54 protein-coding genes and 2 pseudogenes (1 of these 56 cut by a window edge) are annotated in these 56,074 nt (G+C 71.6%); 30 read left to right on the forward strand and 26 right to left on the reverse strand.

The genetic code is table 11. The features are described 5' to 3' along the window. From ABTZ58_RS26160 to ABTZ58_RS26170, 3 genes are all read right to left on the reverse strand, one after another. On the reverse strand, positions 1-326 hold a 326-nt coding region (locus ABTZ58_RS26160; protein WP_351361335.1), incomplete at its 3' end, for a DUF2637 domain-containing protein. A 97-nt stretch (positions 327-423) separates the two neighbouring features. Then, entirely contained in the window at positions 424-1,299 is an 876-nt protein-coding gene (locus ABTZ58_RS26165) for a DUF3558 family protein (RefSeq protein WP_351361338.1), read from the reverse strand. Positions 1,300-1,418: 119 nt separating this feature from the next. Then, positions 1,419-2,237: a DUF3558 domain-containing protein gene (locus ABTZ58_RS26170; RefSeq protein ID WP_351361341.1), complete on the reverse strand. Its 819-nt coding sequence runs from the start codon at positions 2,235-2,237 to the stop codon at positions 1,419-1,421. A 172-nt stretch (positions 2,238-2,409) separates the two neighbouring features. Between ABTZ58_RS26170 and ABTZ58_RS26175 the strand changes: the two genes are divergently transcribed. Continuing rightward, positions 2,410-3,603, forward strand: coding sequence for an RtcB family protein (locus ABTZ58_RS26175; protein WP_351361344.1), 1,194 nt, complete (start codon positions 2,410-2,412; stop codon positions 3,601-3,603). A gap of 12 nt (positions 3,604-3,615) precedes the next feature. Here the strand turns inward: ABTZ58_RS26175 and ABTZ58_RS26180 are convergent, their stop codons facing one another. Then, complete coding sequence (locus tag ABTZ58_RS26180; protein WP_351361347.1) at positions 3,616-4,392, reverse strand: SDR family NAD(P)-dependent oxidoreductase; 777 nt, start codon at positions 4,390-4,392, stop codon at positions 3,616-3,618. A 118-nt stretch (positions 4,393-4,510) separates the two neighbouring features. Between ABTZ58_RS26180 and ABTZ58_RS26185 the strand changes: the two genes are divergently transcribed. Then, the gene (locus ABTZ58_RS26185; RefSeq protein ID WP_351361350.1) at positions 4,511-4,945 is read left to right on the forward strand and encodes an ester cyclase; all 435 of its coding nucleotides are present in this window, start codon (positions 4,511-4,513) and stop codon (positions 4,943-4,945) included. A 21-nt stretch (positions 4,946-4,966) separates the two neighbouring features. On the opposite strand, the gene ABTZ58_RS26190 is transcribed toward ABTZ58_RS26185, so the two are convergent. Next, positions 4,967-5,302 carry a YnfA family protein gene (locus tag ABTZ58_RS26190; protein WP_351361353.1) on the reverse strand — a complete coding sequence of 112 codons (336 nt, stop codon included), beginning with the start codon at positions 5,300-5,302 and terminating at the stop codon, positions 4,967-4,969. Positions 5,303-5,341: 39 nt separating this feature from the next. After that, positions 5,342-6,274, reverse strand: a complete 933-nt coding sequence (locus ABTZ58_RS26195) for a DUF6597 domain-containing transcriptional factor (RefSeq protein WP_351361356.1) — start codon at positions 6,272-6,274, stop codon at positions 5,342-5,344. Positions 6,275-6,336: 62 nt separating this feature from the next. On the opposite strand from ABTZ58_RS26195, the gene ABTZ58_RS26200 reads away from it, so the two are divergent. The 5 genes from ABTZ58_RS26200 to ABTZ58_RS26220 all read left to right on the forward strand — a co-directional run bounded on the left by ABTZ58_RS26200 (position 6,337) and on the right by ABTZ58_RS26220 (position 11,722). Beyond that, positions 6,337-6,969: a TIGR03086 family metal-binding protein gene (locus tag ABTZ58_RS26200; protein ID WP_351361359.1), complete on the forward strand. Its 633-nt coding sequence runs from the start codon at positions 6,337-6,339 to the stop codon at positions 6,967-6,969. Between the two features lie 22 nt (positions 6,970-6,991). Further along, positions 6,992-8,068, forward strand: a complete 1,077-nt coding sequence (locus ABTZ58_RS26205) for an LLM class flavin-dependent oxidoreductase (protein WP_351361362.1) — start codon at positions 6,992-6,994, stop codon at positions 8,066-8,068. A 116-nt stretch (positions 8,069-8,184) separates the two neighbouring features. Further along, positions 8,185-8,907 (forward strand): response regulator transcription factor, encoded by a 723-nt coding sequence (locus ABTZ58_RS26210; RefSeq protein ID WP_351361365.1) that lies wholly within the window; start codon positions 8,185-8,187, stop codon positions 8,905-8,907. Further along, positions 8,908-10,332, forward strand: coding sequence for a sensor histidine kinase (locus tag ABTZ58_RS26215; protein WP_351361368.1), 1,425 nt, complete (start codon positions 8,908-8,910; stop codon positions 10,330-10,332). A gap of 124 nt (positions 10,333-10,456) precedes the next feature. Beyond that, positions 10,457-11,722 carry an ArgE/DapE family deacylase gene (locus ABTZ58_RS26220; RefSeq protein WP_351361371.1) on the forward strand — a complete coding sequence of 422 codons (1,266 nt, stop codon included), beginning with the start codon at positions 10,457-10,459 and terminating at the stop codon, positions 11,720-11,722. 23 nt (positions 11,723-11,745) lie between these two features. Here the strand turns inward: ABTZ58_RS26220 and ABTZ58_RS26225 are convergent. The 8 genes and pseudogenes from ABTZ58_RS26225 to hemL form a co-directional block, all read right to left on the reverse strand. Beyond that, positions 11,746-12,066 (reverse strand): annotated as a pseudogene (locus ABTZ58_RS26225) (GNAT family N-acetyltransferase); the annotation flags it as partial. A 97-nt stretch (positions 12,067-12,163) separates the two neighbouring features. Next, entirely contained in the window at positions 12,164-13,243 is a 1,080-nt protein-coding gene (gene ccsB / locus ABTZ58_RS26230) for a c-type cytochrome biogenesis protein CcsB (RefSeq protein WP_351361374.1), read from the reverse strand. Further along, complete coding sequence (gene resB, locus ABTZ58_RS26235; RefSeq protein WP_351361377.1) at positions 13,240-14,970, reverse strand: cytochrome c biogenesis protein ResB; 1,731 nt, start codon at positions 14,968-14,970, stop codon at positions 13,240-13,242. Before resB ends, ccsB begins: the two co-directional genes overlap by 4 nt. Before the next feature lie 3 nt (positions 14,971-14,973). Continuing rightward, positions 14,974-15,747 carry a cytochrome c biogenesis CcdA family protein gene (locus ABTZ58_RS26240; protein WP_351361380.1) on the reverse strand — a complete coding sequence of 258 codons (774 nt, stop codon included), beginning with the start codon at positions 15,745-15,747 and terminating at the stop codon, positions 14,974-14,976. Position 15,748: 1 nt separating this feature from the next. Beyond that, a complete protein-coding gene (locus ABTZ58_RS26245) occupies positions 15,749-16,372 on the reverse strand; it encodes a TlpA family protein disulfide reductase (RefSeq protein ID WP_351361383.1) in 624 nt (207 codons plus the stop codon). Between the two features lie 66 nt (positions 16,373-16,438). Then, complete coding sequence (locus ABTZ58_RS26250; protein ID WP_351361386.1) at positions 16,439-17,731, reverse strand: polysaccharide deacetylase family protein; 1,293 nt, start codon at positions 17,729-17,731, stop codon at positions 16,439-16,441. Positions 17,732-17,899: 168 nt separating this feature from the next. Beyond that, positions 17,900-18,628, reverse strand: coding sequence for a histidine phosphatase family protein (locus tag ABTZ58_RS26255; protein WP_351361389.1), 729 nt, complete (start codon positions 18,626-18,628; stop codon positions 17,900-17,902). Then, positions 18,625-19,941 carry a glutamate-1-semialdehyde 2,1-aminomutase gene (hemL, locus tag ABTZ58_RS26260; RefSeq protein WP_351361392.1) on the reverse strand — a complete coding sequence of 439 codons (1,317 nt, stop codon included), beginning with the start codon at positions 19,939-19,941 and terminating at the stop codon, positions 18,625-18,627. The genes ABTZ58_RS26255 and hemL overlap by 4 nt, the downstream gene beginning before the upstream one ends. A 507-nt stretch (positions 19,942-20,448) precedes the next feature. Between hemL and ABTZ58_RS26265 the strand changes: the two genes are divergently transcribed. Next, complete coding sequence (locus ABTZ58_RS26265; protein WP_003992141.1) at positions 20,449-20,886, forward strand: hypothetical protein; 438 nt, start codon at positions 20,449-20,451, stop codon at positions 20,884-20,886. A 48-nt stretch (positions 20,887-20,934) separates the two neighbouring features. Here the strand turns inward: ABTZ58_RS26265 and ABTZ58_RS26270 are convergent, their stop codons facing one another. Together ABTZ58_RS26270 and ABTZ58_RS26275 are read right to left on the reverse strand one after the other, a co-directional pair. After that, positions 20,935-22,161: a VanZ family protein gene (locus ABTZ58_RS26270; protein ID WP_351361396.1), complete on the reverse strand. Its 1,227-nt coding sequence runs from the start codon at positions 22,159-22,161 to the stop codon at positions 20,935-20,937. 132 nt (positions 22,162-22,293) lie between these two features. Next, entirely contained in the window at positions 22,294-23,046 is a 753-nt protein-coding gene (locus ABTZ58_RS26275; protein ID WP_351361399.1) for a MerR family transcriptional regulator, read from the reverse strand. An 81-nt stretch (positions 23,047-23,127) separates the two neighbouring features. On the opposite strand from ABTZ58_RS26275, the gene uvrA reads away from it, so the two are divergent. Together uvrA and ABTZ58_RS26285 are read left to right on the forward strand one after the other, a co-directional pair. Continuing rightward, positions 23,128-25,575 carry an excinuclease ABC subunit UvrA gene (uvrA, locus tag ABTZ58_RS26280; protein ID WP_351361402.1) on the forward strand — a complete coding sequence of 816 codons (2,448 nt, stop codon included), beginning with the start codon at positions 23,128-23,130 and terminating at the stop codon, positions 25,573-25,575. A 75-nt stretch (positions 25,576-25,650) separates the two neighbouring features. Continuing rightward, the gene (locus ABTZ58_RS26285) at positions 25,651-26,046 is read left to right on the forward strand and encodes a DUF6281 family protein (protein WP_351361405.1); all 396 of its coding nucleotides are present in this window, start codon (positions 25,651-25,653) and stop codon (positions 26,044-26,046) included. Positions 26,047-26,061: 15 nt separating this feature from the next. On the opposite strand, the gene ABTZ58_RS26290 is transcribed toward ABTZ58_RS26285, so the two are convergent. Continuing rightward, entirely contained in the window at positions 26,062-26,670 is a 609-nt protein-coding gene (locus tag ABTZ58_RS26290) for a DUF7848 domain-containing protein (protein ID WP_351361408.1), read from the reverse strand. Between the two features lie 105 nt (positions 26,671-26,775). On the opposite strand from ABTZ58_RS26290, the gene ABTZ58_RS26295 reads away from it, so the two are divergent. Together ABTZ58_RS26295 and ABTZ58_RS26300 are read left to right on the forward strand one after the other, a co-directional pair. Continuing rightward, complete coding sequence (locus ABTZ58_RS26295; protein WP_351361411.1) at positions 26,776-27,726, forward strand: helix-turn-helix domain-containing protein; 951 nt, start codon at positions 26,776-26,778, stop codon at positions 27,724-27,726. Further along, positions 27,674-27,787, forward strand: coding sequence for a DUF397 domain-containing protein (locus tag ABTZ58_RS26300; protein ID WP_351361680.1), 114 nt, complete (start codon positions 27,674-27,676; stop codon positions 27,785-27,787). The genes ABTZ58_RS26295 and ABTZ58_RS26300 overlap by 53 nt, the downstream gene beginning before the upstream one ends. A gap of 1 nt (position 27,788) precedes the next feature. Here ABTZ58_RS26300 and ABTZ58_RS26305 read toward each other — a convergent pair whose 3' ends face one another. The 3 genes from ABTZ58_RS26305 to ABTZ58_RS26315 all read right to left on the reverse strand — a co-directional run bounded on the left by ABTZ58_RS26305 (position 27,789) and on the right by ABTZ58_RS26315 (position 29,162). After that, positions 27,789-28,133: a hypothetical protein gene (locus tag ABTZ58_RS26305; protein WP_351361414.1), complete on the reverse strand. Its 345-nt coding sequence runs from the start codon at positions 28,131-28,133 to the stop codon at positions 27,789-27,791. After that, positions 28,130-28,735 (reverse strand): DUF6232 family protein, encoded by a 606-nt coding sequence (locus ABTZ58_RS26310; RefSeq protein ID WP_351361417.1) that lies wholly within the window; start codon positions 28,733-28,735, stop codon positions 28,130-28,132. The genes ABTZ58_RS26305 and ABTZ58_RS26310 overlap by 4 nt, the downstream gene beginning before the upstream one ends. Positions 28,736-28,841: 106 nt before the next feature. Then, entirely contained in the window at positions 28,842-29,162 is a 321-nt protein-coding gene (locus tag ABTZ58_RS26315; protein WP_351361420.1) for a PLD nuclease N-terminal domain-containing protein, read from the reverse strand. A 68-nt stretch (positions 29,163-29,230) separates the two neighbouring features. Here ABTZ58_RS26315 and ABTZ58_RS26320 point away from each other — a divergent pair, with 68 nt between their 5' ends. Genes ABTZ58_RS26320 through ABTZ58_RS26330 form a run of 3 tightly spaced genes read left to right on the forward strand, consistent with a single transcriptional unit; the run spans position 29,231 to position 32,200 of the window. Continuing rightward, entirely contained in the window at positions 29,231-30,682 is a 1,452-nt protein-coding gene (locus ABTZ58_RS26320) for a menaquinone biosynthesis decarboxylase (RefSeq protein WP_351361423.1), read from the forward strand. Further along, positions 30,679-31,581, forward strand: a complete 903-nt coding sequence (gene mqnP / locus ABTZ58_RS26325; RefSeq protein ID WP_351361426.1) for a menaquinone biosynthesis prenyltransferase MqnP — start codon at positions 30,679-30,681, stop codon at positions 31,579-31,581. Before ABTZ58_RS26320 ends, mqnP begins: the two co-directional genes overlap by 4 nt. Before the next feature lie 46 nt (positions 31,582-31,627). Next, positions 31,628-32,200, forward strand: a complete 573-nt coding sequence (locus ABTZ58_RS26330) for a Uma2 family endonuclease (RefSeq protein WP_311688044.1) — start codon at positions 31,628-31,630, stop codon at positions 32,198-32,200. Here ABTZ58_RS26330 and ABTZ58_RS26335 read toward each other — a convergent pair. Beyond that, positions 32,197-32,811, reverse strand: a complete 615-nt coding sequence (locus tag ABTZ58_RS26335; RefSeq protein ID WP_351361429.1) for a rhomboid family intramembrane serine protease — start codon at positions 32,809-32,811, stop codon at positions 32,197-32,199. The two genes, ABTZ58_RS26330 and ABTZ58_RS26335, sit on opposite strands and share 4 nt — an antisense overlap. Before the next feature lie 91 nt (positions 32,812-32,902). Between ABTZ58_RS26335 and ABTZ58_RS26340 the strand changes: the two genes are divergently transcribed. From ABTZ58_RS26340 to ABTZ58_RS26380, 9 genes are all read left to right on the forward strand, one after another. Then, a complete protein-coding gene (locus ABTZ58_RS26340) occupies positions 32,903-33,589 on the forward strand; it encodes a UbiX family flavin prenyltransferase (protein ID WP_351361432.1) in 687 nt (228 codons plus the stop codon). 58 nt (positions 33,590-33,647) lie between these two features. Further along, positions 33,648-34,103, forward strand: a complete 456-nt coding sequence (locus ABTZ58_RS26345; protein ID WP_094056892.1) for an Lrp/AsnC family transcriptional regulator — start codon at positions 33,648-33,650, stop codon at positions 34,101-34,103. Positions 34,104-34,141: 38 nt separating this feature from the next. Next, positions 34,142-35,305, forward strand: coding sequence for an aminofutalosine synthase MqnE (gene mqnE, locus ABTZ58_RS26350; RefSeq protein WP_309096243.1), 1,164 nt, complete (start codon positions 34,142-34,144; stop codon positions 35,303-35,305). A gap of 90 nt (positions 35,306-35,395) precedes the next feature. Further along, on the forward strand, positions 35,396-36,046 hold the full coding sequence (locus ABTZ58_RS26355; protein ID WP_351361437.1) for a UdgX family uracil-DNA binding protein: 651 nt from the start codon (positions 35,396-35,398) through the stop codon (positions 36,044-36,046). 16 nt (positions 36,047-36,062) lie between these two features. Further along, on the forward strand, positions 36,063-36,587 hold the full coding sequence (locus tag ABTZ58_RS26360) for a GNAT family N-acetyltransferase (protein ID WP_351361440.1): 525 nt from the start codon (positions 36,063-36,065) through the stop codon (positions 36,585-36,587). 103 nt (positions 36,588-36,690) lie between these two features. Continuing rightward, positions 36,691-36,990, forward strand: a complete 300-nt coding sequence (locus ABTZ58_RS26365) for a DUF4229 domain-containing protein (protein ID WP_351361443.1) — start codon at positions 36,691-36,693, stop codon at positions 36,988-36,990. A 141-nt stretch (positions 36,991-37,131) separates the two neighbouring features. Beyond that, positions 37,132-37,233: a putative leader peptide gene (locus ABTZ58_RS26370; protein ID WP_351361446.1), complete on the forward strand. Its 102-nt coding sequence runs from the start codon at positions 37,132-37,134 to the stop codon at positions 37,231-37,233. A 65-nt stretch (positions 37,234-37,298) separates the two neighbouring features. After that, entirely contained in the window at positions 37,299-38,609 is a 1,311-nt protein-coding gene (locus ABTZ58_RS26375; RefSeq protein ID WP_351361449.1) for a dicarboxylate/amino acid:cation symporter, read from the forward strand. 110 nt (positions 38,610-38,719) lie between these two features. Then, positions 38,720-39,385, forward strand: a complete 666-nt coding sequence (locus tag ABTZ58_RS26380; protein WP_351361452.1) for a TetR/AcrR family transcriptional regulator — start codon at positions 38,720-38,722, stop codon at positions 39,383-39,385. Here ABTZ58_RS26380 and ABTZ58_RS26385 read toward each other — a convergent pair. Further along, entirely contained in the window at positions 39,373-40,218 is an 846-nt protein-coding gene (locus ABTZ58_RS26385) for a MaoC/PaaZ C-terminal domain-containing protein (RefSeq protein WP_351361455.1), read from the reverse strand. The genes ABTZ58_RS26380 and ABTZ58_RS26385 overlap by 13 nt on opposite strands. Then, entirely contained in the window at positions 40,218-41,525 is a 1,308-nt protein-coding gene (locus tag ABTZ58_RS26390; protein WP_351361458.1) for a 3-oxoacyl-ACP reductase, read from the reverse strand. Before ABTZ58_RS26390 ends, ABTZ58_RS26385 begins: the two co-directional genes overlap by 1 nt. Positions 41,526-41,649: 124 nt before the next feature. Here ABTZ58_RS26390 and ABTZ58_RS26395 point away from each other — a divergent pair, with 124 nt between their 5' ends. From ABTZ58_RS26395 to ABTZ58_RS26405, 3 genes and pseudogenes are all read left to right on the forward strand, one after another. Further along, positions 41,650-42,939, forward strand: coding sequence for an acetyl-CoA C-acetyltransferase (locus ABTZ58_RS26395; RefSeq protein WP_351361461.1), 1,290 nt, complete (start codon positions 41,650-41,652; stop codon positions 42,937-42,939). A gap of 229 nt (positions 42,940-43,168) precedes the next feature. Next, positions 43,169-45,088 carry an AMP-dependent synthetase/ligase gene (locus tag ABTZ58_RS26400; RefSeq protein WP_502996123.1) on the forward strand — a complete coding sequence of 640 codons (1,920 nt, stop codon included), beginning with the start codon at positions 43,169-43,171 and terminating at the stop codon, positions 45,086-45,088. A 105-nt stretch (positions 45,089-45,193) separates the two neighbouring features. Then, positions 45,194-46,310: pseudogene (locus tag ABTZ58_RS26405) on the forward strand (sugar ABC transporter substrate-binding protein). Positions 46,311-46,391: 81 nt separating this feature from the next. Here ABTZ58_RS26405 and ABTZ58_RS26410 read toward each other — a convergent pair. Together ABTZ58_RS26410 and ABTZ58_RS26415 are read right to left on the reverse strand one after the other, a co-directional pair. After that, a complete protein-coding gene (locus ABTZ58_RS26410; protein WP_351361467.1) occupies positions 46,392-47,036 on the reverse strand; it encodes a class I SAM-dependent methyltransferase in 645 nt (214 codons plus the stop codon). A 219-nt stretch (positions 47,037-47,255) separates the two neighbouring features. Then, positions 47,256-47,459, reverse strand: coding sequence for a cold-shock protein (locus ABTZ58_RS26415; protein ID WP_003974443.1), 204 nt, complete (start codon positions 47,457-47,459; stop codon positions 47,256-47,258). A gap of 320 nt (positions 47,460-47,779) precedes the next feature. Here ABTZ58_RS26415 and ABTZ58_RS26420 point away from each other — a divergent pair, with 320 nt between their 5' ends. Beyond that, a complete protein-coding gene (locus ABTZ58_RS26420; RefSeq protein ID WP_351361470.1) occupies positions 47,780-48,628 on the forward strand; it encodes a menaquinone biosynthetic enzyme MqnA/MqnD family protein in 849 nt (282 codons plus the stop codon). 95 nt (positions 48,629-48,723) lie between these two features. Beyond that, complete coding sequence (locus ABTZ58_RS26425; protein WP_351361473.1) at positions 48,724-50,592, forward strand: serine/threonine-protein kinase; 1,869 nt, start codon at positions 48,724-48,726, stop codon at positions 50,590-50,592. A gap of 232 nt (positions 50,593-50,824) precedes the next feature. On the opposite strand, the gene ABTZ58_RS26430 is transcribed toward ABTZ58_RS26425, so the two are convergent. Continuing rightward, the gene (locus ABTZ58_RS26430) at positions 50,825-55,519 is read right to left on the reverse strand and encodes an FtsK/SpoIIIE domain-containing protein (RefSeq protein ID WP_351361476.1); all 4,695 of its coding nucleotides are present in this window, start codon (positions 55,517-55,519) and stop codon (positions 50,825-50,827) included. Positions 55,520-55,879: 360 nt separating this feature from the next. Between ABTZ58_RS26430 and ABTZ58_RS26435 the strand changes: the two genes are divergently transcribed. Continuing rightward, positions 55,880-56,074 carry the 5' portion of a WXG100 family type VII secretion target gene (locus tag ABTZ58_RS26435; protein WP_082319687.1) on the forward strand. Its footprint extends 105 nt past the window's final position, so the window shows 195 of its 300 coding nt (coding positions 1-195); it begins with the start codon at positions 55,880-55,882; its stop codon lies off the right edge, out of view.

Consider the following 56,074-nt stretch of genomic DNA (forward strand, 5'->3'; position numbering starts at 1 on the left):
ATGCCCACGCCGAGCGGATCCGGCCAGGCCGCGGCGCCGTTGAAGGCGATCGTCGCCGCCGTCAGCAGCCAGGCCGTCTGGCGCAGCAGGGGGAACGGGATCCTGATCCACGTCAGGAGCAGGTCCAGGGCCAGCAGGACGCAGATGCCCGCGTCGATGCCGATCGGGAAGACGTAGGAGAAGTTCCCGAAGCCCTTCTTGAGGGCCAACTCGCGGACCGCCGCGTACGAACCGGCGAAGCCGATGCCGGCGATGATCACGGCACCGGCCACGACCACGCCGATGAGAACGCGGTGCATCCGAGTCAGCTGCAGTGGCGCGGCCACCCGTACTCCCCTCCCCTTGCGTGTTGTTGCGCGCAACAGGGTGGCACATGTGTACGGGGAACGGGTGGCCGGATCCCGCCGGGCTCGTCCGGCTCCGCTACGCGCTCTTCCTGGACGGCGACTTCGACGCGCCCTTCGAGGGCTCGTCCGAGGCACCCTCGGACGCCGGCTTCGACGGGGACTGGGAAGGGGACTTCGACGGGGAGCCGCTCGCCTTGCCGCCGCCCGCGCCGTTGGCCTCGGACACCGCCGCGACGGCCTCCTTGGCGGCCTGCTTCGCGTCCTTCAGCAGCTCGTCGGCGCTCGGCGTCTTGTCGCCGGCCAGACCCGCGCCGTTGTAGTCGAGGGTGACGACCACGTTCTCCACGCGCGCCACGACCGTCTGCTGCTTGAAGGTGCCTTCCTTCTTCTTCAGGTCGTAGTGGACGGCCGTCGCCTGGTCGCCCGTCCCGGGCACCGGCTCCGACTCGACGCCCTTGGCGCCCTCGGCCGCCTGCGCGTCCTGGACCTGCTTCTCGTAGTACTCCTGGGCCTGCTTGTCGGCCGGGCCGCGGGTGACGTCCGACTCGAAGCGCAGCAGCGACACGTTCAGCCAGCGGAACTGCGAGCCCTTGACGCCGTTGTTGTCCAGGCTGTTCCACGAGCAGCCGGCCCGTGCGGAGATGTCGTCAGACTTGCCCTCCTTGCCGGACTTGTCCTTCGGGACGAGGTCCTCCAGCGTCTTCTTCGACAACGCCTTGCACGGCTCCGGGAGCTTGCCGTACGCCGCCGCCTCCACGGTCGGCGACGGGCTCGCGGACGCCGACGCCGCGGCCTTCTCGGCCTTGTCCGTGCTGTCGCCGGAGCCGGAGTCCGAGGAGCAGCCGGCGGCGACCAGCATCACGGGGACGGCGGCCGCGCGGACAAGGACGCGGTTCAGGCGCTTCGCTCGCTGCTGTCGCTCTTCTCGTCGCTGCATGGTTCCTTCACTCATGACGCTCGTGGTTCCCTGCGGTCGGAACGGGTCCGAGTGGTCACGGTACGCGGTGAGCCGACGGTGTGTTCTTCCCTCGGGCGCTTCGCGGGCACCCGTGAACGGGCCGTGAAAGGGCCTCAGTCGCTCAGCGAACCCGCCAGCCGGGAGGCCAGTTTCTGGGCCCTGTCCTGCATTTCCCTGCTGTCCGGGACCGTGCCCACGGTGGCCGGCTGCTCCGCGTACTCGATGGTCACGATGACGTTGGACGTGCGGAACGCCACAGTCACCGTCCGCTGCTTGGCGGTCGAACCGGAGCTGGACAGCTCGTCGTCGAGGAACGCCTCGTCGCCGAGGTCCTCCAGGACGCGCGGCCGGAGTTCGGTCGGGGTCGCGGAGGCGGACGCCGGGGGCGAGGAGGAGCCGGACGGGGAGGGGGAGCCGCTCGGGGCCTCGGAGGCACCGCCCGCCGGGGTGCTGCCCGTGACCGCCGACTCCGTGGTCGTCGGCTCGGGCAGGTGGGCCGCCGCCTCCTGCTCCGCGAACAGCTGCTCGGCCTGGCTGTCGTCGCTGACGGCGTTGTCGTAGGAGACGACCCGTTCGAAGTCGACGAGCAGGTGGTCCGTGGCGTCCCGGGAGTCGACCTTCCAGCGGCAGCCGACCTTGCGGTCGGTGTCGAACGTCGTCGTCGGCTCGCCCTCGTAGGCCCTCTCGCGCTGCTCGGCGTCGGCGATCTGCCGGATGCCGGGCAGGAGTTCGTCGAGTGTGCCCTCGCCGACCGCGGTGCAGGGCTCGGGCAGGGTGCGGTAACGGCCGGGCTCGGCGGCGGGGGAGGCCGTGCCGGTGTCGCCCGGGTTGGAGCCGTCCGTGATGTCACCGTCGCCCGAACCGCCGGTACAGCCGGCCAGCAACGCCGCGAGGAGCGCGGCGATACCGGACGCGTACGCCTTCCGTTGCACGTGGTGGCTCCCTCTCGACGCGGAAATCGGCTTGCCGCCGTGGGGCGGCCGATGAACACAATGTGTATCGCACGCACTGCCGTGGACGCCGGTCCGGAATCCCTTTCGTCGACCTTGGCTCCGGTATTTGCTCTTGAGGACTTCTGTTCGTTCACGGGGGATTGGGGACGTTATGTCGTATGTAGAGATACCTGGCGCGAAGGTGCCGATCCGGATGTGGGCCGACCCGGCCACGGTCGAGGACGGTGCGCTCCAGCAGCTTCGCAACGTCTCCACGCTGCCGTGGATCAAGGGCCTGGCGGTCATGCCCGACGTGCACTACGGCAAGGGCGCGACGGTCGGTTCGGTCATCGCCATGCGGGACGCGGTGTGCCCGGCGGCGGTCGGCGTCGACATCGGCTGCGGCATGTCGGCGGTGAAGACGTCCCTGACGGCCAACGACCTGCCCGGCGACCTGTCCCGGCTGCGCTCGCGCATCGAGCAGGCGATCCCGGTGGGCCGCGGCATGCACGACGAGCCGGTCGACCCGGGGCGCCTGCACGGCTTCGGCACGGCGGGGTGGGACGACTTCTGGGGGCGGTTCGAGGGGGTGGCGGAGGCGGTCAAGTTCCGTTCGGAACGCGCCGGAAAGCAGATGGGAACGCTCGGCGGCGGAAACCACTTTGTCGAAGTATGCACGGATACGACCGGTTCTGTCTGGCTGATGCTGCACTCCGGTTCTCGCAACATCGGCAAGGAACTGGCCGAGCATCACATCGGCGTGGCCCAGAAACTCCCGCACAACCAGGGTCTGGTCGACCGGGACCTGGCCGTCTTCGTCGCGGACACCCCGCAGATGGCGGCCTACCGCAACGACCTGTTCTGGGCGCAGGAGTACGCGAAGTACAACCGCTCGATCATGATGGCGCTCCTGAAGGACGTGATCCGCAAGGAGTTCAAGAAGGCCAGGCCGGTCTTCGAGCCGGAGATCTCCTGCCACCACAACTACGTGGCGGAGGAGCGGTACGAGGGCATGGACCTGCTCGTGACCCGCAAGGGCGCGATCCGGGCGGGCTTCGGCGAGTACGGGATCATCCCGGGCTCGATGGGCACGGGTTCGTACATCGTGAAGGGCCTCGGCAACGAGAAGTCCTTCAACTCCGCGTCGCACGGCGCGGGCCGGCGCATGAGCCGCAACGCGGCCAAGCGCCGGTTCTCGGCGAAGGACCTGGAGGAGCAGACGCGGGGCGTGGAGTGCCGCAAGGACTCCGGTGTCGTGGACGAGATCCCGGCCGCCTACAAGCCGATCGAGCAGGTCATCGACCAGCAGCGCGACCTGGTGGAGGTCGTGGCGCAGATCAAGCAGGTCGTCTGCGTCAAGGGCTGACCGGCCGGGGCCCTACACCTCCCGGTGCACCTTCGTGTTCGAGGCCTGGGCTCGGGGGCGGACCACCAGGAGGTCGATGTTGACGTGGGCGGGGCGGGTGACCGCCCAGGTGATCGTGTCGGCCACGTCGTCGGCGGTGAGGGGGGCGGCGACGCCCTCGTAGACCTTCGCCGCCTTCTCCTCGTCGCCGCCGAAGCGGGTCAGGGCGAACTCGTCCGTCCTGACCATGCCGGGGGCGATCTCGATGACGCGGACCGGCTGTCCGACGATCTCCAGGCGGAGGGTCTCGGCCAGCACGTGGGCGCCGTGCTTGGCGGCGACGTAGCCGGCGCCGCCCTCGTAGGTGGCGTGGCCCGCGGTGGAGGAGACGACCACGACCGTGCCGTCGCCGCTCGCGATCAGCTTGGGCAGCAGCGCCTGGGTGAGGTTGAGCGTGCCGATGACGTTCGTCTCGTACATCGTCCGCCAGTCGGCCGGGTCGCCGGTCGCGACCGGGTCGGCGCCGAGCGCGCCGCCCGCGTTGTTGACCAGCACGCCGATCGTCTTGAAGGCCGTGGCGAACTCGTCGACGGCCGCGCGGTCGGTGACGTCCAGCGGGTAGGCCGTGGCCTGGTGGCCCGCCGCGGTGATCTCCTCGGCCAGGGCCTCGATGCGGTCCTTGCGGCGCGCGGTGAGGACCACGCGGTAGCCCGCGGCGGCGAGTTGGCGTGCCGTGGCGGCGCCGATGCCGCTGCTCGCACCCGTGACGACGGCGATGCGGGAGGCTGCGGACGGGACGGCGGTGGCCATGGGAGCTCCTCGGGTGGGTGGGCCGGCCGGCTGGTGCGCCGGGCTCGCGGCCAGGATAGAAGGGGCCCGCGGTGGGAGAATGAGGGCGGGTGATCCCCTGTTTCCCTGGAGGTGGATCATGGGCGAGGCACGTGAGGTCATGGACCGGCTCACGGACGCGGTCACCACACACCCGGATCTGGAGGTCGTGGCCGATCTGTACGCCGAGGACGCGGTCGCCTTCACCCCCGACGAGGGGGAGCTGCGCGGGCGCGACGCCATCGTCGCGTACTGGCGGACGATGACGGAGGCGGTTCCCGGCGCGACGTACCGGACGCTGCACTCCTACGAGGCCGGGGACACGGCCATCGACGAGGGCGTCTACAGCGGGCGGAACACGGGGCCGCTGGAGCTGCCCAACGGTGAGACGCTGCCTCCGACGCAGAGGGAGGTGCGGATCCGCGGGGTGGACATCGCCACCGTGAAGGACGGGCGGATCGTCGACTACCGGCTGTACTTCGACGAGATGGACTTCCTGGGGCAGCTGGGTCTGCTGCCGGACGAGCCGTTCTGAGGCACCGGGCCGGGGCCGCGGTCAGTTCCCTCGCGGGGCGTACATGATGACCGCCATGCCCGCGAGGCAGATCAGCGCGCCCGCGATGTCCCAGCGGTCCGGGCGGTAGCCGTCCGCGACGACGCCCCACAGGATCGAGCCGGCGACGAAGATCCCGCCGTAGGCGGCGAGGACGCGGCCGAAGTGGGCGTCGGGCTGGAACGTCGCGACGAACCCGTAGGCGCCGAGCGCGAGGACGCCACCTGCTGCCCAGAGCCAGCCCCTGTGTTCGCGTACGCCCTGCCAGACCAGCCAGGCGCCGCCGATCTCCAGCAGCGCGGCGAGGACGAAGAGGGCGGCGGAGCGGAGCACGGACATGGCGGTCAGCTTCCCATGCCTGCGTGGTGCCGTCCGGCGTCAGGTCCCGGTGGCCGGTGTGGCCGGTGTGGCCGGTGCGGCCGGTGCGGCCGATGTCGCGGTGGTGCGGGGGCCGGGGGCGGCCCCGGGCCTCGGGGCGGGAGGGTTCCAGCGCCCGGTTCCGGTCTCCGCCGCGTAGGCCGTGGGCGGTACCCCCACCGTCGCCGTGAAGTCGCGCACCAGGTGGGCCTGGTCGGCGTAGCCGAGGTCGGCGGCGAGGGCGGCCCAGTCGACGTCGCTGCGGGTGCCGGCCTGTTCCAGGGCCTCGTGGATGCGGTAGCGCAGGATGATCCACTTGGGGCTGACGCCGACCTGGGCGGCGAAGAGGCGTTGCAGCGCGCGCACCGACAGCCCCTGCGCGCGGGCGAAGTCGCCGACGCGGCGCACGGTGCGGTCGGCACGGATGCGCCGGACGAGGTCGATCGCGAGGTCGGCCCGGGGGTCCGGGGCGCAGGGCAGGGAGAGCAGGAAGGCGTCGAGGGCGGCCACCCGGGCGCGGTCGTCGGCGCCGGTGACGATGGAACGGGCGGTGTCCTCGGTGATCTGCCGGAACACCTCCTGGGCGGGCAGCGCGCGGCCCGTCCAGTGGGACGCCGGCGTCTCGGGCGTGTACGGCCGGAAGCCACCCGGGCGGAACTTCGCCCCGCAGACCCGGCCGCGGCCGGTCAGCTTCCGGGTGTAGAGCCCGAGTGCGATGCCGGTGACCTCGGCGTAGGGGGGGCCTTCGTCCTCGTCCCACTGGAAGGTGAGGTTGACGGCCGGGTGCGGGACGATGTGGGAGGCGTAGGGCGCGGGCAGGTCCCAGTCGATCAGCCAGTACCACTCGACGTGGCGGCGCAGCGGTTCGGCGGGCTCGTGGCGGCGGAATCGCACGCGGCTGAGCAGGCCGGACGGGTCGACGATCCCGCGGGTGTCGTGGCGGGGTGCCTCCATGGCCGGATCGTACGTCGCGTTTCTTCAAGAAGGGCGGCCCCGGGTCCTCCTACGGTCGGGGCGTGGACACCAACGACGTGCGGACGTACGGCATCGGAGAGCTGCTGGAGCTGGCCCGGAAGCGGGCGGTTCCGGTGGTGCGGGGCATCGGGGACGAGGCGCTCGCCGCTCCCACGCCGTGCGCCGAGTATGACGTGAAAGCCCTGGTCAACCATCTGTTCCAGGTGGTCGTGCAGTTCCAGCGGCTGGCCGTGAAGGAGGCGTCGGACTTCGGGGAGCCGGCCGACGTGGTCGCGGAGCACCCTCAGTGGCGGGAGCGGCTGGTGGGGGAGGCGGAGCGGCTGGTGGCGGCCTGGTCCGCGCCCGGTGCGGAGGAGGGCACGACCGGCGGGATGGGCATGCCCGCGCGGCTGGTCGGCTCGATGGCGCTGCTCGACCTGACCGTGCACGTGTGGGACCTGGCGCGGGCGACGGGCCAGGACGACCCGGGTGCCGACGAGGCGGTGGTGGCGGAGCTGGCCGGCGCGGTGGAGGAGCTGGCGCCGACGGCCCGGAGGATGGGCGTCTTCGGGGAGCCGGTGCCCGAGGCCGAGGGCGCGTCGGCGTTCGAGCGGCTGCTGGCGCGGACCGGCAGGAATCCGTCCTGGGAACAATCCCGCGCGCTCCGGCGCTCCCCAGGTATAGTTGAACCATAAACAACCTGGAGGGTGAGCGACCATGCAGTTCGGGATCTTCAGCGTCGGCGACGTCACGCCCGACCCCACCACCGGCCGGACGCCGACCGAGCGCGAGCGGATCAAGGCCATGGTCGCGATCGCGTTGAAGGCCGAGGAGGTCGGCCTGGACGTGTTCGCCACCGGGGAGCACCACAACCCGCCCTTCGTGCCGTCGTCCCCGACCACGATGCTCGGCTACGTCGCCGCCCGCACCGAGCGGCTGATCCTGTCCACGGCCACCACCCTGATCACCACCAACGACCCGGTGAAGATCGCCGAGGACTTCGCGATGCTCCAGCACCTGGCCGACGGCCGGGTCGACCTGATGCTGGGCCGCGGCAACACCGGACCGGTCTACCCCTGGTTCGGGCAGGACATCCGCCAGGGCATCAACCTGGCCATCGAGAACTACGCCCTGCTGCGCCGGCTGTGGCGCGAGGACGTCGTGGACTGGGAGGGGAAGTTCCGCACCCCGTTGCAGGGCTTCACCGCCACGCCCCGCCCGCTGGACGGCGTGCCCCCGTTCGTCTGGCACGGCTCGATCCGCTCCCCGGAGATCGCCGAGCAGGCCGCCTTCTACGGCGACGGCTTCTTCCACAACAACATCTTCTGGCCGGCCGACCACACCCGGCGCATGGTCGAGCTGTACCGGGAGCGGTACGCGCACTACGGCCACGGCACGCCCGAGCAGGCGATCGTCGGCCTCGGCGGGCACGTGTTCATGCGCAGGAACGCCCAGGACGCCGTCCGCGAGTTCCGGCCCTACTTCGACGTCGCGCCGGTCTACGGACACGGGCCCTCGCTGGAGGAGTTCATGGACCAGACGCCGCTGACCGTCGGCTCGCCGCAGCAGGTCATCGAGAAGACGCTGGCCTTCCGCGAGTACGTCGGCGACTACCAGCGCCAGCTGTTCCTGATCGACCACGCCGGGCTGCCGCTGAAGACCGTGCTGGAACAGATCGACCTGCTGGGCGAGGAGGTCGTGCCGGTGCTCCGCAAGGAGTTCGCCGTGGGCCGCCCGGCGGACGTGCCCGACGCCCCGACGCACGCCTTGCGGCTCGCCGGGACCCGGGGGTGAGAGGGCGGTGGGCACCCGGTCCGCGGTCGCGCTGCCCCTGGTGAGAGGGCAGTAAGAAGGACGCCCCGGCGCAGCTCGCCCCCCCCGCGGACCCGGCGGCGGGGCACACTGGACGCGTGCCCCACACAGTGCTGCTCGCCGAAGACGACCGCGCCATCCGCAACGCCCTGGAGCGCGCCCTGACCCTGGAGGGCTACCGGGTCATGGCCGTCGCCGACGGAGTCGAGGCACTGGCGCAGGCCCACCGCAACCGCCCGGACGTCCTCGTCCTGGACGTGATGATGCCCGGCATCGACGGGCTCCAGGTGTGCCGCGTGCTGCGCGCCGAGGGCGATCGGACGCCGATCCTGATGCTGACGGCGCTCGTGGAGACCGCCGACCGGATCGCCGGCCTGGACGCGGGCGCCGACGACTACGTCGTGAAGCCCTTCGACGTGGAGGAGGTCTTCGCCCGGCTGCGCACCCTGCTGCGCCGCACCAGCCCGGTCGCCGCCGTGAGCGCCGCCCCGCCCGCCGAGGCGCCCCGGCCGGTGCCCGAGCGGTTCATCGAGGCCGCCGGCGTCCGCATGGACCCGCAGGCCCGCCGCGCCTGGCGGGGCACGCGCGAGCTGGAGCTGACCCGCACCGAGTTCGAGCTGCTGGAGCTGCTGGTCCGCAACGCGGGCATCGTCCTGGACCACTCCATGATCTACGACCGCATCTGGGGCTACAACTTCGGCCCCGGCTCCAAGAACCTCGCCGTCTACGTCGGCTACCTGCGCCGCAAGCTCGACGAGCCGGGCGCGCCGCAGCTGATCCACACGGTGCGCGGCGTGGGTTACGTGCTGCGGGAGGACTGAGTGGGGCGCCTCGGCCGGCTGTGGGCCGGACGCCGGCCGAAGCTGGTCTCGCTGCGCACCACGTTCGCGGTGTCCTTCGCGGCGGTGACGGCGGCCGTGACGATCCTGGTCGGCATCCTGTCGTACAGCGCGGCCGCGCGGCTGGTGCGGGTGGACCAGCAGACCGTGTTCGACGAGGTCGTGCAGGACCTGCGGGACGAGGTCAGCCAGAACCGGATGACACCCGGCGACTTCTCCTCCGCCGCGCCCGGACACGACCTGGTGCGGCCCGCCCGCACGGACGTGCAGGTGCTGGGCCCGGACGGGCGGGTCGTCGACCGGGGCAGCCCGGGGCTGCCGGTCGTCGGCGCCGACGTGCGGATCGCCGCCGCTGCCGACTCCGGCCGGGTGGTGCAGCACAAGGACGTCGACGTCGGCGACGACGTCTACCGCGTCGCGACCGTCTCCCTCGGCGACGGCCGGGGGGCCGTGCAGGTCGCGCAGGAGTTCAGCGACGTCGAGGACCTGCTGCGGGCGCTCCAGCAGCGCACGCTGGTGCTGATGGCCGCGGTGGTGCTCGGCGCCGGGCTGTTCGGCTGGTGGCTGGCCCGGCGGATCACCCGCCGGCTGGTCGTGCTCACCGACGCCGCCGAGGACGTCGCCCGCACCCGCCGCCTCGGCGTCCAGGTGCCCGTGGCCGGACACGACGAGGTCGGGCGGCTGGGCCGGGCCTTCGACCGGATGCTGGGCCGGCTCGCCCAGTCCGAGGAGGACCAGCGCCGCCTGGTCCAGGACGCCGGCCACGAGCTGCGCACGCCGCTGACCTCCCTGCGGACGAACATCTCCCTGCTCCGTCGCATCGACGAGCTCCCGCCCGCCACCCGCGAGGAACTGGTCGCCGACCTCGGCCAGGAGGCCCGCGAGCTGACCGACCTGGTCAACGAGCTCGTCGACCTCGCGGCCGGGCAGTCCGACACGGAACCGCCGCGGCGGGTGGACATCGCCGACCTCGCGGAGGAGGTAGCGGCCCTCGCCCGCCGCCGCAGCGGCCGGCGGATCCTGCTGCGCGCCGTCGGTGACACCACGACCGACGGGCGGCCCGGGATGCTGACCCGGGCGCTGTCCAACCTCGTCGAGAACGCCGTGAAGTTCGACCAGGGCGGCACGGCCCCCATCGAGATCGTCGTCGCCGGACCCGCCCGGCCCGGCACCATCCGCGTCGAGGTCCTCGACCGCGGACCCGGCATGGCGGACAGCGACCTCGTCCGTGTCTTCGACCGCTTCTACCGCGCCGCCGACGCCCGCTCCCTGCCGGGTTCCGGGCTGGGCCTGTCCATCGTGCGGGAGGTGGCCCTCGCGCACGGGGGCGCGCCGTTCGCGCTGCGCCGGGACGGGGGCGGGACGGTGATCGGGTTCACGGTCGGCGGGGTGACCCCGGAGGGCTGACCGCCGACGCGGCGCCGGGCACGGCCGTTCCCCGCACGCGTGTTCACGGACGTCCCCGTCAGAGCAGATATCCGGGGGCGGGGGCGCGAGCGGCGCGCCCCGGGGCGAGGGGAGGACCGGCAGCGTGCTGAGTGACGAGGAGACCGCCGCCCTGGCGGAGATCGACGAGGCGGCCCTGGCCCGGACCGTGCAGGAACTCATCGCCGTGCCCAGCGTGACCGGCAGCGCCGCCGAGTCGGAGCTGCAGCACCAGCTGGCGGGCCGGCTGGAGTGGCTCGGTCTGGAGACCGACCTGTGGTCCATGGACCTGCCCGCCCTGCGGGCCGACCCGGACTTCCCGGGCTCGGAGGCGCCCCGCGACGAGGCGTGGGGCCTGGTCGGCACGACACCCGACGGCGGCGACGGGCCCACCCTGATCCTCCAGGGCCACGTCGACGTCGTACCGCCCGGCGACCTCACCGCCTGGGACGGCGACCCGTTCGTGCCCCGGGTGACCGGGGACGTCGTGCACGGGCGCGGCGCCTGCGACATGAAGGCCGGCATCGCCGCGCAGCTGGCCGCGCTGGGCGCGATCCGCGCGGCCGGGATCCGCCTGCGCGGCCGGGTCGCCGCGCACTTCGTCGTCGGCGAGGAGGACGGCGGCCTCGGCGCCTTCGGCACCCTGCGGCGCGGTCACCGCGGCGACGCCTGCGTCATCGCCGAGCCCACCGCGGGCACCCTGATCACCGCCAACGCGGGCGCCCTGACGTTCCGCGTCACCGTGCCCGGCCGGGCCGCCCACGCCAGTTCCCGGGAGCGGGGCGTGAGCGCGATCGACGCGTACCTGCCGCTGCACCGGGCCCTGGCCCGCCTGGAGGCCGTACGCAACACCGACCCCGACCCGCTGCTGGCGGAGTACCCCATCCCCTACGCCCTGTCCGTCGGCACGGTCCGCTCCGGCGACTGGGCGAGCAGCGTCCCCGACCTGCTGGTCGCGGAGGGCCGGCTCGGGGTGCGCCTCGACGAGGACCCGGCCGACGCGCGCCGCGCCCTGGAGGAGTGCGTGGCCGAGGCCGGCGCCGCCGACCCGTGGCTGCGCGCCCACCCGCCGGCCGTGACCTGGCCGGGCGGCCAGTTCGCCCCCGGCCGCCTGCCCGACGGCCACCGGCTGCCCGGCGTCCTGCGCGGCGCCTGGTCCGACACGGCCGGCGGACCCGCCCTGCGCGAACGCGGCGCGACCTACGGCAGCGACCTGCGCCTGTACACCGCCGCCGGCATCCCCACGCTGCAGTTCGGGCCGGGAGACATCCAGGTGGCGCACAGCGCGGGGGAGCGGGTGTCGATACGGGAGACGCTGGCGGTGGCCCGGGCGCTGGTGGTGGCGGTGCTGCGGACGGTGGGGACGAAGTGAGCGGCAGGGCGGGTGCGGGCCGGCTACCCCTCGAGCCCGTAGAAGCGGGTCGGTGAGTTCGGCGCGAAGCCGATCCGTGGGTACACCGGCGCTCCCGCCGCCGTCGCGTGCGGGGTCGCCCGGGTCAGTCCGGTGGCCCGGGCCCCCTCGTACGGGGCCTCGCGGGTCACCGCTTCCCCGTAGCCCCGGCGTTCGCGGGCCGGGTCGGCGGCCACGAGGACGACGAAGAGGCGCCCCTGGGCCGCCACGGTGGCGGCGCAGGTGGCGGGGACGCCGTCGCGCAGGCCGGGATGGGCGTGCACCTCGCTCTTCCACAACGTGGAGCCGGCCAGGCCGTCGCGGCCCCACAAGAACCTGCGGCTGTACGCCGACCGGCCGCGCGACATCATCCTGCCGGTCGCGGACCGCGCCCCCACCCCAGGCGGTGAGCCGCCCCCGGGGCTACACGCCCGCGTACGAGTGCAGGCCGGAGACGAACATGTTCACGCCGTAGTAGTTGAACAGCCAGCAGGCGAAGGCGAGCAGGGCCAGGTAGGCGGCCTTGCGGCCCTTCCAGCCGGCCGTGGCGCGGGCGTGCAGGTAACCGGCGTAGGCGACCCAGGTGATGAAGGACCAGGTCTCCTTGGGGTCCCAGCCCCAGTAGCGGCCCCAGGCGTCGCCCGCCCAGATCGCGCCCGCGATGATCGTGAAGGTCCACAGCGGGAAGACGGCGGCGTTGACGCGGTAGGAGAACTTGTCCAGGGAGGCGGCGGAGGGCAGCCGCTCCAGCACGGAGGTCGCGAAGGTGCCGGGCCGGCCGCCGCTCGCGAGCTTGTTCTCGTAGGAGTCCTTGAACAGGTACAGGATCGTGCCGACCGCGCCCACGTAGAAGACCGCGCCGCAGAAGATCGCGGTGGAGACGTGGATGTACAGCCAGTACGAGTGCAGGGCCGGGACCAGCTGGTCGCTCGCCGTGTACAGGACCGTGACGGCGAGGCCCAGGTCCAGCAGGACGGTGGTGGTCAGGAACAGGCCGAGCCAGCGGACGTTCTTCTTCAGCGCCAGCAGGCCGAGGTACACGCCGACGGCGACGGTGGAGAACGTGATGTTGAACTCGTACATGTTGCCCCACGGGGCCCGCTCCACGGAGGCCGCGCGGGCGATGACGCCGCCGAGCTCGACGAGGAACGCGACCACGGTGAGGGAGATGGCGATCCGGCCGTACAGGTCGCCCTGCTCGTCGCCGCCGTGCGCCCCCGGCCCGTCCGGCACGTCCCGCTGGCCGGCCGCGGCCCGCACGGTGACCTTCGGGCGCTCCAGGACGGCGGTGCCGCCCGCCTGGTTGACGGTGACGGCGGGCGCATTCTTCACCGCGGACGTCGCCGTGAGCGCGGCCGCGGTGCGGGCGACCTTGCTGCGGCTGCCGAAGAGCCATTCGGCGATGTACGCGAAGAAGGCCAGGGTGTAGACGGCCATCGCGGAGTAGATCAGCGTGTTGCTGATGTTGGCGAGGTTCTCGTTCGTCGCGGCGGCGAGCGTCACTGCTTCTCAGCCCCTTCGGCAGGTACGGGGGTCGTGGTGCCCGGCTCCTGGGCGGGGTCGGGGGAATCTGCGGGGTCGGGCGCTGCGGGCGCCTGGTCGTACAGGGTCCCGGCGAGGTCCCCCAGTTCCTCGGGGACCTTCGCGGACTCGCTGCGGCCGAGACCGGCCATCTCGACGACGGTGACGCCGTCGGCGCCCCGGACCGCGCGGACCCAGACGCGGCGGCGCTGGATGAACAGCGAGCCGGCCAGTCCGAAGACCGCGGCGACGGCGCCGCCCAGGGCCCAGCCGCTGGCGGGCTGCTGGGTGATCTGGAACTGCGCCCACTCCCTGATGTCCTTCTCGAAGGTGATCGAGCCGGCGCCGTTCGGCAGCTGCATGGTCTGGCCGGGCTTGAGCAGCTTCTTCAGCAGCTCGCCCTCGGAGTTCTTGAACTCCTTCATGTTCTTCTTGTCGAGCTGGTACACGCTCTGCGGCAGGCCCGAGTCGACGCCCAGGTCGCCGTGGTAGGCGTTCAGCGCGAGCACCGGGCTCATCAGCGCCGGGAACTGGGAGACCATCGCGCCGCCGTTGTAGGTGGGCACGAAGAACGCCTGGAAGCCGAGCTGTTCCTTCTCGCCCTTGGCGTTGCGGTAGCCGTCCATGACCTTGATGGCGCCGGAGGAGGTCGCGAAGCCGTCCAGCGGCAGCAGCGGCACGGCGTCGCGGTAGACGACGCGGCCCTTGCCGTCGCGGACGGTGACGACCGGGGCGTAGCCGTGGCTGGCGAGGTAGACCTTGGTGTCACCGATGGTGAGCGGCTCGTTGACCTTGATGGTCTTGTGCCGGTCCTTGCCGTAGGCGCCCTCGCTGTAGTCGACGGTCGCCTGGTACGTGCGCGGGGTGCCCCGATTGGGGCCGCTCATCTCGTAGGTGCCCGTGAAATCCTTCAGGCGGAAGCTGAAGGGGTTCAGGTCGTCCTGGGTGAAGAGGCTGCCGGACTTGAAGTCGTCGTACTGGGTGAGGGTGTTGGAGAAGCCGTCGCCCTCGACGACCAGCTTGAAGCCCTCCGCCTTGAACAGCTGGCCCCAGGCGAAAGCGATCAGCATCACGATCAGGGCGAGGTGGAAGACGAGGTTGCCGACCTCGCGCAGGTAGCCCTTCTCGGCGGCGACCGCGTCACCGGCGAGGTGCGCGCGGAAGCGGCGCTTCTTCAACAGGGCGAGCGCGGCCTCGCGGACCTGCTCCGGCTCGGCCGTGGTGCGCCACGTGGCGTGGGCGGGCAGCCGGGTCAGCCGCCTGGGCGCGCCCGGCGGGCGGCCGCGCAGCTGGCCGACGAACTGCCAGGTGCGGGGCACGATGCAGCCGATGAGCGAGACGAACAGCAGGATGTAGATCGCGGAGAACCACACCGAGCTGTAGACGTGGAACAGCCCGAGCTTGTCGTAGACGTCACCGAGGGTGGGGTTCTTCTCGCGGAACTCGGCGACCTTGGTGGCGTCGATGCCGGTCTGCGGGATCAGCGAGCCGGGGATCGCGCCCAGTGACAGCAGCAACAGCAGCAGCAGCGCGACCCGCATGGAGGTGAGCTGCCGCCAGAACCAGCGGGCCCAGCCGACGACCCCGAGGGAGGGCAGGTTCGGCGCCTCCTCCTTGGGGGCGGTGGACAGCTGGGCTCCGGCGTCGCCGAGGTCGGTGTCCTCGGGGCCGCCGACGGGGGCCGGGCCGGTGGTGCTGGTCTTGCTCATCGGTCAGATCCCCACAGTGAAGCCGTTGGACCAGGTCTGCATCTCCTGCACGATGCGGTCCCAGGCGCCGGTCAGCAGCAGCAGACCGGTGACGATCATCATGCTGCCGCCGATGCGCATCACCCAGACGTAGTGGCGCTTGACCCAGCCGAAGGCGCCCAGCGCCTTGCGGAAGGCGACCGCGGCGAGCACGAAGGGCACCCCGAGGCCGAGGCAGTACGCCACCGTCAGTATGGCGCCGCGCCCCGCGCTGCCCTGGTTGGAGGAGAGGGCCAGCACGGAGGCGAGGGTGGGGCCGATGCAGGGCGTCCAGCCGATGCCGAACAGCGCGCCCAGCAGCGGCGCCCCGACCAGGCCGGTCACCGGCCGCTTGTGGAGGCGGAACTCGCGCTGGGTCATCCAGGGCATCAGCCCCATGAAGAACACGCCCATGAGGATCATGAGCCCGCCGAGCACCTTGGACAGCACGCCCCGGTTGGCCTGGAGCGTGTCGCCGAAGTAGCCGAACAGCGCCCCGGAGGAGACGAACACCGCCGTGAAGCCGAGCACGAACAGGGAGGCGCCGGCGACCATCCGGCCCCGCCGGGCCTCGGCCAGGTCGGTGCCCGTGACGCCGGTCACGTAGGACAGGTAGCCGGGGACGAGCGGCAGGACGCAGGGGGAGAAGAAGGAGACCAGTCCGCCGAGCAGCGCGATGGGCAGGGCCGCCAGCAGGGCGCCGTTGAGCACCGTGCCGTTGTAGCCCGTCGCCGCGAGCGTGGTGACTGCGGAGGTCACGTCACTTCTCCGCGAGGACCGGGGCGATCATCTTGCGCAGCTTCTCCTCGCTCAGCGCCTGGAGCGAGCGGGCGGCGATCCGGCCCTCCCGGTCGAAGACGAGGGTGGAGGGGATCGCCTGCGGGTTGAGGGTGCCGCGCTCGAACCGGAGCATCAGCTTGCCCGTCGGGTCGTACAGGCTCGGGTAGGTCACCCCGTAGGCCTTCTCGAAGGCGAGGGCCGGGCCGGTGCTGGTGTCGCGGGTGTTGATGCCGACGAACTGGACGCCCTTGTCCTTCAGGTCCTCGGAGACCTTCTGGAAGCCGGGGGCCTCGGCTCGGCAGGGCGGGCACCACGAGCCCCAGACGTTGACGACGACGACCTTGCCCTTGTAGTCGTCGACGTCCAGCTGCTTGCCGTCGACGGTCTTGCCGGACAGGTCCGGGGCGTCCGCGCGCTCGCCCTTGTCGGCGGTGGCGATGCCGTCCTTGCCCAGGACGAAGTTGGTGTCACCGCCCCCGCCCGAGGTCCCGCCGGAGCTGCACGCGGACAGGGTCAGCGCCGCGGCCGCGGCACCGGCGGTGAGCAGGGCGGCGCGGCTGCGGGTGCGGTTCGAGCGCAGGGGGGCGTGGCTGGCGGCACTCATGTGAAAAGTTTCGCATGTCCGTTCCGGGGATCTCGCCCACCCCCCTTGCGGGCGGAAAACCGCATTTCAGGCGGCGTTCGAGGAGGGTGAACCCGATCCGGTGGGGGCCGCCTTCAGGAACTCCCGCCAGCCGCCCGCCGGCTGCTGCCCGACGTCGAGGGTGCGCAGCTTCGCCAGCACCTCGGGCCGCTGCGCGTCCATCCAGTCGACGTACTGCCGGAAAGAGACCAGACGCACATCGCCGCCCTTGTCCTTCTCGCGGGCGATGTGCTGGAAGGCCTCCTCGACGGCGTCCATGTAGATGCCGCCGTTCCACTGCTCGAAGTGGTTGCCGATGAAGAGGGGTGCCCGGTTCGTCTCGTATGCCCGCTTGAATCCCTGGATGTAGGCCTGGGCCGCCTGCTCGCGCCAGCCCGGGTAGTTGTGCGCGGGGGCCTTGGTGGAGTTCAGGGACTGGTTGGCCAGCATGTTGTAGTCCATGGAGAGGACCTCGAAGCGGCGGCCGGGGAAGGGTATCTGCTGCAGCGGCAGGTCCCAGATGCCCTGCCGCTTCACGGGCCACACCTGGCGCCCGCCCGGGGAGGAGGCGTCGTAGCGCCAGCCGAGCCTGCGGGCGGTGGGCAGCAGGTTGTCCTGGCCGAGCAGACAGGGCGTCCGGCCGCCGACGAGTTCCTTGTCGTAGTCGAACGGCAGCACCGGCAGGTCCGTCCAGCCGGTGTTGGTGCGCCACTCCTTCACGAACGACTTCGCCTGGTCGATCTCGCTGCGCCACTGCCGCGGTGTCCAGTGCTTGACCGAGCCGTGGGACTCGCCGCAGAAGTGACCGTTGAAGTGCGTGCCGATCTCGTGGCCCTCCAGCCAGGCGCGGCGGACGTTCTTCAGGGTGTCCCTGATGTGCGCGTCGGTGAGGTAGCCGATGTCGGAGGCGCCGCGCGGGTTGTTCGGCGGGTCGTAGAGGCGCTTCTTCGACTCGGGCAGCAGGTACAGCCCGGACAGGAAGAAGGTCATGCTCGCGCCGTGCTCCTTCGCCAGGTCCAGGAAGCGCGGGAAGAGGCCGTTGCCGACCTCGCCGGCGCCGTCCCAGGAGAACACGACGAACTGCGGGGGCGCCTGCCCCGGCTCCAGCGGCTCGGGCCTGGCGGGCTGGTGGGGCTGCTTGCCGGTGTAGGCGGTGGAGCCGTCGCCGATGGGGCGGGCGGTGGGCCCGGGCTTCGGCCGGCCCTGCGCGCTGTCGCCGCCGGAACCGTCGGCGTGGCTCGCGTCGTCCGACCCCGTGAGGCCGGCGCACCCGGCGAGCGAGACAGCGGCGGCGGCTCCCGCGCCGATTGAGAGCATTCCCCTGCGGGAGTAAGGGCGCATTGCTTCCCCGATCCGTCACGTTCTCTGGTGGTCACCCGGTCAGAGGACGTGACGGTCGGGCAGGTTCCGCCTGAATGCGCAGATTCCGTAACGAAGGAGTCAAAAGCGATCGGATAGGGCCAGGCCCGTCGGGGCCGCCAGGTCCCGGGCGCCGAGGGCCGCCAGGCCCTATGCGCCGAACGCCTTGTCCTTGCCCTTCACCGGCTTCGCCCCCGCGAGGAGATGCGCCGGGACGAGGTCGCGGGCCGGCTCGCTGTAGCCGACGGAGACGATCCGGTCGCCCCGGTACGTGAAGGTCGTCAGCGAGGCGAGGGTGCACTGCCGCTTGCGCGGGTCGTGCCACAGCCGCCGCCGCTCGACGTAGGACCGCACGATCCAGATGGGCAGCTGGTGGCTGACCACGACCGCCTCGTGCCCGCGGGCCTTGTCCTTCGCCGCGCCCAGCGCGCTCATCATCCGCACGACCTGGTCCACGTACGGCTCGCCCCAGGACGGCCGGAACGGGTTCACCAGGTGCCGCCAGTTGCCGGGCTTGCGCAGCGCCCCGTCCCCGACGCCGAACGTCTTGCCCTGGAAGATGTTCTCGGCCTCGATCAGCCGCTCGTCCGTCGCCAGGTCCAGCCCGTGCGCCTTGGCGATCGGCTCGGCCGTCTCCTGCGCGCGCTCCAGCGGCGAGGCGACGACGTACGTCACATCCCGCGGGGCCAGGTGCTCGGCGACCCGGTCGGCCATGCGGCGGCCGAGGTCGGAGAGGTGGTAGCCGGGCAGCCGGCCGTAGAGGATGCCGTCCGGGTTGGCGACCTCGCCGTGCCGCATCAGGTGGACGACGGTGATGTCCTGGTCGCTCTTGCCGCTCTTGCCGCTCACGTCGCTGTTGGGGCTCGTCGCGTCGCTCATGCCGTCGCCTCCGCCGCCGCTCGGGCCGCCGCCGGGAGGGCGTCGGCGATCTTCTGCACGGCCCGCTCGTCGTGCGCGGTGGACACGAACCAGGACTCGAAGGAGGACGGCGGCAGGTAGACGCCGTGCGCGAGCATCGCGTGGAAGAACGCGGTGAAGCGGAAGGACTCCTGCGCCTTGGCGTCCTCGTAGTCGCGCACGGGCCGGTCGGTGAAGAACACCGAGAACATGTTGGAGGCGGTCTGCAGCCGGTGCGCGACGCCCTCCTTGGCCAGGGCCTCGGTGACCAGGCCCTGGATCTCCTTCGACACGGCGTCGACCTTCGCGTACGCCGCGTCGTCGAGCAGCCGCAGCTGGGCGAGGCCGGCGGCGGTGGCGACCGGGTTCCCGGAGAGGGTGCCGGCCTGGTAGACGGGCCCGGCCGGGGCGAGGTGCGCCATCACGTCCGCGCGTCCGCCGAAGGCCGCGGCCGGGAAGCCGCCGCCCATCACCTTGCCGAAGGTCATCAGGTCCGGGACCACGCCGTCGACCCCGAACCACCCGGCGCGGCTAGTCCGGAAGCCGGTCATCACCTCGTCGGAGATGTACAGGGCGCCGTTGTCCGAGCAGAGGTCCTTCAGGCCCTGGTTGAACCCCTCCGCGGGCGGTACGACGCCCATGTTGCCCGGGGAGGCCTCGGTGATCACGCAGGCGATCTCGCCGGGGTGGGCCCGGAAGGCCTCGCGCACGGCGTCGAGGTCGTTGTAGGGCAGGACGATCGTGTCGCCGGCCTGGGCGCCCGTGACGCCCGGGGTGTCGGGCAGCGCGAAGGTGGCGACGCCGCTGCCGGCCGCGGCGAGCAGCGAGTCGACGTGGCCGTGGTAGCACCCGGCGAACTTGATCACCTTGGTGCGCTGCGTGAACCCGCGCGCGAGGCGGATCGCCGACATGGTCGCCTCGGTGCCGCTGGAGACGAGCCGCACCTGCTCCAGCGGCGCGACCCGGGCGATCATCTCCTCGGCGAGCGCGACCTCGCCCTCGCCGGGCGTGCCGAAGGACGTGCCGCGGGCGACGGCGTCCTGCACGGCGGCGATCACCTCGGGGTGCGCGTGCCCGAGGATCATCGGACCCCAGGAACACACCAGGTCCACGTACTCCCGCCCGTCGGCGTCCGTCAGATACGGGCCCGACCCGGACACCATGAACCGGGGGGTGCCGCCGACGGCCCGGAAGGCCCGGACCGGGGAGTTCACGCCGCCGGGCGTGACGGCGGCCGCGCGGTCGAACAGAGCCTGCGAGGCCGGTGCTTCATACGGATATGACAGTTCGCTCATGACCTGCGACTTCTCCGACCTTCTCCGACGTAGTCGGGCTCCGGGTGCCAGTGACCTGTTCAGGGTAGGCCAGGGGGCCGCGGGCCCGGGCGTGGGACAACCGGACCCCCGGCTCCCGTCGTCTGCGAGACTGGGACCTGATACACACAGCTCGAACGGCCCCAGGCTGGTCGGAGGCTGCGAAGATCCCTGCGGACAGATGTTTCAGCGCACGTTTCGGCGGGCGGCCGTGGGGGAGGTCACTGACACGATGATCGGGTTGCGCGGCGGGGGCGACGCGTCCTAGAAAAGCAGTCGGGTGGAGATATGCATCGCGGTGGCGGACTGGGCGAGGGGACTGATGACCTGGGTCCTCGACGTGCCCGGCGGGGAAGGCACCGGCGCGAAGCGGAGGACACGCAGGAGACCCGTCAGGCACCGGGTCGGCCGAGTGAACCGGAGCGCCTCGACGGACGTACTGAACGCCGAGTGGGCGATCTTCGGGCCGGGAGCGGGAATGGTGGTCGGGTGGGGGTGACGTACAAGTACTTCGGCGCGCCCGACGGCGCCACCGCGGCCCGCGTCCCGATCTCGATGCGTCCCGAGGAACTCGGCGGCGACGAGCTCGGCATGAACGGCATGTTCACGAAGATCAAGCCGGAGACCATGGCCGCGATGGTCCTGACCGGCATCGAGGGCGTGCCCCTGCACAAGGTCCCGCCGCTGGAACTGGTCGTCCTGCACCCCGACTACGCCGTCGTCAAACTCCCCATGACGGTCGTCGACCCCCTGCGCGGCATCGGCGAGGAGGCGGTCGGAGCGGCAGCCTTCATCTGGTCGACGGTCCCGGACCGGGGCGGGCCGCGGGACGCGTTCAACGTGTACCAACTGCTGCACGAGTGGCAGGACTTCAGCCACCGGTTGCATGAGGCGGGGCATCAGGCTTATTGCCTGGTGTGGCCCTGAGCCGGGGCCGCTCGGTTGTGTTGGCCTGCTCTTGCCGCCTCTGGCTCTCTACGGCTGGGCGCGCCATTGTCCGGCCCTCCCGCCTTGCCGGGCCCTGGTGTGCGGCAGGGCCTCGTTCCGCACTCCGGAGAGGGTCTCGTGAAGACCGAGACCTTCGGGGTGCGTGCGGACTGCCTGTACGCACCAGACGATGAGGACCACGCAGGGCACTGGGGCCAGGAGCATGGCGAGCCCGCCGACCGGGTCTGCTGCCATCGAGTGGGCCACGTCCCGATAACCGACCCCGCCCGCGATCTCGATCAGGGCGGAGGGATCGGCGGCGGCGTTCGGCAGAGTCGCTCCCGCGATGAGCCACATGACAGCGAAGGGCAGGCCGAGCGCCGCTGCGCGCAACACGAGCGCACCGTGCCCCGGCCTGGCGCCGCTCCTCGTGACGAGCTTCAGCAGCAGGATGTGCTTGCCCGGAGTGGCGCCGCTCCACCGCGGCACCATCACGAACCACAGCACCCAGACCACGGGCGGGACCCACAGCACGGCGTCGGCCCCCAGGCCGAGGAAGACGAGACCGGCGACGGCTCCGGTCAGTAGAGCGGCACCCGTCATGTCCAGCAGCAGGGCCACCAGGCGGCGCCCGAAGGGGACCTTGCGGAGATCAAGCGCGCGGTCGTCCAAGGTGGTCAGGGCCGGCAGAACGCGGGCCAGGGGCCCGGCCGCCGCCCAGCCGAGCGCCGCTCCCGCTGTGTTGGCGATGAGATCGTCCACGGCGAAAAGGCGGTACGGGCACGCGTACAGACCCCACAACCCCGTGTACTGGGTGAGCTCGAAGAGCAGTGACCCGGCGAGTCCTGCCGCGGTGGCCGCAACCAGCCCCTTGCGGAAGTGAATCCGTACGAAGACTCCGAGCGGGAGCAGCAGGAGGAGGTTGAACACGGTCTGCCAGACGGCCGAGTTGCCGAGCACCAGAGCGTTGAGGGTGACTTGGTGGTGCGCCTCCTTCCAGATGTCTGCGAAGGCCCTGCCGGGCGTGAACTGGGGATGGGCAAAGGACGGGTACTTGGCGCAGACGTCCACCGACCGCGACGGAAGCGGCACGATCGTCAGGCATAAGGCGGTGAGTGCGTAGTACACACCCCCGTAGAGCGAGAGCACCCGCCAGCGGGTCATGACGCCGTGCCGCCGGTAGATGACGACCGCTGTCGGCACGAACATCAGGAGGGCGAGTCCCGGGAAGATCAGGGCGGCCGTGCGGATCGGCAGCAGATATACGTCCGTCATGCGGCGGCACTATACACACTGTCTATACTTAGTGCGTATAGTAGGCGCTGACGAGGTGCAGGCGGTGTCTAGGCCCGTCTGCGAAGATCGTCGACAGGTCTTCCGGCGCCATCCGCTCGACAAGCGCGGCAGTCAGCTTCCGGACTTCGCCCTCGTTGTGGGTCGCGTCGCCGGGGCGAGCGCGTCCAGGTAGTCGTGCAGCGCCCCCGCCCCCTCGATCATCCCCCGGCTCCGGGCCGTCAGGGTCTCGCCGCGGGCTGTGATCGCCGCCCGCAGGGCCTGCGTGCTGCCCTCCCTGCGCAGGTCGTCCAGGACCGGTCTGATCTGGTCGAACAGGTAGTGGCTGCGGCGCAGGGTGTGGACCAGGCGGGCGTCGCGGACGTCGGACGGCTCGTAGACGCGGTACCCCGTGCCGCGCTCGCGGGACGGGGTGAGCAGCCCGGCGCTCTCCCACACCCGGAGCGCGGACGTGCGGACGCCCAGCAGTGCGGCCACCTCGCCGATGCGCAGGCCGCCGGAGCGGGGGAGCGGGGCCGGGGGTTCCAGGGCGAGCAGTTCCAGGGCCTCGCTCGCCGCCCGCAGGGATGCCCGTTCCTCGTGCTGTGCGGCGTGCGCGGCGTCGACCAGGGCGAGGGCGCCCGGGACGTTCCCGTCGTGGACCGCGCGCATGATCGCCGTCGCCGTCACCGGGCCGTAGCCCCGCAGCATGGTCCGGTACGCCCGCAGCGCGCGGCGGTGCACGTCCCCGAAGACGCGGTAGCCGGACGGGGTGCGCGCGGCCGGCGGGAGCACCCCGGCGTCCTCGTAGTTGCGGATCTGCTGCGTCGAGACACCGGCCAGGCGGGCCAGGTCGACGGGGCGCAGGCGGGGTTCGTCTTTCGTCATCGATTTGAAGGTTACGGCAAGGACAGTGGCCTCAGATGAGCGAAAGTCTCAACACCGCACTTCAATGGAACACTTGAAGGAATGGACCCCTGCATTCATGTCACCGGTGCGCGTCTGAACAACCTCAAGAACGTCTCCCTCTCCCTGCCGAAGAACAAGCTGGTCGTCATGACCGGCCTGTCCGGCTCCGGCAAGTCCACCCTCGCCTTCGACACCCTCCACCAGGAGGGCCAGCGGCAGTACCTGGAGTCGCTGGGCATGGTCACCGGCTTCGTGAGCAAACCCGCCGTCGACTCGATCACCGGCCTGTCCCCGTCCATCAGCGTCGACCAGCACCACACCAACCGCAGCCCCCGCTCCACGGTCGGCACGGTCACCGAGGTCTTCACCTATCTGCGCCTGTTGTGGTCGCGCATCGGCGTACGGCCCTGCCCGGGCTGCGGGCAGAGCATCCCGCCCGCGTACGCCGACGGCGCCGAACCCGACGAGGACGCCGAGGCCGAGCAGCGGCCCTGCCCGCACTGCGGTCACCTCGTGCCCGACCTCGTCATGGGCTCCTTCTCCTTCAACAAGCCCGCCGGTGCCTGCCCGGCCTGCACCGGCCTGGGCGAGGAGATCCGGCCCGACGCGCGGCGCCTGGTCGACGGCGCCAAGTCGGTCGCCGACGGCGCGGTGCGGGGCTGGAACGCGAAGTTCACCGAGTGGAGTCTGCCCCAGCTGCGGTCCGCCGCCGGGCACTACGGCTTCACCTTCGACACGGACCGCCCGGTCGACGAACTGAGCGAGCCGGAGAGGGACTTGCTGCTCCACGGCGTCGACAGCCCCGAGTTCCGGCGGCACTTCCCAGGCGTCGAACCGCCGAAGACCGTGTCGGCCGGCCGCTTCGAGGGCGTCGCGACGGCGCTGCTGCGCCGCTACACCGAACGCGCCGACGACCCCGAGTACCGCGAACGGGCCGAGCGGCAAGGCCTGGTGAAGCAGCCCTGCACGCAGTGCGGCGGCACCCGGCTGCGGGCGGAGAGCCGGGCGGTGACCGTGCACGGCCTCGGCATCACCGAGGCCGCCCGGCTTCCCCTCACCGACCTCGCCACCTGGCTCGCCGGGCTGCGCGAGCGGGCCGCCGGGGACGAGTGGCTGCTCGTCGAGCCGGTCGTCGCCGACCTGGAGGAGCGGGTGCGGCGCCTGGTGGACGTCGGCGTCGGCTACCTCACCCTCGCCCAGGCCACGCCCAGCCTCTCCGCCGGGGAGACGCAGCGGCTGCGCCTGGCCGCCCTGCTCGGCTCCGGCCTCACCGGCGTCCTCTACGTCCTCGACGAGCCGACCATCGGCCTGCACCCCTCGGACACCGCCCGCCTGATCGACGTCCTGCGCCGCCTGCGCGACCTCGGCAACACGGTGCTGGTCATCGAGCACGACCTGGAGGTGCTGCGCGCCGCGGACCACGTGGTCGACGTCGGCCCGGGCGCGGGCCGGGACGGCGGCCGGATCGTCGCGGCGGGCACGCCGCGGGAGGTCGCCCGGACCGAGGGTTCGGTGACCGGCGCGTACCTGTCGGGCCGGCTCCCCGCACCCCGGTCCCGCGCACGCGGTGACGGAGACACGGCCGTCGTGATCCGCGGGGCCCGGGCCCACAACCTCAAGGACCTCACCGTCCGGATCCCGCTGCGCCGCCTGGTGACGGTCACGGGCCCGTCCGGCTCCGGCAAGTCGACGCTGCTGCTGGACATCCTGGGCCGGGCCGCCCGACGGCACTTCGACCGGGCCGGCGAGCTGCCCGCCGAGCACCACGGCGTCGACGGCTGGGAGCACCTGTCCAAGGCCGTCCTCATCGACCAGGAGCCGATCAGCCGCCTCCCGCGCTCCAACGCGGCCACCTACTCGGACGTCTTCACCCCGATCCGCGAGGTCTTCGCCGCCCGCAGCCGGGGCGCCCTCACCGCCGGGCACTTCTCCTTCAACGTGCCCGGGGGCCGCTGCGAACGCTGCGAGGGCGCGGGCGTCCTCACCGTGCGCATGCACTTCCTGCCCGCGGTGCAGGTGCGCTGCCCCACGTGCAAGGGCCGCCGCTTCCGGCCCGAGGTGCTGTCGGTGCGCCACGAGGGCCACGACATCGCCGAGGTGCTCGCGGCGACGGTGGACGAGGCGCTGACCGTGTTCGCGGACGTCCCGGCCGTCGCGACCCGGCTGCGCCGCATGGCGGACGTCGGCCTCGGCTACCTCCCGCTCGGCCAGCCCGCCCCCACCCTCTCCGGCGGCGAGGCCCAGCGCCTGAAACTCGCGAAGGAACTGGGCCGGCGCACCACGGGCCGCGTCCTGTACCTCCTCGACGAACCGACGACGGGCCTGCACTCGGCCGACACCGCCCGCCTCCTCGACGTCCTCCAACGGCTCGTCGACGCCGGGCACTCGGTCGTCACCATCGAGCACAACACCGACGTCATCCAGGCCTCCGACTGGCTGATCGACCTCGGCCCGGTGGGCGGGACGGGCGGCGGGCGGCTCGTGGCGCAGGGGCCGCCCGGGGACTGAACGTTCCCGGGTCCCCGCACGTCTTCGTCGCGTATCCGACGTGCGGGAGCGCGGGCTCCCGGAGGAGGTGTACCGGTGAAGCCGTCGTTCCTGTCGTGGGCCCTGCCCGTGGCGGCCGTCGTCGTCCCCCTGGGCGCGGGCTGCGCCCCGTCCCCGGACGACGGGGCGCAGGCCGAGGCCTCCTGCGCCTACGTCGTCGAGTACGACGGCCGCACCTACCTCGACGGGCCGGAGACCCCTGTGCCCCTGGGACGGTCGCTCGGCCCCGCCACCGTCCCGGCCTGCGACGACACGCCCGGCGACGGCGACGACGGGGAGGGCCCGGTCCTGACGACCGCGTTCGCGGTGCGCGGCGTGGACCCCGCCGTCGCGGTCGCGGTCGCCGAGGACACCGACACCTACCGCCTCGTCGTCGCGGAGTCCGTCGAGGACCTCCCGCCCGAGCTGCGGAAAGCGACCGAGGGCTCCTGAGGCCCGGCCGGGTCCTCAGCCGCCCTGCCGCTCCAGCACCGCGTAGTCGGCGAAGCTGCGGCGGTAGCGCAGGTGCCGGGTCTCCTGGGTGTGCCTGCGCTGCCACTCCTCCACCTCGCCGGGCTCCGCGCACGGTCCCGAACTCGCCCCGCAGTCCGTGTCCTCGCCGGAGACGCAGTACGCCTGGTACTCGGGCAGGGCGGACGGGTCCTGCACGATCGTGTACGGCACGTACCGGAAGACGCGGCGTCCCGCCGACTCCCCGCCGTGCTCCTCACGTTGGTGCTTGCGCAGCAGGACGTTCGCGTCCGTCACGCCGCTCGCGTCGAACGCCGCCCGTGCCCTGTCCCGCCGCACCGACAGCTCCTCGCACGCCGCGCACCCCCGCACCGGCAGCGGCGGCCGGTTCGGATCAGCCGACAACCCCTCCCTGGAACGGTCGTTGGCCGCGCGCACGCCCGCGCTGAGCCGTTCCTCCGGGGTCGCCTCCCGGATCCGCGCCGGATCCGCCTGCCACTCCCGGCCGCCGCCGACCGGGCGCAGCATCACGTACGGACCGGTCCTGTCCTGGTACGCGCCGACCCTGTTCGTCTGCGGGTCGTAGACGAGCGTTCCCGGTTCCATTCCGCACACCTCCGTCACTCTGGGTGTATCGAGCGTTGCGCACGGGAATGGCTCGCTTCAATGCTTGACGTGTGACACCGGCGCACTGTCACGGAGGGGGTTGCCGTGGGCCGACGCAATGGCGGAGCGGAGTCGGGGGCGAGCACGGCCGCGGTGTTCGGAGAGGTGCTGCGGCACTTTCGCGAGGCGGCACTGCTCACGCAGGAGGGTCTGGCCCGGCAGATCCCGTGCGACCGCTCGCACGTGGCCCGGGTGGAGGCCGGTACGAGGGTGCCGCAGGAGTCTTTCGCCAAGGCGTGCGACGAACTTCTAGGGACGGGTGGGGTGTTGGCGCGGCTGTGGGCCAGGATCGACTGGTACCCGCAGGTGGAGCATCCCGACTGGTTCCGGAGACGGGCCGAGATGGATGAGGAGGCCATCGCTCTCCGGGAGTACCAGGAGCGCGTCATGCCGGGTTTGTTGCAGACGGCGGACTACGCCCGGGCGCTGTTCTCCTTGCTCGTCAGCGGGGAGGAAGTCGAGGAGCGAGTGCGGGCCCGACTGAGTCGGCAGCAGCGCTTCTTGGCGGATGCAGGCCCGCTCTACATCGTCGTCCTCGATGAGAGCTGCCTGCGCAACATGATCGGCAGCGCGGCCGTCATGCGGGACCAGTGCGCCCACTTGCTCAACGTCGGTAAGCGACCCAACATCCGCATCCAGGTCGCACCGTCCGGTCGGCTCGGCTTGTTCCGTCCCAGCGGATCCATGTCTCTCATCAAGCTGCCTGACGGGCACGAGTGGGTGTACTCGGAATCGTTGGATCGCGGCCACTTCAACGACGATCCAACCCTCTTCGCGAGGCATAGCCGCACCTATGATGTGCTCAGGGCGGACGCCCTGTCAGCTCCCCAGTCCGCCGCTCTGATCCGCGAGACGATGGAGGGATACGAGCATCATGGACCGGACCGAGCTCACCTGGGTCAAGAGCAGCTACAGCGACGCCAACGGCGGCAACTGCATCGAAATAGCCCCCGGTTACGACGAAACCGTCCCCGTCCGCGACAGCAAGAACCCTGACGGACCGGTCCTGGTCGTGACCCGGTCCGCCTGGTCCGCGTTCCTCTCCGCCCTGCGCTGACCTACTGCCCGCCCAGCATCTGCAGGACCCGGTTGGCCGCTTCCGCGACCGGCTGGCCCACGGCCCCCACGGCAGCGGCGATCGCGGCGACAGCCATCAGCGCCCGGTGCCGCTCCTGCGGCGGCGCCGCGTCCGCTGCCAGCACCGGCAGGGACTCGTCGATGAGCTGGACACTGGGCTGTGGCAGCTGCTCGCGCAACTCTCTGACGCCTTGCAGCAGTTCGGCCAGGGCCAGCCGCAGGGCGGGATCCGCGTCCCCGGTCGTGCCGTTCTTCACGATGCCCGTGTTGCCGCTGCCGCCGTGCATCGTGACGCTGTCGCCATAGTGGTAGCTGTTGCCGCTCATGCCGCGATCCCCACGTTCCCGTTGCCGCCGTACATGTTGACGTTGTCGCCGAAGTGGTAGTTCGAGGGCGAGTTGATCGTGAGGCGCTCCACCGTCACCGTGAACTCGGTGTCGGGGTTCTCCAGCGCGCCGGCCACGTAGCCCACCAGCCGGTCGAGATGGTGGGGGTCCCGGCTGGTCACCATCGCGGTGGACGGGCCGGCCGTCTCGACGGCGAGGACGTAGTGCGACTGGGCCGTCACGACGGAGAGCATCTCGACGAGGAAGTAGATCAGGGCCGCGATCGAGCAGATCCACACGAAGGTCAGCAGTCCGCCGGCCGCCGACTCGTCGGCGAGGTAGGTCAGGCCGCCGATGATCGACAGGCCGATCGCCACGGCGAGGGTGATCCCGGCGCGGGTCAGGAAGCGGAAGACGGCTTCCTTGCGCTTGGGGTGGAGCGTGAAGGTGTAGACCCGGGCGATGTTCCGCAGCGGGTAGGCCGCTCCGCCGACCCATAACAGGCGGTTGTGGACGCGGAGTTCCACGTCGGTCAGGGCGCGGGGCGGAGTCGCGGGCGGGGGCGGTACGTCCCACTGCCCCGGTGGCTGTTGCGTTTCCATGGTGTCCCCCTGAAGGCCGGTGAGCACGAAGTGACCGTGGTCACTGTGGGAACACCATTGACGACCATGCGTGCCAGGACAGCAACCCGTTTCCCGGCGGAAGCGATCAGGACTCGTCGCGCCTGGGGTCGTCGTCCTTGTTCCTGTCCTCGTCGAGGGACTTCAGGAAGTCGGGGTTGTCGTCCGGCGCCACCCACTGCTGCCGGGAGCGGCCGCCCCGGACGCCGGACCAGCCGTCGGCGGCCGGGCTGCGCTTCTTGCCGGCGATCAGCCAGGAGATCGAGCCGACGAGCGGGAACAGCAGCACGAGGATCGCCCACAGCGGCTTGGGCATGTGGCGGATGTCGTCGTCCTTGGTGCTGATGCAGTCGATGAACGCGTACACGCTCAGCGCCAGCGGCACGAGGAACATCAGTACCCGGAGCATGCGCGGCCTCTCAGCGAAAGCGGTGGGTGGTTCCAGGCCAGCGTAGCCGCTCGGGGATACTGGACCCCATGGCTTACGACGATCTTCGCTCCCTGCTCAGGGCGCTGGAGCGCGAGGGCGACCTCAAGCGCATCAAGGCCGAGGTGGACCCGTACCTGGAGGTCGGGGAGATCGTCGACCGGGTGCAGAAGGCCGGCGGCCCGGCGCTGCTCTTCGAGAACGTGCGCGGGTCGAGCATGCCGCTCGCGATGAACGTGTACGGCACGGACCGGCGGCTGCTGAAGGCCCTGGGCCTGAAGTCGTACGCGGAGATCTCCGAGCGGATCGGCGGGCTGCTGAAGCCCGAGCTGCCGCACGGGTTCGTCGGTGTGCGGGAGGCGTTCGGCAAGCTCGGCGCGATGACGCACGTGCCGCCGAAGAAGGTCAAGGACGGCCCCGTGCAGGAGGTCGTGCTCACCGGGGACGACGTCGACCTCGACCGGCTGCCCGCCCTGTTCACCTGGCCGAAGGACGGCGGGTCGTTCTTCAACCTGGGGCTCACGCACACCAAGGACCCCGAGAGCGGCGTGCGCAACCTGGGCCTCTACAGGCTCCAGCGGCACGACAAGCGCACCATCGGCATGCACTGGCAGATCCACAAGGACAGCCGCAACCACTACCAGGTGGCCGCGCGCCGCGGTGAGCGGCTGCCGGTCGCGATCGCCTTCGGCTGCCCGCCCGCCGTGACGTACGCTTCGACCGCGCCGCTGCCCGGGGACATCGACGAGTACCTGTTCGCCGGGTTCCTCGCGGGCAAGCGGATCGAGATGGTCGACTGCAAGACCGTGCCGCTCCAGGTCCCGGCGCAGGCCGAGGTCGTCATCGAGGGCTGGCTGGAGCCGGGCGAGATGCTGCCCGAGGGGCCGTTCGGCGACCACACGGGCTTCTACACGCCGCAGGAGCCCTTCCCGGCGCTGAAGATCGACTGCGTCACGATGCGGAAGCGGCCGCTGCTCCAGTCGATCGTCGTGGGCAGGCCCCCGACGGAGGACGGGCCGCTGGGCCGGGCGACGGAACGCTTCTTCCTGCCGCTGCTGAAGATCATCGTGCCGGACATCGTGGACTACCACCTGCCGGAGGCGGGCGGCTTCCACAACTGCGCGATCGTCTCGATCGACAAGAAGTACCCCAAGCACGCGCAGAAGGTCATGCACGCCATCTGGGGCGCGCACATGATGTCGCTGACCAAGCTGATCGTGGTCGTCGACTCCGACTGCGACGTGCACGACCTGCACGAGGTGGCCTGGCGGGCGCTGGGCAACACGGACTACGCCCGCGACCTGAGCATCGTCGAGGGCCCGGTCGACCATCTGGACCACGCGTCCTACCAGCAGTTCTGGGGCGGCAAGGCCGGGATCGACGCGACGAAGAAGTGGCCCGAGGAGGGCTACACGCGCGACGGCGGCTGGCCCGACATGGTCGAGTCGGACCCGGAGACGGCGGCGAAGGTGGACCGCCGCTGGAAGGAGTACGGGCTGTGACCTCCGCTTCCGCCGCGATCCCGCAGCCGGGACGCACCAAGGCGTTCCTGCGTCTTGTGATGATCGAGCACTCGGTCTTCGCGCTGCCCTTCGCGTACATCGCCGCCCTGACGGCGATGTACGAGTGGGACAGGAACATCCACTGGGGCAGGCTGCTGCTGGTCACCGTCTGCATGGTCGGCCTGCGCACGTTCGCGATGGCGGTCAATCGGATCATCGACCGGGAGATCGACGCGCGGAACCCGCGCACGGCGCAGCGCGAGCTGGTGACCGGCGCGATGTCGGTGAAGCACGCCTGGACGGGCGCGCTGATCGCCCTGGCCGTGTTCCTCGGCGCGGCGGCCCTGCTCAACCCCCTGTGCCTGGCCCTGGCCCCCATCGCGGTGATCCCGATGGTGGTCTACCCGTACGGCAAGCGGTTCACGAACTTCCCGCAGGCCATCCTCGGCCTCGCCCAGGCGATGGGGCCGATCGGCGGCTGGCTGGCCGTCTCGGGCTCCTGGTCGTGGGACGCGGTCATCCTGGGCCTCGCCGTCGGCATCTGGATCGGCGGCTTCGACCTGATCTACGCCTGCCAGGACGTGAAGACCGACCGCGAGATAGGCGTCATGTCCGTCCCGGCGCGCTTCGGCATCCCGGCGGCGATCTGGGGCGCGCGGGTGTGCCACGCCCTGACGACGGCCCTGTTCGTCTGGTACGCCCTGGCCACAGACGCGGGCGTCTTCTTCTGGCTGGGCCTGCTGATCGTCGCCGCCGCGTTCCTCTACGAGCACTCCATCGTCCGCCCGCACGACCTCTCCCGCGTGAACCGGGCGTTCTTCAGCGTCAACGGCTTCATCGGCATCGCCCTGTTCGTGTGCGCGCTGTTGGATCTGCTCGTGCGAGGTCTGACCGTGTGATTACGGTGCGGCCTACCATCGGGTGCAGGATCCCAAGGAGGCCGCCATGACCGTCTCGGACATCGACCGCCTGCACTCGCAGCTCAGCAAGCTGGAGGACCTGTTCCCCGGCTATCTGACGGAGATTGTCGAGGGCAGCATCGTGATGAACCCGGTCAGGCCGTTCCACGGGAAGACCATCCAGCGGCTGTGGAACATCGTCGAGGGACAGCTGCCACCCGAGTGGGCCCTGGTGAGCGACGTCGCCTTTCCGTTCGACGACGCCAACGAGTTCTGCCCCGACCTCGCCGTCATCCCGGCGGAGGCGGAGGACGAGAACCACAGCGCTTACCCGGCCGACTTGATCGAGCTCGTGGCCGAAGTGGTGTCACCGGAGAGCGTTCGCCGCGACTACGAGGTGAAGCCCCGCTGGTACGCCTCGCGCGGCATCGCCAACTACCTGGTCCTCGACCCGCTCCAAGGGCACCTCGTGACCATGTGGAACCCCGGCCCCGACGGCTACCGCGGGCGGGACACCCTTCCGTACGGTCACGAACTGACCCTCGACTCCCCGCTCGGCAAGCTGATCATCCCCACCACCCACCTGCCGGTCGATCGCAAGGCGCGCGACCGCGACTAAGGGCGTTCCTCCCAGGTGAGGGCTCGGCTCGCGGCCCGGCGGCGGAAGGCGAACGCCGCGCCCACTCCCGCCAGCAGCCCCAGCAGGTGGCCCTGCCAGCTGATGCCCGTCTGGGTGGGGGCCAGGCCCGTGAGGATGGTGCCGCCCCAGATCGCGGCGATCAGGACGCCGGCCAGGATGCCCCAGGGGCGGCGCTCCACGAAGCCGCTGACCAGGAGGAAGCCGAAAAGGCCGAAGATCAGGCCCGACGCGCCCGCCGTGTTCGTGTGCGCCGGGGAGATGAGCCACACGCCCAGGCCGTCGACGAGGACGATCAGCGCGCAGACGAGCAGGAAGCGGCGCAGGCCCGCCAGCGCCGCCAGGAAGCCCAGGACCAGCAGCGGCAGCGTGTTCGACGCCAGGTGCGCGAAACCGAAGTGGAGGAAGGCCGACGGGACGACGTCGGCCAGCTCGGACGGGTCGCGCGGGGTGATGCCGAAGCGGTCCAGCGCGTGACCCGTCGCCACGTCGACCGCTTCCAGCAACCACAGCAGCGCGATCCAGGCCAGCATCAGCTTGCCCGCGGCCAGCGCGCGGTCCCCCGTCGACCACCCTTCACGCGGACCCGGCATGGCGACCCCCAGTGCTCACTCGTCCTCTCCGTGCAACGGCCCGCACCCCTGGGCCGGTTCCCACCCCGCGACGCCGGATAGGCTCGGAGTCGTGAACCCAGTCAAGCCAGGCGAGACGCCGCGTACGCCTTGGATCGTAGGGGTGTCCGGCGCCTCCGGCACCCCGTATGCCGCCGCCGTGCTGCGGGCCCTGCTCGACGCCGGCGAAAGCGTCGACCTCGTGGTGTCCCGGGCCTCCCGGCTCACCCTCCTCGACGAGACCGGGATCTCCTTCCGGGACGCCCACTGGCAGGCCGACCTGCGGGAATGGCTGTCCCGGGGCGCCGACGGCAAGCCGGACACCTTCTCCGTCGACCTCGACGCCGTCCGGCACTGGAGCGCCGGCGACCTGGCCGCCGGACCCTCCTCGGGGTCGTACCCCACCAAGGGCATGCTCATCGTGCCCGCCTCGACGGCGAGCGTGGCCGGGGTCGCGCTCGGGCTGTCGAAGGACCTGTTGCAGCGGGCGGCGAGCGTGACCCTCAAGGAGGGACGCAAGCTGATCGTGGCCGTACGGGAGACCCCGCTGAACGGCCAGACCCTGCGGCACCTGGTCACCCTCGACGACGCGGGCGCGACGGTCGTGCCCGCCTCACCCGCCTTCTACGCGGGCGCGACGCACATCCAGGACCTGGTGGACTTCGTCGCCGGACGCGTACTCGACGCGGCGGGCGTGCCGCACACGCTCTACCGCCGTTGGCAAGGTGAACTCGGCGGCGGAGCGCACCGCGCCGGCTGAGCGGGCACACCGGAACTCATCGGACCACAGACAACTTCAGCGGAAGGCTTCGATCGCAATGGACGCGGTGGACAGGCAGCTCATCCAGGCCCTGAGGGAGAACGGCCGGGCCTCCTACGCGGAGCTGGGACGCCTCGTCGGCCTGTCGGGACCCAGCGTCACCGACCGCATCAACCGGCTGGAGGCGGCCGGTGTCATCACCGGCTACCGGGCCACCGTCGACGCGGCCTCCCTCGGCCTCGGCGTCACCGCCCTCATCGGCATCTCCCTGTCCGACGCCACCGACCACGAGGACGTGGCGCAGCGGCTGCGGGACCTGTCGGAGATCGAGGACTGCTGGTTCATCGCGGGCGACGACTCGTACATGCTCAAGGTGCGGGCGGCGGACGTGGACGGCCTGGAGAAGATCATCCGACGGCTCAGCGGGACCAAGGGCGTCTCCCGGACCCGTACCACCATCGTGCTCTCCACGAAGTGGGAGAACCGGGTCGGGGAACTGCCCGAAGAGGTCTAGTCGTACGGTTGGGGACGTCTCCGTAGAAAGGTGTGGGCATGGATCTCGGGCTCAAGCGCGAGCTGGAGGAGAAGGTCAGGGCCGGTGAGCGCCTGACCCGTGAGGACGGCATCGCGCTGTACGAGTCGGACGACCTGGCCTGGCTCGGCGGCCTCGCGCACGAGGTGCGCACGCGCAAGAACGGCGACGTGGTGCACTTCAACGTCAACCGTCACCTCAACATGACGAACGTGTGCACGGCCTCCTGCGCGTACTGCTCCTTCCAGCGCAAGCCGGGGGAGAAGGACGCGTACACGATGCGCATCGAGGAGGCCGTCAAGCTCGCCAAGGCGATGGAGTCGGAGAACCTCACCGAGCTGCACATCGTCAACGGGCTCCACCCGAACCTGCCGTGGCGGTACTACCCGCGGTCGCTGCGGGAGCTCAAGGCGGCCCTGCCGCACGTGTCACTGAAGGCCTTCACGGCCACCGAGATCCACCACTTCGAGACCATCTCGGGGATGAGCGCGTCGGAGATCCTGGACGAGCTCATCGACGCGGGCCTGGAGTCGCTGACCGGCGGTGGTGCGGAGATCTTCGACTGGGAGGTCCGGCAGCACATCGTGGACCACCGCACGCACTGGGAGGACTGGTCCCGGATCCACCGGCTGGCGCACGAGAAGGGCCTGAAGACCCCGTGCACGATGCTGTACGGGCACATCGAGGAGCCGCGGCACCGGGTGGACCACGTGCTGCGGCTGCGTGAGCTGCAGGACGAGACCGGTGGCTTCCAGGTCTTCATCCCGCTGCGCTACCAGCACGACTTCGTGGACATGAAGGACGGCAAGGTCCGCAACCGGCTCCAGGCGCGCACGCAGATGGCGACGGGCGCCGAGGCGCTGAAGACGTTCGCGGTGTCGCGGCTGCTGTTCGACAACGTGCCGCACGTGAAGGTCTTCTGGGTGATGCACGGCGTGCAGACCGCGCAACTGGCGCTGCAGCACGGCGCCGACGACATGGACGGGTCGGTCGTCGAGTACAAGATCACGCACGACGCGGACAACTTCGGCACGCCGAACAAGCTGACGCGTGAGGATCTGCTGGATCTCATTCGCGACGCCGGGTTCCGGCCCGTTGAGCGCAACACGCGGTACGAGATCATCCGCGAGTACGACGGGCCCGACCCGCTGCGGCGCGAGTCACCACAGCCGATGCGGGTGTGACGTCGTCGATTCCGGGTGCGGGTGCGGGTGCGGGTGCGTGGGGGCTGGTCGCGCAGTTCCCCGCGCCCCGGAGGTGGGTACCCGGCCGGCATGGTTGCCACCGGGGCGCCGGAAGACGCCTACACCGCTGAGCCCTTCGTGCCCGGGCGGGGTGGGTTGGCCGCCTTGCGCCGGGCCGCCGCCGGCTGCCGGGGGTGTCCGCTGCACCGGGACGCCACCCAGACCGTCTTCGGGGCCGGGGACAGCGGCGCCCGGGTGATGCTCGTGGGGGAGCAGCCCGGGGATCAGGAGGACCGGCAGGGGAAGCCGTTCGTCGGGCCCGCGGGGAAGCTGCTCGACCGGGCCCTGGCGGAAGCCGGCATCGACCCCGGCGAGGCCTATGTCACCAACGCCGTGAAGCACTTCAAGTTCACCCAGGCCGAGCCGCGCAAGCGGCGGATCCACAAGGCGCCGACCCTGCGGGAGATGACCGCCTGCGGGCCCTGGCTCGCCGCCGAGCTGGCGGTCGTGGAACCGGAGCTGATCGTCGTGCTGGGGGCCACCGCCGGGAAGGCGCTGCTCGGGTCCTCGTTCCGGGTCACCCAGGTGCGCGGGACCGTGCTGGAGGAGGAGATCCACGGGCGGCCGGAGCGGCTGGTGCCGACCGTGCATCCCTCGGCGGTGCTGCGCTCCGACGACCGGGAGGCGGCCTACCAGGGGCTGGTTTCGGACTTGGAAGTGGCGGCACAGGCCCTGTCGTAATAGCTACAATCCCCACATGCCCCTTACCTTCACGCTGGACCCGGCCGTCACCCCGGAGCTTCGCGACGGCATCCTCGGCCTGTGGACCGATGTCTCCAACGCGGGCGGGGCCGTCGGCTTCGTGCCCCCGGTGACGCGTGAGGACATCCGGCCGCAGCTGGTCAAGCACCTCGCGTCCATGGTCGAGGGGCAGGTCCGGCTGCTCGTCGGGCACGACGAGGAGGGGCGGGTCGCGGCGACCGCGTTCCTCACCTTCAACACGCACCGCCTGATGACGCACTGGCTGTGGCTGTACACGGTGATGGTGCACCCGCGTCACCAGGGCCGGGGCTACGGCCGTGATCTGCTCGCCGCGGCCGCCGACGCCGCCCGCGGGATCGGCGGGATCGAGGCGATCCGGCTGACCTGCCGCGGCGGACTCGGCCTGGAGCGGTTCTACGCCTCGTGCGGCTACAAGGAGGTCGGCCGGATCCCGGGCGCCATCCGGGTCGCGCCGGGCGACGACCGCGACGACGTGATCATGCTGCTCCCGCTGCACTGACCCCTGCTCTGACCCCCCTGCGAGATCGGCCCTCCGGCGTGCTTCACTGGACGGTGCCCCTTTGGGTGTGTTCCGGCCGTTCGAAACGGAAGAGTGGATTGAGATGCTCCGCTACACGCTGATGCGCCTCGGTGTCTTCGTGGGCTGCCTCGTGGTCGTCTGGGGCGCCGTCTACTCGGGCCTCGCCCCGCGCGGCCTGGGCGACAGCAACGGCCTGTGGGTCGTGCTGCTCGCGCTGCTGATCTCCGCGCCGATCAGCTTCGTCGTGCTGCGCAAGGAGCGCGACCGGGCGTCCATCCAGGTCGCGCAGCGCGTCGAGCGGATGAAGGCCAACCTGGACGCCAACCGCAACCAGGAGGACGTCGCCGACGACACCGCCCGGGCCCAGGGGCAGACCTCGTAAGGTCCCCTCCGCAGGCGAACAGCGCCCCGTTTCCGCACATGCGCGGACACGGGGCGCTTTGCCTTGTATGGGCGTGTGTGACCCGTCACCTATCAAAGCCAGGCTTTGGGGTCCTCAAAGCTCAGGTGTTAAGGTCCTGGTATGAAGTCAGCAGTCGTGCCTCATTCGCCCCTGAGCGCTCCGCTCGTGGCACGGCTGCACGTGGATCTCTGTCGGTGCGCGTCCGCTTTCTGTCGTTCCTGACGTAACGCAACCCCCGCCGCCCACGTCAGTCCCCCCGTTACGCGTCCCCCAACGGAGTCAGTCGCGTGTCCCCACGTCTGAAGTTCTTCAACGTCCCCTTCTGGGTCCAGATACTCTCCGGCCTCGTCCTGGGCGCCCTGCTCGGCTGGCTCGCCCGCAGCCAGGACCTGTCCTGGCTGGTCACCACCCTGGAGAAGGTCGGTGACACCTTCATCGGCCTGCTGAAGCTGGCCGTCGCACCGCTCGTCTTCTTCGCGATCCTGGTCTCGATCACCAACCTGCGGAAGGTCAACAACGCGGCCCGCCTGGCCTCGCGCACCCTCCTCTGGTTCATGATCACGTCGCTGATCGCGGTGAGTATCGGCCTCGTCATCGGCCTGGTGACCAACCCCGGCTCCGGTACCGGCCTCACGCCCAAGGACGGCGCGAAGCCCCAGACCACCGGCTCCTGGATCGACTTCCTCACCGGCATCGTGCCGACCGACGTCATCACGCCGTTCACCCAGCTGAACGTCCTGCAGATCGTCTTCATGGCCGCCGTCGCCGGTATCGCCGCCCTCCAGCTCGGCGAGAAGGCCCAGCCGATCCTCACCCTGAGCGAGTCCGTCCTCAGCCTGCTGCAGAAGGCGCTGTGGTGGGTCATCCGGCTCGCCCCGCTCGGCACGATCGGCCTGATCGGCTACGCCATCGCCACCTACGGCTGGGACCTGATCGGCAAGTACGCGACGTTCACCGCCGACATCTACATCGGCTGCCTCCTCGTGATGTTCGGCGTCTACCCGACGCTGCTCGCCACCGTCGCCAAGGCCAACCCCGTCCAGTTCTTCAAGGGCGCCTGGCCCGCGATCCAGCTGGCCTTCGTCTCCCGCTCGTCCGTGGGCACCATGCCGCTGACGCAGAAGGTCACCGAGCGGCTCGGCGTGCCGAAGGAGTACGCCTCCTTCGCCGTGCCGTTCGGCGCCACGACCAAGATGGACGGCTGCGCCGCGATCTACCCGGCCATCGCCGCGATCTTCGTCGCCCAGATCTTCGACATCCAGCTGGGCGTCGGCGACTACCTGCTGATCGCGTTCGTCTCGGTGGTCGGCTCCGCCGCCACGGCCGGTCTCACCGGCGCGACGGTCATGCTGACCCTGACCCTGTCCACCCTCGGCCTGCCGATGGAGGGTGTGGGCCTGCTGCTCGCGATCGACCCGATCCTCGACATGATCCGCACCGCGACCAACGTCGCCGGGCAGGCGCTGATCCCGGTCCTGGTCTCGGCCCGCGAGAACCTGCTCGACCGCGACGCCTACGCCACGGCCGACGGATCCGCCCTCGCCCTGGACGACGAGCCGCGTGACGCGCGGCCCGGGCGGGTGCCCGCCGCCGCCTGACGCACCGGCGTCCTGGCGCACCGGCGCACTGGCGTGGTGAGGCCCCCCGGCCGGCCCTCCATCGGTTCATCCGACGGAGCGCCGGCCGGGGGGCCCGTACGCTAAGCGGTATGGGTGCCGTGAAGACGAAGCGGATGCCGCGTGCGGTCCGTGAACAGCAGATGCTGGACGCCGCCGTGCGCATCTTCGGCCAGCGCGGCTACATGGCCGCCTCGATGGACGAGATCGCCGAACTGGCGGGCGTGTCCAAGCCCTTGGTCTACCTGTACCTCAATTCCAAGGAAGACCTCTTCACGGCCTGCATCCGCCGGGAGGCCGAGGCCCTCGTCGAGGCGGTGCGCGCCGGTGTCCGGCGGGACCTGCCCGCCGACCGGCAACTGTGGGAGGGTCTCGGCGCGTTCTTCGCGCACACCGCCCAGAACCCCGACGCCTGGTCGATCCTGCACCTCCAGGCCCGTACGCACGGCGAGCCCTTCGCCGCCGAAGTCGCCGCGATGCGCGAGGAGATCGTCGTGTTCGTGACGCAGCTGATCCTCGCCGGCGCCCGCGAGGCGCACCGGGACCCGGACCTGCCCGAGCGGGAGGTCGCCGGGCTCGCCGAGGCCCTGGTCGGCGCCGCCGAGTCCCTGGCGGCCTGGGCCAACGCCACCCCGGGCGTCACCGCCCGCCAGGCCGCCGCGACCATGATGAACTTCGCCTGGGCCGGCCTCGGGGACCTCATGGAGGGACGGCCCTGGCAGCCCCCGGAGGAGCAGCCGGAGTCTCACGCCGGGTAGACGTCCCCCGTGACGTGGAGGCGATCGCCCCGGCCCCGCAGTTCGAACCGGCCGCGGTCGTCCGCCGCGTAGGTCACCGTCCCCGGGAGCAGCACCGGTGCCCTGAAGTCCGCCCGGACGCGGCAGGAGTCGGGTGTGCCGTGCGCGGCGAGGCAGCGGGCCACCGTCCACATGCCGTGCGCGATGGCCCGCGGGAAGCCGAACAGCCGGGCGGTGAGCGGGTGGAGGTGGATCGGGTTGCGGTCCCCCGACGCGGCCCCGTAGCGGCGCCCGACGTCCCCGGCGAGCCGCCACTCGGCGACGGCGGGCAGCGGCTTGCGCGCCTCGTCCTCCTGGCGGGCCCCCGTGGGACGCCCGTGCCGTGCCAGGTACGTGCTCCGCGACTCCCACACGACGTCCCCGCCGGCGCGCGCCTCGGTGACGACCGTGGCCTGGGTGCCGCGCCGGTGCGCGGCCAGCCCTTCGACGTGGACGGCGAGCTCGTACGTGCCGGTGGCGGGCATCCTCGCGTGCCGGGTGGCCGTGACCGACGTGTGGACCAGCCCGAGCAGCGGCAGCGGGAAGGCCCGCTCGCTCAGCAGCCGCATGGCCAGCGGGAACCCCAGCACGTGCGGATAGGTCACCGGCAGCGCGTCCTCGCCGGTGGGGAAGCCGCACACCCGCTCGTACGCCGCGAGCCGCCCGAGGTCGACCCGCAGGCCGGGCAGCACGAGCCGGGTGCGCGGGAACTCCGCGTCCGGGGCGGGCCGTTTGAAGGGGGACAGCAGGGCACCGCGGGCCAGCAGCGGGGCGAGGGAGGGGGACCCGGTGAGGACGAGAGCGGCGCCGGCCATCAGGCCCCCAGCAGGCTCTGGCCGCAGACGCGCACGACCTGGCCGTTGACCGCGCCCGAGGCGGGGTGGGCGAGCCAGGCGGTCGTCTCGGCGACGTCGGCCGGGAGACCGCCCTGCGCCAGGGAGTTCATCCGGCGGCCGGCCTCGCGGATGAACAGCGGGACGGCGGCCGTCATCTTCGTCTCGATGAAGCCGGGCGCCACCGCGTTGACCGTCACGCCGTGCTCGTCGAGCGCACGCGGGGCGAGGGAGCGGACCAGGCCGACGACGCCCGCCTTGCTCGCCCCGTAGTTGGTCTGGCCCGCGTTCCCGGCGAGACCGGCGATCGAGGCCGTCGCGACGACGGAGCCGCCGCGCTTGAGCGTGCCGGCCTCGAGCAGGGTGTCCGTCGTGCGCAGCACGCTCGCCAGGTTCACCTCCAGCACGGCGGCCCAGCGCTCGGCCGGCGTGTTCACCAGCCGCCGGTCGCGGGTGATGCCCGCGTTGTGGATCAGCAGGTCCAGGCCGTCGGGGAGGGCCTCGGCGATCCGCGCGCCCGCGTCGGCGGCGGTGATGTCGAGCGGCAGGGCCGTGCCGCCGATCCGCCCGGCGACGCGCCGGGCGTCCTGCTCGGCCCGCGGCACGTCGAGGACGACGACATGGGCACCGTCCCGCGCGAGCGTCTCCGCGACGGCCTCACCGATGCCCCGGGCGCCGCCGGTGACCAGGGCGGTGCGGCCGGCCAGGGGACGGTCCCAGTCCGGGGTGGCGGAGGGCTCCCGGAGCGGTCCCACCTCGATGACCTGGCCGCTCACATAGGCCGACTTCGGCGACAGCAGGAACCGGAGCGTCGACTCGGCGGCTGCCGCGTCCGTCAGCCGGACCAGGTTCACCGTCCTGCCCCGGCCGATCTCCTTGCCGAGCGAGCGTGTGAAGCCCTCCAGGGCCTGCTGGGCCGCGGCCTGGTGGTGGTCGGCCGGGTCGAGCGGCGCGCCGAGCACCAGCACGCGGCCGCTCGGGACGACCGACCCCACGACCGGGTGCAGCGCCGCGTGCACCGCGGCCAGGCCCTCGACGTCCCGCACCCCGGTCGCGTCCAGGACGACGGCGGCCGCCCGCTGCGGACCGGCCGGGCCGAGTCCGGTCCGGGCGAGGACCGGTGCCAGGTCCAGGGCGGACGCCCCCGCGGTCAGGTGGCGCAGGCCCCCCTCCAGGGCGGGGCGCTCGGGCGACCAGCGGACCAGCGCCGCGGGCTGCGGCAGCCCGAGCCTGCGGGTGAGGAAACGGCCGGGCGCGGTACCCGTGAAGCGTAGATAGCGGTCGGCCATGCCAACTCCCAGTTCCGATGCAGGCTGTACGGGGGCGCTTGAGGGCTGTGCGGGGGCAATCCTTCTTACTCTGGAGTAATGTTACCGGAGGTAAGACCATGTCACGGGCGAGGAGCAGGTCGAGATGAGTCCCCAGCAGCTGTCGCCGTCGGTCCGGCGCGTGGCGATCGTCGGCGGAGCCCGCATCCCCTTCGCCCGCTCCGACGGCCCGTACGCCACCGCCTCCGACCAGCAGATGCTCACCGCCGCCCTGGACGGCCTGGTCGAGCGGTACGACCTGGGCGGACCCGGGGCCGTCGGCGAGTTCGTCGCCGGCGCGGTCCTCAAGCACAGCCGCGACTTCAACCTGGCCCGCGAGACCGTCCTCGGCTCGAAGCTCCACCCGCGCACCCCCGCCTACGACATCCAGCAGGCCTGCGGCACCGGCCTCCAGGCCGTCATCGCCGCCGCCAACAAGATCGCCCTCGGGCAGACCGACTCGGCGATCGCGGGCGGCGCGGACACCGCGAGCGACGCGCCCCTCGGCGTCAACGACTCCCTGCGCCGGATCCTGCTGGAAGCCCGCCGGGCGAAAACGCTCGGCGGACGGATGAAGGCCCTGGCGAAGGTGCGCCCGGGCCACCTCGTCCCCGAGATCCCGCGCAACGCCGAGCCGCGCACCGGTCTGTCCATGGGCGAACACGCCGCCGTCACCGCACGGGCCTGGGGCATCGGCCGCGCGGCGCAGGACGAACTCGCCGCGACCAGCCACCAGCGGCTGGCGGCGGCGTACGAACGCGGCTTCTTCCAGGACCTGGTGATGCCCTTCCGCGGACTCGCCCGGGACCAGAACCTGCGCCCCGGCTCGACGGTGGACAAACTCGCAGCCCTCAAGCCGGTGTTCGGCCTGGACCACCCCGAACCGACCATGACGGCGGGGAACTCGACCCCGCTCACCGACGGCGCGGCGACCGTGCTGCTGGCCAGCGAGGACTGGGCCCGCGAGCGCGGACTGGAGCCGCTGGCCTACCTCACCGCGTACGAGACCGCGGCCGTCGACTTCGTCGGCGGGGACGTCGCGGACGGTGAGGACGGCCTGCTCATGGCGCCGGCGTACGCGGTCCCGCGCATGCTGGAGCGGGCCGGTCTCGGTCTGGACGACTTCGACCTCGTCGAGATCCACGAGGCGTTCGCCTCCCAGGTGCTGGCCACCCTCGCGGCCTGGGAGAAGCGGGGCCTCGGCACGGTCGACCGGGCCCGGTTGAACGTCGCCGGCTCCTCTCTCGCCACCGGCCACCCCTTCGCCGCCACCGGTGCCCGGATCGTGGCCACCCTGGCCAAGCTGCTCGCCGAACGGGACGCGCCCGCACGGGGGTTGATCTCCGTCTGCGCGGCGGGAGGGCAGGGCGTGACGGCGATCCTGGAGCGGGCCTGAACCGGCGGGACGCGGAACCTGAAAGACCCTCACGTAACCTCCGAGATTGCACAGGCCTGGCCCCGGACCATCCCCGGACCCGCACATGGCCGCCACGTGAGCGCCGTAGGATCCCCTTCCTGCCGGCAGTAACCCCTTTCTGGGGGTTCAGCCGGTTGAGCGCCTCGGCGTGCGAGGCACGTACGTCATGCAGCAAGCAGTCCTTCGCTGCACGCCCCAGGAGCCGCCCGTGTCCACTGCGTATCCCTCCTCCGCCTACGGCGACGTGTACGGCGGACCGGTCCTGGTCGAGCCCGAGACCAAGCGGCTCGACGGAGCGGTGCGGGAGGCGTCCGTGCCGCCGCTGGCACCGCCGTGGACGCACGGCTCGCTCGCCGACCTGCCGTTCGACAACGCGAGCGCGTCCCCGGACGCGGTGGCGCTCAGCCGCAAGGACGCCGACGGGCACTGGAACGACGTCACCGCGGCCCGGTTCGCCGGACAGGTGCAGGCCGTGGCGAAGGGGCTGATCGCCGAGGGTCTGATGCCGGGCGACCGGGTCGCCGTCATGGCCCGCACGATCTACGAGTGGACCGTCCTGGACTTCGCCGCCTGGGCCGCCGGACTGGTCACCGTCCCCGTCTATCCCACCTCCTCCGTCTTCCAGGCCCGCTGGATCCTCCAGGACTCCGGCGCCGTCGCGCTCCTCACCGAGACGACCGCACAGGCCGCGGCCCTCGGCCCCGAGCGCGAACGCCTTCCCGACCTCAAGCACGTATGGGTCGTGGAGAAGGGCCACGTGGACCGGCTCGCGGAGGCCGGGGCGCACCTGACCGACCAGGAGGTCGAGGTGCGGCGCGGCATGCTCGGCCCCGACACCCTCGCCACCCTCATCTACACCTCCGGCACCACCGGCCGCCCCAAGGGCTGCGCGCTCACCCACGGCAACTTCTTCGCCGAGGTCGACAACGCCATCGAACTGCTCTACCCCGTCTTCAGGGCCAGGACCAGCGAAGAGGCCTCGGTCCTGCTGTTCCTGCCCATGTCCCACGTGTTCGGCCGCATGGTCGCGGTCGCCTGCGTCCGCGCCCGCGTCCGGCTCGGGCACGCGCCGAGCATCAAGGCCGACGACCTGCTCCCGGACCTCGCCGGCTTCCGGCCGACCTGCCTGCTGGCCATCCCGTACATGCTGGAGAAGGTCTTCAACTCCGCCCGCGCCAAGGCCGAGGCGAGCGGCCGGGCCACGTCCTTCGACCGGGCGGCGGCGGTGGCGCAGCGCTACGGAGAGGCGGTGGAGGCCCGGCAGTCGGGCAGCGGCCCCGGACCCTCCCGCGCCCTGAAGGCCGCCCGCGCCTTCTACGACCCGCTGGTCTACCGCCGCATCCGCAGCGCCATGGGCGGCCGGGTCCGCTACGCCATCTGCGGCGGCTCCCCGCTGGGCCGCCGCCTCGCCGCGTTCTACGCGGGCGCCGGCATCGAGATCTTCGAAGGCTACGGCCTGACGGAGACCACCGGCGCGGCGACCGTCACCCCGCCCCTCAAGCCCCGACTGGGCACCGTCGGCTGGCCGTTGCCCGGCACCCGCGTCCGGATCGCCGCCGACGGGGAGATCCTCGTCGCCGGCGACCACGTGCTGCGCGGCTACTGGGACCCACAGGCCGGCGGTGTCGTCCCCGCCGCGCCCGACGGCTGGCTCGCCACCGGCGACATCGGCGAACTGGACGACGAGGGCTACCTCACCATCACCGGCCGCAAGAAGGAACTCCTGATCACCGCGGGCGGCAAGTCCGTCGCCCCGGCCCCCCTGGAGGACTGGCTGCGCTCGCACCCCCTGATCTCCCAGTGCATGGTCGTGGGCGACGGCCGCCCCTACGTCACCGCGCTGATCACCCTCGACGAGGCGGGCATCACCCACTGGCGCCGCATGAACGGCAGACACCCCGTCCCGCCCGCCCTCCTCGTCGACGACGAGGACCTGCGCGCCGTCCTCCAACGCGCCGTCGACGAGGCCAACAAGCTCGTCTCCCGCCCCGAGTCCATCCGCCGCTTCGCCGTCCTCCCCCAGGACTTCACGGAGGAGGCGGGCCACCTCACCCCGACGATGAAACTCCGCCGCGAGACGGTCCTGCGCGCGTTCGCGACGGAGGTGGAGGGCTTGTACGCGCGGTGAGTCACCTTTGCGGAGTCTTCACACCTGGTCCTTGACGACGCACGGTGTCTCCCCGTTGGCTTTCTGCCACCTCGTCGCGATGCCCCCCATCGGAAGGCAGCACCAGTGAAAGCGCGTAACACCCGCCGGGCCACCGTGCGTCACCTCTCCATAGGCCTGGCGGTCTCCGTATCGGCTCTGTCCCTCGCCGCGTGCGGTGACGGGGGAAGTGACGACTCGGCCGGCGGGAAGAAGGGCAACGACATCACGGTGGGGCTGCTGCTGCCCGACCGGGACACGGCACGCTTCGAGAGGTTCGACTACCCGCTCATCAAGCGGGAGGTCGCCTCCCTCACCGACAACCAGGGCAAGGTCCGCTACGCCAACGCCGAGGCCAGCGTCTCCCGACAGAGCGAGCAGTTCCGGCAGATGATCGCCGACAGGGTGGACGTCATCCTCGTCGACGCGCTGAACTCCAAGGCCATCGCCCCGGACGTGCGCAAGGCCAAGGACGCGGGCATCCCGGTCGTCGCCTACGACCGGCTCGCCGAGGGGCCCATCGACGCGTACGTCTCCCACGACAACGAACTCGTCGGGCAGGTGCACGATCATCGGCGAACTCGGCGCGAAGGCCGAGAACAGCAAGGTCGTCATGATGAACGGCGACCCCGCCGACCCCAACACGGCACGCTTCAAGAGCGGCGCGCTGAGCGAACTCCAGGGCCAGGTCGACATCGTCGAGCAGTACGACACCAAGGAGTGGAAGCCCGCCATCGCCAAGGCCAACATGGAGAAGGCGATCAAGGCGGTCGGACTGAACGACATCGCCGCGGTCTACTCGGCCAACGACGGCATGGCCGGTGCCGTCATCGAAGCCCTCAAGGAGGCCGGCGCCACCAGGATGCCGCCGGTGACCGGGCAGGACGCGAACCTGGACGCGGTGCAGCGGGTGGTGTCCGGGGAGCAGTACATGACCGTGTACAAGTCCTTCCTGCTGGAGGCGACCAACGCCGCGAAGATCGCCGTGGCCAAGGTCCAGGGCCGTTCCATCGAGTTCGCCGCCCTGACCCGGGAGACGGTCGACAGCCCGACGCAGAAGAACATCCCGGCGATGCTGGTGCCGGTGGTCGCCCTCACCAAGGACAACATCGAGGAGACCGTGATCACCGACGGCGTCTACACGGTGAAGGACATCTGCACGGCGAAGTACCGGGCGGACTGCGCGGCCGTCGGACTCGGATAGGCCGGCTCGCCCGCCGCTGCGCGCACTGCGCGGGGACGGCCGGTGCGAGCGCGGCCGGTGCGAGCGCGGCCGGGGCAGGGGCTAGGCGTTCGGCCTGCGGGCCACCAGGGCCGCCTGGGGGACGGGCTCCCCGCGCTCCTCGTCGGCCTCCCGTACCGTCCGTGCGCGCACGGTGAAACCGGCCTCTTCCAGCAGGGCGGCCATCCGCTCCGGCCGCCGGCGGTGGAAGCTCACGGACACCCGGTGGCCGAAGGCCTCCTCGTAGCGGCGGGGCTCCTCGCCGTACTGGAAGCCGAGGAGCAGGTGCCCGCCCGGGCGCAGGACGCGGTGGAAGCCGGCGAAGAGGGCGGGCAGGTGCTCCAGGGGGGTGTGGATGGTGGAGTACCAGGCCACGACACCGTCCAGTGAGCTGTCCGGCAGGTCCAGGTCCAGCATCGAGCCCTGCCGGAACCGCAGCGCGGGATGCTCGCGCCGGGCGATCGCGAGCATCGACTCCGACAGGTCCAGCCCGAACACCGACAGCCCCCGGGACGCCAGGTACGCCGTCACCCGCCCGGGCCCGCAGCCCAGGTCGGCGACCTCGCCGCCCTCGCCCACGAGCTCCGCGAACCCGTACAGCACGCCCAGGTCCAGCGGTGTGGTGGCGTCCCGGAAGTGCTCGGCGTACTCCTCGGCCACGGCGTCGTAGAAGGTACGGGTCTCACTGAGGAAGTCGGCGTCGGTCATGGGCCGTGACCCTACTGCGGCCCACTGACAGCGCGGCCGGGCCACCGGCATCCCCGGCCGCCCGGCAGGTGTCCCCGGCCGGCCCACTGTTCTTCCGGTGTTTCCCCGGCCGTCCGCCGTCCCACAGACCGAATTCGTCCGGAATTCATCCGGCGAAAGGGCCCGAAAAGGGCAGGAGCCCCGTCGCCTTGCGGCGCGGGGCTCCTTGGGTACTGCTGATCAGACCGGCGTGACGTTCTCAGCCTGCGGGCCCTTCGGACCCTGCGTGACGTCGAAAGACACCTGCTGGTTCTCCTCCAGGGACCGGAATCCCTGCGCATTGATCGCGGAGTAGTGGACGAAGACGTCGGGGCCGCCGCCCTCCTGGGCGATGAAACCAAAGCCCTTTTCGGCGTTGAACCACTTCACGGTTCCGGTAGCCATAAGCCCTCCTTGGGCTCAAAAGGGTTGCCCTGCTCCAGAACCAGCAAGTGTGAAGAAGAATTCTGCACAACTGCATATGTCTGAGAACGACGAGAGCCCGCGGTCACATGCTCCGCAGGCTCTGTACTGCAAGGGAAACCAAACTGCAACTTGCGACGAGCCTAGCACGCGGGCCCCGGAATGCAATAGGGGTCAAGATCACGTCACCCGAATGTTTGAACATCCCCCGGCCGACTGGCGGTACGGACGAGATCGGCGGTCCGCGCCCCGACGGCGGGGCCGGACGCGGGCCCGTGAGCCGTGAGGGCTAGCCTCACGATGTGGACAATCCTCGCACCCGGCCGCGCGTCGGCCACATCCAGTTCCTGAACTGCCTGCCCCTGTACTGGGGGCTTGCCAGAACGGGCACGCTCCTCGACTTCGAGCTCACCAAGGACACCCCGGAGAAGCTCAGCGAGAAGCTGGTGCAGGGCGATCTCGACATCGGTCCGGTCACCCTGGTCGAGTTCCTCAAGCACGCCGACGACCTGGTCGCCTTCCCCGACATCGCCGTCGGCTGCGACGGCCCGGTCATGTCCTGCGTGATCGTCTCTCAGGTCCCCCTGGACCAGCTGGACGGCCGCCGGGTCGCCCTCGGCTCGACCTCCCGCACCTCCGTCCGACTCGCCCAGCTGCTCCTCGCCGAGCGCTACGGCGTCCAGCCGGACTACTACACCTGCCCGCCCGACCTCAGCCTGATGATGCGGGAGGCCGAGGCCGCCGTCCTCATCGGCGACGCGGCGCTGCGGGCCAACATGGTCGACGGGCCCCGCTTCGGCCTGGACGTGCACGACCTGGGCGCGCTGTGGAAGGAGTGGACGGGGCTGCCGTTCGTCTTCGCGGTCTGGGCGGCGCGCCGCGACTACGCCGAGCGCGAGCCGGTCATCACACGCAAGGTGCACGCGGCGTTCCTCGACTCCCGCAACCTCTCCCTGGAGGAGGTCGGCAAGGTCGCCGAGCAGGCCGCCCGCTGGGAGGCCTTCGACGAGGAGACCCTCGCCCGGTACTTCACCACCCTCGACTTCCGCTTCGGCGGACCCCAGCTGGAGGCGGTCGCCGAGTTCGCCCGGCGGGTCGGCCCGACGACCGGCTTCCCGGCCGACGTGAAGGTGGACCTGCTCCGGCCGTGAGGGGGGCCGCCGTGAAGCCGGGTCTGCTCCGGCCGTGAGGGGGGCGGTGCCCCGGCACTACTCTGCTGGGAGGTGCAGGCGCGCCGGGGTGGGGAGTGCCCCCACGCGCCTACGGGGGAGGGGTGGGCCGGGTCTACCTGGGCCGCAGCGCCGGGGGCCGTACCGTCGCGGTGAAGATCGTGCATCCGCACTTCGCGCTGGACGAGGAGTTCCGGGCGCGCTTCCGGCGCGAGGTCGAGGCCGCGCGCCGGGTGGGCGGTGCCTGGACCGCGCCCGTGCTGGACGCGGACCCGGACGCGCGGGTGCCGTGGGTGGCGACGGCGTACGCCGCCGGACCGCCGCTGTCCGCCGCGGTCGCCGACGGCGGGCCCCTGCCCGCCCACACCGTGCGGGCGCTGGGGGCGGGGCTCGCCGAGGCGCTGGCGGCGGTGCACGAGCTGGGGCTGGTCCACCGCGACGTGAAGCCGTCGAACGTCCTGCTCACCCTGGACGGGCCGCTGCTGATCGACTTCGGCATCGCCCGGGCCACCGACGGTACGGCGTCCCTGACGTCCACCGGCGTCTCCGTCGGCTCGCCCGGCTACATGTCGCCCGAGCAGATCCTCGGCAAGGGCGTCACCGGCGCGGCGGACGTCTTCTCCCTGGGCGCGGTCCTCGCGTACGCGGCGACCGGCGAACCGCCCTTTCCCGGTGACTCCTCGGCCGCCCTGCTCTACAAGGTGGTGCACGAGGAGCCAGAACTCGGTCTCCTGGAAGGCGAGTTGCGCTCGCTGACGGCGGCCTGCCTGGCCAAGGACCCGGGCGCGCGGCCGGCCCCCGCGGAACTGGCCCGGCGGCTCGCCCCCGAGGGGGCGGCCCGGCTGGTGGCGGGCGGGTGGCTGCCGGGGACGCTGGTGGAGCAGGTGAGCCGCAGCGCCGTGCGCCTGCTGAACCTGGAGGCGACGGGGACGGGCGCGCCCTCGGGGCCGGTGGGGTTCAGCCGTCCGTCGGTGGCAGATGCGGAGACGGGCGGGGCCGTGGGGGTCGCGGGGGTGCCCGGGCCTCCGGTCGCGGGGGTGTTCGGGCCGCCGCCGGTGATGAACGGGCCGACGGCCTCGGCGGCTTCCCCGGTGGCCCCGTCGGGTTCACCGGCCTCGGCGGCTTCCCCGGTGGCCCCGTCGGGTTCACCGGCCTCGGCGGCTTCCCCGGTGGCTCCGCCGGGTTCACCGGCCTCGGCGGCCTCCCCGTCGGCTCCGCCGGACTCACCGGGCTCACCGGCCTCCCCGTCGGCCCCGCCAGGCTCGCCCGCCTCGTCCGCCCCGGCACCCGCGGACGAGTCCCAACCCCGTGACGCACAAGGGCGGGACGAGACGGCCGTCCCCGCCGCCGGCCGACGGCCGGGCAAGGTCTCCGTCTCCGTCGCCGCCACCTCCGCGTCCGAGGGCGAGGGGCGGGTGCGGAAGCTGAGCTGCACCGTCGCGCTGGCCGTCGCCGGAGCGATGGCGGCCGTGACCATCGGATCGGTCCTCGTCCTCGACCTGCTGCCGGGCGGGGGCGGCGGCGACGACGCGGGTTCGGGCAGCGGCGACGCCTACTCACCGCCCGGGGCGACCGCGAGCTCCGCCCCGTCCGGTACGGTGCCCGCCGCCTACCTCGGCACCTGGGAGGGTCAGGGCACCGCCCTGGACGGCAGGCTGCCGCTCGGCGCCTTCCGGATCACCGTCCAGCGGGCCGCCGTCGGCCAGGAGCTGGGCCGCCTGCGCCAGACCGACCAGCTCGGCGGCGTCTGCGTCGACGTCCTCACCCTCAAGCAGGTCACGAAGAAGGAGCTGGTCGCCACGTCGGTCGGCGCGAAGACCAACCACAGCGGCTGCAACCCGGCCCCCACCACCGTCCGCCTCATCCCGACCGGCGACGATCTGCAGTACCGCTCGGAGAGCGCGGAGTCGGGACGCCCGCAGGCCCGGCTGTCGAAAGTGCGGTAGCGGACGACCCGCGCGGCCTACTCATGGGCCAGTACGGCATCAGCAGGGCGGCGAAGCCGCGGAGCACAAGACAGCCCCCGGGGGCTCGCGGGAGCACCACGCAGCCCAGCGCAACCCCGGCCCCGCTTCCTCGCCTCAGCGGCGGTCGGGCGCCCCCGGCCGGTGCCCGTACCGCAGCGCCGCCCCCGCCGCCTTCCTCCACCTCGGCTTCGCCGGACCGCCGCTCAACGCCTCACCCCGGGACGACGACCGTGCGCAACTCCCCGTCACCGAGGTGGAGCATGCCCTTGCCCGGGGCGACCTGGCCGCCGACCATGCTGCGGGAGAGACGGACGCCGATGAGGTCGCCGCTGGAGGACTCCTGCGGGGAGAGCAGGATGCCGCGGCGGGCCTTCTTCGCGTCGACCTGCCAGCCCGAGAAGCCGCTGCACACGTCCTCCTCGTCACCGGCGATGACCAGGGCCAGGCCGCGTTCGGCGCCGCGCGAGACCAGCTTCTTCAGCTGGCTCTCGGCGTCGCAGTCCTCCAGGATCTCCCCGTCGTCGACGAGCACGGCGATCGGCTCCTCCGGGGACGCCTGGTCGATCAGCTCCTCGAAGTCGTCCTCGTCGATGTCGTCACCGGTGAAGACCTTCAGCACACCGTCCGTACCGTCGAGCCCGCGCAGCGGCGACTGGCGCGGTGCCGCGATCACCAGGCGCGTGCCCTGGGCCAGGAACGAGTGCGCGAAGTTCAGCAGCACCGTCGAGCGGCCCGACTTGGCCGGACCCGCGATGACGAACGCCGGTACGCCCTCGGCGAGATCGGGCCCGAAGCCGACGATCTCGTCGCCGCCGATACCGGCCAGACCGTACAGCCGCGAGCGGGACGCGTCCGGGTCGCGCAGCTCCCACGCCTCCGGGAAGGAGATCCGGCTGGGCAGGCTGTCCACGCGGAACGGACGGCGCGAGCGCGGCACGTCGGCGTCACGCGCGGTGGCCGCCTCGCCGATCGCCGCCAGCGCCGCCGCCTGGCCCTGACCACTCGTGTCCTCGGCGAGCAGCGCGAACTGCGTCTCGGTACCGGACTCGTTGCGGAAGGCACGGCCCGGCGGAATCTCCTCCGGCACCTTGCGCACCGGGATCCCCAGCGCCGAGAAGTCGCTCCGGTCCGCCAGCCGCAGACCGTACTTGTCCTCGGTGAGCGTGGCGATACGGCCCACCAGCAGCGTCCGGTCACCGGTGAGGACGAGGTGGATGCCGACGCTCGCACCCTCGCGCATCATCGTCTGCAACTCGTCCGTGAGCGAGCCGTGGTCGATCTCGCCCAGCGTGGGCACCCAGCCCTCCCAGCGGTCCAGCAGCACCACGATGTGCGGCAGCCGCTCGTCCTCGGCGACCGACGCCCGCTGCTCCCCGATGTCCGCGAACCCCTTCTCCGACAGCACGTCCTGACGGCGGTTCATCTCGCCCTTGAGCCGGTTGACCAGCCGCACCACCCGCTCGGTCTGGTTGCGTCCGACGACCGCCCCGCAGTGCGGCAGCCGCGTCAGGGCGTTGAGCGCGCCGTTGCCGCAGTCGATGCCGTACAGGTGCACGTCGGCCACGGAGTGGGTGCGGGCGATCGAGCCGGCCAGGGTGCGCAGCACCTGCGAGCGGCCGCTGCGCGGGGCACCGCCGATCATCAGGTGCCCGAAGGTCGAGAAGTCCACCACGACCGGGCGGCGCGACTGGCTGGCGGGCAGGTCCTCGATGCCGTACGGGGCGGGGGCCAGCTTCCCGGGACCACCGGCGAACGCGGGCACCTCGATCTCGTCCAGCAGCAGCGTCTCGTCCAGGGCGGGCAGCCACGGGCTGTGCTGGGGCGGGATGCCGAGCGCGCGGTTGGCGTCCCGGATCGTGTCGACCAGGACCTTCAGGTCGGTGATCTCCTCGTCCTCCCGCGCCTCGGCCTTCGGCTTGGCCAGCGCGGCCCGGCCGAGATCCTCCCAGGTCAGCGGGGACACCCAGGGCATCAGCGCGGCCGGGTCGGCCGCGCCGGGCCGCCGGCCACCGACGCGTCCCGACTGGAAGGGGACCAGGGAGGCGTGCCCGAGCCGGGCGTACGCACGGCCCGGCGTGCTCTTCGAGATGTGCCCGGCCTCGGGCGAGTCGATGACGTCTGTCGACTCGCCGCCGTCCGTCACGCGCAGCGCGATCCGCAGGTTGGTGTTGGCGCGGATCTCCGGGGAGACCACGCCGGACGGCCGCTGCGTCGCCAGCAGCAGGTGGATACCGAGGGAACGGCCGCGCTGGGCGATGTTCACCAGCCCCGTCACGAAGTCGGGCAGGTCGCGCACCATCGAGGCGAACTCGTCGATGACGATGAGCAGTCGGGGCACCGGCCGGTGCGAGGGGTCCCGGCGCACCAGATCCTGGTAGTCCTCGATGTCCTTGGCGTCGGCGGCGGCCAGGATGTGCTCGCGCCGGTGCAGCTCGGCACCGAGCGACTCCAGCGCGCGCTCCACGAGATGGGCGTCGAGGTCGGTCACCATGCCGACGGTGTGCGGCAGATGCACACAGTCCTTGAAGGCCGCGCCACCCTTGTAGTCGACCAGCACGAACGTCATGTTCTCGGGCGTGTTCGCCACCGCCAGCGCCGCCACGATCGTCTGCAGCAGCTCCGACTTGCCCGATCCGGTCGTACCGGCGATGAGGCCGTGCGGACCGTCCTTGCGGATGTCGATCCCGAACGGCCCGTCGTACGACTCACCGATCACGGCGAGCGTCGACTGCCCGCCCATCCGCCAGCGCGCCACGATCGCCTCGCTCGTCGGCGGCTCCAGCCGCAGCACGTCCAGCAGCCGGCTGGAGCCCGGCAGGGCCGAGTCCTCGGTCTCGCCGCTGATGTCCCGCAGCGGCGACAGCGACCGGGCCAGGCGCAGACACCAGGCGGGGGAGACGAAGTCGGGCCGTACGTCCTGCAGCCGCTCGGCACCGGCCTCCTCCACGCGCAGCCGCAACTTATCGGCCCGCTCTGCCTGTTCGGGCTGCGAGGCGGTGGCGTGCCAGGCCTGGAAGGAGGGGAAACCCCCGGCCGCCTGCTGTGCCGGCTGTGCCTGCCGGGCCCGCTGCTGGACCCGCCGGTCCGGCTCGTGCTCCTCGGCCTTCGGCTCGGCCACGACGTACGCCTGGCACTCGCCGGGCAGGAACCGCTCCTCGGCGTCGAGGCAGATGGCGAACATGGACACCGACGGCCCCTCGCGCAGCAGCCGTACGACGCCGGGGAGGGACCTGAGCCGCCGCGACCCGTCCCACACCACCACGATGTCCGGGTCGCTGAAGGTCGAGCCCTGCGACCTGTTCTGCTCGGCGGCCTTCTTGCGGGCGTCGAGGATCTGCGTCAGCTCCCCGATCCGGGCGCCGACGGTCTCGGCGTCCGTCCCGACCAGCGCGTTGACGTCCTGCCCGCCGGACGGCCGGGCGTGCGGCAGCCAGCGCACCCAGTCCCAGGACTCCCGCGCGGCGTTCTCGCTCAGCACGTAGAACTGCACGTCCATCGGGCTGTGCAGCGCCGCGGTCTGCGCGACGGCCCAACGCCCCAGCGCCCGGGCGGAGTCACCGGGGCCTGCCATGCCGACGACACCGAGGGTGCGCAGGTGCAGCGCGACCGGGGCGTCCTCGATCCTCCAGGTCACCTGGCGGCGGTGGTCGTCCTGCTCGGGGTCGTCGAGGACGACCTCGGAGGGCAACTGCCCGGTCCCCACGCGGAGCAGCAGATGGTCGCGGTCGGTACGCCGCCGCTCCCACAGCCGGGTACGCGGCCCGGTCCCCAGGGCGAGGACGGTGGCAGGGTCGGGTATGGCGTGCCGCCGGTCGTTCCGCTCGGCGACGAGGGCGTCCTGAGCGTCCTTCTCGATCCGCTCCTTCTGCTCCTCGTACTCCTTGACCTGCTTGGCGTGGGACTTACGCCCGTGCTTCTTGTCGTTGTAGTAGTTCGCGAAGAGCAGGACCGGGCTCAGCGCGGCCATGATCAGGTAGTACCAGCGCTGGAAGATCATCACCGACACGACGGCACCGACCAGCGGGGTCAGCGCCATCAGCCAGGGCAGCGGCCGGGCCTCGTACTCGCGGGGTGCCGAGGGCAGCCGGAAGGTGGTCTGCCGCTCGGGCGGGCGCAGCCGCGGGGGCCGGTTGTAGTCCAGCCCGATGCCGTCGTCGGACCACTTCAGGGCGGCGTTCGGCGGGGTGTAACGCGTGAGTTCGAGAAGGGTGTTGCCGATCCCGATCTGCGCCCCGAGGGGCCACTCGGTCGGCCCGTCCGCCTTCTCCGAGCCCCCGTCGCCCTTCTTGTCCTTCTTCCTTTCCTTCTTCCTGTCCTTCTTCTTCTCCGCCCTCTTCCGCCTGTCCTTGACGCTGGACTCCTGCTTGTCGTCCTCGGGGGCGAGGGGGGTGCCGTCGAGGGTGACGTGCTCCTTGTCCGAGTGGACGGCGACCTGGCAGGTCCCGTCCGTGGCGACGGAGAGCGTCAGGGCCCGGGCGTCGACCTCGGGATCGTCGATCCGGACGTAGGAGGCGGCCCCGCTGCCGATGTCGTACCGCCCCACGCCGAGCCGGTGCACGAACCCGGCGGCCGGCCCGCCGACCACCCGCAGTTCGACGAGCCCGGTGGGCTCACCCGGCAGACACCCGGAGGGATCCTGCAGGCTGACGACGGCGCCCTCGCGCAGGGGCGAGCCGACGACGGTGGCGGCGGGATCGACGGCGTATCCGTCCACGTACACGAGGGGCGCGTTGTTGGCCGGCGCGTGCCGGTGCTGCCCGAGCGGGATGACCTGCGCCCCGCTGTGCCCGACCTGCTTGGCGAGCTCCTGGGCGATGTCCCCCACGGTGGACTCAGGATCGGCATCGAGCACGACGTCGGCGGCGGCACCGCCGTACGGGTCGACGACGGTCAGAGTCAGGCGCACGACTTGTCCTCCCCGTGCCACTGGGCCGGTGTGGCCGCTGTGGTGTCCCTTGCTGCGCCCGCTCCAGTCACTTCCCGGCACTGGGGTCACAGCCGTAAGGACGATATCCGTTCGGTGCGGTGACGGGGCAATGGGGAGGCGCGGAGACGTTCCCGATGGCAATCTCGTGCACGCTTTCCCGACCGCTCGTTCACAACCGGGGATGTGGCACCGCAGGCCACACCCGTAAGCTGCAGGCGCAAGAGCGGACGATCACACCGGTTGCCACGTGCGATCGGCAACTCGGCCTAGGCGCCGATGAGTCCGCACACAGGGAGCCACGGGGGTTGGCCCTGCGGCGTTGCGAGAGGGAGCGGCTTCATGGCCAAGGACCTTGACATCACATATCAGGACATGCGGGAAGCGGCCAAGCATGTCGTGAAGGAGAAGGAAAAGCTCCAGGAGAAGCTCGAGGGCCTCCGCAAGTACATCAACAACCTCGTGCAGTCCGGCTATGTCACGAAGAGCTCGTCGAAGGCGTTCGACGAGAACTTCGACGAGTTCGTGCAGGGCACG

Source organism: Streptomyces sp. NPDC094143 (assembly GCF_040303825.1).
Classification (GTDB): domain Bacteria; phylum Actinomycetota; class Actinomycetes; order Streptomycetales; family Streptomycetaceae; genus Streptomyces.

Bases quoted from the DNA above. Each gene is read 5' to 3' on its own strand.
- ABTZ58_RS26165 (WP_351361338.1), bottom strand. From the start codon at position 1,299: ATGAGTGAAGGAACCATGCAGCGACGAGAAGAGCGACAGCAGCGAGCG.
- ABTZ58_RS26175 (WP_351361344.1), top strand. From the start codon at position 2,410: ATGTCGTATGTAGAGATACCTGGCGCGAAGGTGCCGATCCGGATGTGG.
- ABTZ58_RS26180 (WP_351361347.1), bottom strand. From the start codon at position 4,392: ATGGCCACCGCCGTCCCGTCCGCAGCCTCCCGCATCGCCGTCGTCACG.
- ABTZ58_RS26185 (WP_351361350.1), top strand. From the start codon at position 4,511: ATGGGCGAGGCACGTGAGGTCATGGACCGGCTCACGGACGCGGTCACC.
- ABTZ58_RS26190 (WP_351361353.1), bottom strand. From the start codon at position 5,302: ATGTCCGTGCTCCGCTCCGCCGCCCTCTTCGTCCTCGCCGCGCTGCTG.
- ABTZ58_RS26195 (WP_351361356.1), bottom strand. From the start codon at position 6,274: ATGGAGGCACCCCGCCACGACACCCGCGGGATCGTCGACCCGTCCGGC.
- ABTZ58_RS26205 (WP_351361362.1), top strand. From the start codon at position 6,992: ATGCAGTTCGGGATCTTCAGCGTCGGCGACGTCACGCCCGACCCCACC.
- resB (WP_351361377.1), bottom strand. From the start codon at position 14,970: ATGAGCAAGACCAGCACCACCGGCCCGGCCCCCGTCGGCGGCCCCGAG.
- ABTZ58_RS26245 (WP_351361383.1), bottom strand. From the start codon at position 16,372: ATGAGTGCCGCCAGCCACGCCCCCCTGCGCTCGAACCGCACCCGCAGC.
- ABTZ58_RS26250 (WP_351361386.1), bottom strand. From the start codon at position 17,731: ATGCGCCCTTACTCCCGCAGGGGAATGCTCTCAATCGGCGCGGGAGCC.
- ABTZ58_RS26255 (WP_351361389.1), bottom strand. From the start codon at position 18,628: ATGAGCGACGCGACGAGCCCCAACAGCGACGTGAGCGGCAAGAGCGGC.
- hemL (WP_351361392.1), bottom strand. From the start codon at position 19,941: ATGAGCGAACTGTCATATCCGTATGAAGCACCGGCCTCGCAGGCTCTG.
- ABTZ58_RS26270 (WP_351361396.1), bottom strand. From the start codon at position 22,161: ATGACGGACGTATATCTGCTGCCGATCCGCACGGCCGCCCTGATCTTC.
- ABTZ58_RS26275 (WP_351361399.1), bottom strand. From the start codon at position 23,046: ATGACGAAAGACGAACCCCGCCTGCGCCCCGTCGACCTGGCCCGCCTG.
- uvrA (WP_351361402.1), top strand. From the start codon at position 23,128: ATGGACCCCTGCATTCATGTCACCGGTGCGCGTCTGAACAACCTCAAG.
- ABTZ58_RS26290 (WP_351361408.1), bottom strand. From the start codon at position 26,670: ATGGAACCGGGAACGCTCGTCTACGACCCGCAGACGAACAGGGTCGGC.
- ABTZ58_RS26305 (WP_351361414.1), bottom strand. From the start codon at position 28,133: ATGAGCGGCAACAGCTACCACTATGGCGACAGCGTCACGATGCACGGC.
- ABTZ58_RS26310 (WP_351361417.1), bottom strand. From the start codon at position 28,735: ATGGAAACGCAACAGCCACCGGGGCAGTGGGACGTACCGCCCCCGCCC.
- ABTZ58_RS26315 (WP_351361420.1), bottom strand. From the start codon at position 29,162: ATGCTCCGGGTACTGATGTTCCTCGTGCCGCTGGCGCTGAGCGTGTAC.
- ABTZ58_RS26320 (WP_351361423.1), top strand. From the start codon at position 29,231: ATGGCTTACGACGATCTTCGCTCCCTGCTCAGGGCGCTGGAGCGCGAG.
- ABTZ58_RS26330 (WP_311688044.1), top strand. From the start codon at position 31,628: ATGACCGTCTCGGACATCGACCGCCTGCACTCGCAGCTCAGCAAGCTG.
- ABTZ58_RS26335 (WP_351361429.1), bottom strand. From the start codon at position 32,811: ATGCCGGGTCCGCGTGAAGGGTGGTCGACGGGGGACCGCGCGCTGGCC.
- ABTZ58_RS26345 (WP_094056892.1), top strand. From the start codon at position 33,648: ATGGACGCGGTGGACAGGCAGCTCATCCAGGCCCTGAGGGAGAACGGC.
- mqnE (WP_309096243.1), top strand. From the start codon at position 34,142: ATGGATCTCGGGCTCAAGCGCGAGCTGGAGGAGAAGGTCAGGGCCGGT.
- ABTZ58_RS26355 (WP_351361437.1), top strand. From the start codon at position 35,396: ATGGTTGCCACCGGGGCGCCGGAAGACGCCTACACCGCTGAGCCCTTC.
- ABTZ58_RS26360 (WP_351361440.1), top strand. From the start codon at position 36,063: ATGCCCCTTACCTTCACGCTGGACCCGGCCGTCACCCCGGAGCTTCGC.
- ABTZ58_RS26365 (WP_351361443.1), top strand. From the start codon at position 36,691: ATGCTCCGCTACACGCTGATGCGCCTCGGTGTCTTCGTGGGCTGCCTC.
- ABTZ58_RS26370 (WP_351361446.1), top strand. From the start codon at position 37,132: ATGAAGTCAGCAGTCGTGCCTCATTCGCCCCTGAGCGCTCCGCTCGTG.
- ABTZ58_RS26380 (WP_351361452.1), top strand. From the start codon at position 38,720: ATGGGTGCCGTGAAGACGAAGCGGATGCCGCGTGCGGTCCGTGAACAG.
- ABTZ58_RS26385 (WP_351361455.1), bottom strand. From the start codon at position 40,218: ATGGCCGGCGCCGCTCTCGTCCTCACCGGGTCCCCCTCCCTCGCCCCG.
- ABTZ58_RS26390 (WP_351361458.1), bottom strand. From the start codon at position 41,525: ATGGCCGACCGCTATCTACGCTTCACGGGTACCGCGCCCGGCCGTTTC.
- ABTZ58_RS26395 (WP_351361461.1), top strand. From the start codon at position 41,650: ATGAGTCCCCAGCAGCTGTCGCCGTCGGTCCGGCGCGTGGCGATCGTC.
- ABTZ58_RS26410 (WP_351361467.1), bottom strand. From the start codon at position 47,036: ATGACCGACGCCGACTTCCTCAGTGAGACCCGTACCTTCTACGACGCC.
- ABTZ58_RS26415 (WP_003974443.1), bottom strand. From the start codon at position 47,459: ATGGCTACCGGAACCGTGAAGTGGTTCAACGCCGAAAAGGGCTTTGGT.